Annotated in this window: 60 protein-coding genes and 1 tRNA gene (2 of these 61 running past the window's edge); 26 read left to right on the top strand and 35 right to left on the bottom strand. The window is 51.4% G+C overall.

The features are described from left to right. The 8 genes from OEV59_00270 to rpsB form a co-directional block, all read right to left on the bottom strand. Window positions 1-446, bottom strand: the 5' portion of a protein-coding gene (locus OEV59_00270) for a phosphatidate cytidylyltransferase (GenBank protein MDH4226175.1). 358 nt of this gene lie to the left of the window's left edge; 446 of the gene's 804 nt are visible here — the first part of the coding sequence; it begins with the start codon at window positions 444-446; its stop codon lies off the left edge, out of view. Window positions 447-535: 89 nt separating this feature from the next. Further along, window positions 536-1264 carry an isoprenyl transferase gene (locus OEV59_00275; protein MDH4226176.1) on the bottom strand — a complete coding sequence of 243 codons (729 nt, stop codon included), beginning with the start codon at window positions 1262-1264 and terminating at the stop codon, window positions 536-538. 55 nt (window positions 1265-1319) lie between these two features. Then, on the bottom strand, window positions 1320-1880 hold the full coding sequence (gene frr / locus OEV59_00280; protein MDH4226177.1) for a ribosome recycling factor: 561 nt from the start codon (window positions 1878-1880) through the stop codon (window positions 1320-1322). 8 nt (window positions 1881-1888) lie between these two features. After that, a complete protein-coding gene (gene pyrH, locus OEV59_00285) occupies window positions 1889-2608 on the bottom strand; it encodes a UMP kinase (GenBank protein ID MDH4226178.1) in 720 nt (239 codons plus the stop codon). Window positions 2609-2803: 195 nt separating this feature from the next. Continuing rightward, window positions 2804-3385, bottom strand: a complete 582-nt coding sequence (locus tag OEV59_00290) for a hypothetical protein (GenBank protein ID MDH4226179.1) — start codon at window positions 3383-3385, stop codon at window positions 2804-2806. An 83-nt stretch (window positions 3386-3468) separates the two neighbouring features. Further along, window positions 3469-4041: a hypothetical protein gene (locus OEV59_00295; GenBank protein ID MDH4226180.1), complete on the bottom strand. Its 573-nt coding sequence runs from the start codon at window positions 4039-4041 to the stop codon at window positions 3469-3471. A gap of 92 nt (window positions 4042-4133) precedes the next feature. Continuing rightward, window positions 4134-4760 carry a translation elongation factor Ts gene (gene tsf / locus OEV59_00300; protein MDH4226181.1) on the bottom strand — a complete coding sequence of 209 codons (627 nt, stop codon included), beginning with the start codon at window positions 4758-4760 and terminating at the stop codon, window positions 4134-4136. A 53-nt stretch (window positions 4761-4813) separates the two neighbouring features. Further along, window positions 4814-5614 carry a 30S ribosomal protein S2 gene (gene rpsB / locus OEV59_00305; GenBank protein MDH4226182.1) on the bottom strand — a complete coding sequence of 267 codons (801 nt, stop codon included), beginning with the start codon at window positions 5612-5614 and terminating at the stop codon, window positions 4814-4816. Window positions 5615-5894: 280 nt separating this feature from the next. Between rpsB and OEV59_00310 the strand changes: the two genes are divergently transcribed. Then, complete coding sequence (locus tag OEV59_00310; GenBank protein MDH4226183.1) at window positions 5895-6215, top strand: hypothetical protein; 321 nt, start codon at window positions 5895-5897, stop codon at window positions 6213-6215. Between the two features lie 59 nt (window positions 6216-6274). Further along, on the top strand, window positions 6275-6760 hold the full coding sequence (locus tag OEV59_00315; GenBank protein MDH4226184.1) for a hypothetical protein: 486 nt from the start codon (window positions 6275-6277) through the stop codon (window positions 6758-6760). 52 nt (window positions 6761-6812) lie between these two features. Here the strand turns inward: OEV59_00315 and OEV59_00320 are convergent, their stop codons facing one another. Beyond that, window positions 6813-7709 carry a hypothetical protein gene (locus OEV59_00320; GenBank protein ID MDH4226185.1) on the bottom strand — a complete coding sequence of 299 codons (897 nt, stop codon included), beginning with the start codon at window positions 7707-7709 and terminating at the stop codon, window positions 6813-6815. 227 nt (window positions 7710-7936) lie between these two features. Next, entirely contained in the window at window positions 7937-8848 is a 912-nt protein-coding gene (locus tag OEV59_00325) for a hypothetical protein (protein ID MDH4226186.1), read from the bottom strand. A gap of 230 nt (window positions 8849-9078) precedes the next feature. Between OEV59_00325 and amrB the strand changes: the two genes are divergently transcribed. The 5 genes from amrB (at window position 9079) to OEV59_00350 (ending at window position 15710) form a co-directional block, all read left to right on the top strand. Then, entirely contained in the window at window positions 9079-9891 is an 813-nt protein-coding gene (gene amrB / locus OEV59_00330) for an AmmeMemoRadiSam system protein B (GenBank protein ID MDH4226187.1), read from the top strand. 36 nt (window positions 9892-9927) lie between these two features. Continuing rightward, window positions 9928-11325 (top strand): glutamate--tRNA ligase, encoded by a 1398-nt coding sequence (gene gltX / locus OEV59_00335; protein ID MDH4226188.1) that lies wholly within the window; start codon window positions 9928-9930, stop codon window positions 11323-11325. Between the two features lie 112 nt (window positions 11326-11437). Further along, window positions 11438-12856, top strand: a complete 1419-nt coding sequence (accC, locus tag OEV59_00340; protein MDH4226189.1) for an acetyl-CoA carboxylase biotin carboxylase subunit — start codon at window positions 11438-11440, stop codon at window positions 12854-12856. A gap of 116 nt (window positions 12857-12972) precedes the next feature. Further along, a complete protein-coding gene (oadA, locus tag OEV59_00345; protein ID MDH4226190.1) occupies window positions 12973-14781 on the top strand; it encodes a sodium-extruding oxaloacetate decarboxylase subunit alpha in 1809 nt (602 codons plus the stop codon). Window positions 14782-14828: 47 nt separating this feature from the next. Further along, complete coding sequence (locus OEV59_00350; protein MDH4226191.1) at window positions 14829-15710, top strand: AEC family transporter; 882 nt, start codon at window positions 14829-14831, stop codon at window positions 15708-15710. A 7-nt stretch (window positions 15711-15717) separates the two neighbouring features. On the opposite strand, the gene selD is transcribed toward OEV59_00350, so the two are convergent. Genes selD through selB form a run of 3 tightly spaced genes read right to left on the bottom strand, consistent with a single transcriptional unit; the run spans window position 15718 to window position 19399 of the window. Further along, window positions 15718-16752: a selenide, water dikinase SelD gene (gene selD, locus OEV59_00355; GenBank protein MDH4226192.1), complete on the bottom strand. Its 1035-nt coding sequence runs from the start codon at window positions 16750-16752 to the stop codon at window positions 15718-15720. A gap of 30 nt (window positions 16753-16782) precedes the next feature. Next, window positions 16783-17478 carry a YdcF family protein gene (locus OEV59_00360; protein ID MDH4226193.1) on the bottom strand — a complete coding sequence of 232 codons (696 nt, stop codon included), beginning with the start codon at window positions 17476-17478 and terminating at the stop codon, window positions 16783-16785. A gap of 4 nt (window positions 17479-17482) precedes the next feature. Then, on the bottom strand, window positions 17483-19399 hold the full coding sequence (gene selB / locus OEV59_00365) for a selenocysteine-specific translation elongation factor (protein ID MDH4226194.1): 1917 nt from the start codon (window positions 19397-19399) through the stop codon (window positions 17483-17485). Window positions 19400-19521: 122 nt separating this feature from the next. On the opposite strand from selB, the gene OEV59_00370 reads away from it, so the two are divergent. Next, window positions 19522-20646, top strand: a complete 1125-nt coding sequence (locus OEV59_00370; protein ID MDH4226195.1) for a GGDEF domain-containing protein — start codon at window positions 19522-19524, stop codon at window positions 20644-20646. A gap of 74 nt (window positions 20647-20720) precedes the next feature. Here OEV59_00370 and OEV59_00375 read toward each other — a convergent pair whose 3' ends face one another. From OEV59_00375 to OEV59_00430, 12 genes are all read right to left on the bottom strand, one after another. Continuing rightward, window positions 20721-21848 carry a DegT/DnrJ/EryC1/StrS family aminotransferase gene (locus tag OEV59_00375; GenBank protein ID MDH4226196.1) on the bottom strand — a complete coding sequence of 376 codons (1128 nt, stop codon included), beginning with the start codon at window positions 21846-21848 and terminating at the stop codon, window positions 20721-20723. A 72-nt stretch (window positions 21849-21920) separates the two neighbouring features. Beyond that, on the bottom strand, window positions 21921-22334 hold the full coding sequence (gene nusB, locus OEV59_00380; protein MDH4226197.1) for a transcription antitermination factor NusB: 414 nt from the start codon (window positions 22332-22334) through the stop codon (window positions 21921-21923). A gap of 16 nt (window positions 22335-22350) precedes the next feature. After that, complete coding sequence (gene ribE / locus OEV59_00385; GenBank protein ID MDH4226198.1) at window positions 22351-22824, bottom strand: 6,7-dimethyl-8-ribityllumazine synthase; 474 nt, start codon at window positions 22822-22824, stop codon at window positions 22351-22353. Window positions 22825-22851: 27 nt separating this feature from the next. Next, window positions 22852-24087, bottom strand: coding sequence for a bifunctional 3,4-dihydroxy-2-butanone-4-phosphate synthase/GTP cyclohydrolase II (locus OEV59_00390; GenBank protein ID MDH4226199.1), 1236 nt, complete (start codon window positions 24085-24087; stop codon window positions 22852-22854). Window positions 24088-24089: 2 nt separating this feature from the next. Continuing rightward, entirely contained in the window at window positions 24090-24734 is a 645-nt protein-coding gene (locus OEV59_00395; protein MDH4226200.1) for a riboflavin synthase, read from the bottom strand. Window positions 24735-24759: 25 nt separating this feature from the next. Beyond that, window positions 24760-25836 carry a hypothetical protein gene (locus tag OEV59_00400; protein MDH4226201.1) on the bottom strand — a complete coding sequence of 359 codons (1077 nt, stop codon included), beginning with the start codon at window positions 25834-25836 and terminating at the stop codon, window positions 24760-24762. A 248-nt stretch (window positions 25837-26084) separates the two neighbouring features. Further along, window positions 26085-27173, bottom strand: coding sequence for a bifunctional diaminohydroxyphosphoribosylaminopyrimidine deaminase/5-amino-6-(5-phosphoribosylamino)uracil reductase RibD (gene ribD / locus OEV59_00405; protein MDH4226202.1), 1089 nt, complete (start codon window positions 27171-27173; stop codon window positions 26085-26087). Between the two features lie 2 nt (window positions 27174-27175). Then, entirely contained in the window at window positions 27176-27655 is a 480-nt protein-coding gene (gene nrdR / locus OEV59_00410) for a transcriptional regulator NrdR (protein MDH4226203.1), read from the bottom strand. A gap of 99 nt (window positions 27656-27754) precedes the next feature. Then, entirely contained in the window at window positions 27755-30928 is a 3174-nt protein-coding gene (locus tag OEV59_00415; protein MDH4226204.1) for an efflux RND transporter permease subunit, read from the bottom strand. Window positions 30929-30969: 41 nt separating this feature from the next. Then, window positions 30970-32109, bottom strand: a complete 1140-nt coding sequence (locus OEV59_00420; protein MDH4226205.1) for an efflux RND transporter periplasmic adaptor subunit — start codon at window positions 32107-32109, stop codon at window positions 30970-30972. 39 nt (window positions 32110-32148) lie between these two features. Beyond that, complete coding sequence (locus OEV59_00425) at window positions 32149-33492, bottom strand: TolC family protein (protein ID MDH4226206.1); 1344 nt, start codon at window positions 33490-33492, stop codon at window positions 32149-32151. A 6-nt stretch (window positions 33493-33498) separates the two neighbouring features. Further along, window positions 33499-34152, bottom strand: coding sequence for a TetR/AcrR family transcriptional regulator (locus OEV59_00430; GenBank protein MDH4226207.1), 654 nt, complete (start codon window positions 34150-34152; stop codon window positions 33499-33501). 215 nt (window positions 34153-34367) lie between these two features. On the opposite strand from OEV59_00430, the gene OEV59_00435 reads away from it, so the two are divergent. The 3 genes from OEV59_00435 to OEV59_00445 all read left to right on the top strand — a co-directional run bounded on the left by OEV59_00435 (window position 34368) and on the right by OEV59_00445 (window position 35723). Then, on the top strand, window positions 34368-35246 hold the full coding sequence (locus OEV59_00435; protein ID MDH4226208.1) for a response regulator: 879 nt from the start codon (window positions 34368-34370) through the stop codon (window positions 35244-35246). 64 nt (window positions 35247-35310) lie between these two features. Then, window positions 35311-35386, top strand: a tRNA-Ala gene (locus OEV59_00440). 64 nt (window positions 35387-35450) lie between these two features. Further along, a complete protein-coding gene (locus tag OEV59_00445; protein MDH4226209.1) occupies window positions 35451-35723 on the top strand; it encodes a hypothetical protein in 273 nt (90 codons plus the stop codon). 5 nt (window positions 35724-35728) lie between these two features. Here OEV59_00445 and OEV59_00450 read toward each other — a convergent pair whose 3' ends face one another. Next, entirely contained in the window at window positions 35729-36754 is a 1026-nt protein-coding gene (locus tag OEV59_00450) for a GGDEF domain-containing protein (GenBank protein ID MDH4226210.1), read from the bottom strand. A 121-nt stretch (window positions 36755-36875) separates the two neighbouring features. On the opposite strand from OEV59_00450, the gene OEV59_00455 reads away from it, so the two are divergent. The 15 genes from OEV59_00455 to OEV59_00525 all read left to right on the top strand — a co-directional run bounded on the left by OEV59_00455 (window position 36876) and on the right by OEV59_00525 (window position 47421). Next, window positions 36876-37715 carry a GGDEF domain-containing protein gene (locus OEV59_00455; GenBank protein ID MDH4226211.1) on the top strand — a complete coding sequence of 280 codons (840 nt, stop codon included), beginning with the start codon at window positions 36876-36878 and terminating at the stop codon, window positions 37713-37715. 126 nt (window positions 37716-37841) lie between these two features. Continuing rightward, window positions 37842-38843 carry a GTP 3',8-cyclase MoaA gene (gene moaA, locus OEV59_00460; protein MDH4226212.1) on the top strand — a complete coding sequence of 334 codons (1002 nt, stop codon included), beginning with the start codon at window positions 37842-37844 and terminating at the stop codon, window positions 38841-38843. A 4-nt stretch (window positions 38844-38847) separates the two neighbouring features. After that, window positions 38848-39051: a TOBE domain-containing protein gene (locus OEV59_00465; protein ID MDH4226213.1), complete on the top strand. Its 204-nt coding sequence runs from the start codon at window positions 38848-38850 to the stop codon at window positions 39049-39051. After that, on the top strand, window positions 39048-39809 hold the full coding sequence (gene modA, locus OEV59_00470; protein ID MDH4226214.1) for a molybdate ABC transporter substrate-binding protein: 762 nt from the start codon (window positions 39048-39050) through the stop codon (window positions 39807-39809). Before OEV59_00465 ends, modA begins: the two co-directional genes overlap by 4 nt. Window positions 39810-39892: 83 nt before the next feature. Beyond that, entirely contained in the window at window positions 39893-40564 is a 672-nt protein-coding gene (gene modB, locus OEV59_00475) for a molybdate ABC transporter permease subunit (GenBank protein ID MDH4226215.1), read from the top strand. Between the two features lie 6 nt (window positions 40565-40570). Further along, entirely contained in the window at window positions 40571-41239 is a 669-nt protein-coding gene (locus OEV59_00480; GenBank protein MDH4226216.1) for an ATP-binding cassette domain-containing protein, read from the top strand. 14 nt (window positions 41240-41253) lie between these two features. Then, window positions 41254-41793, top strand: a complete 540-nt coding sequence (moaC, locus tag OEV59_00485) for a cyclic pyranopterin monophosphate synthase MoaC (GenBank protein ID MDH4226217.1) — start codon at window positions 41254-41256, stop codon at window positions 41791-41793. Between the two features lies 1 nt (window position 41794). Continuing rightward, window positions 41795-42031, top strand: a complete 237-nt coding sequence (locus OEV59_00490; protein MDH4226218.1) for a MoaD/ThiS family protein — start codon at window positions 41795-41797, stop codon at window positions 42029-42031. 6 nt (window positions 42032-42037) lie between these two features. Further along, the gene (locus OEV59_00495) at window positions 42038-43363 is read left to right on the top strand and encodes a hypothetical protein (protein ID MDH4226219.1); all 1326 of its coding nucleotides are present in this window, start codon (window positions 42038-42040) and stop codon (window positions 43361-43363) included. 30 nt (window positions 43364-43393) lie between these two features. Further along, window positions 43394-43825: a molybdenum cofactor biosynthesis protein MoaE gene (locus OEV59_00500; protein ID MDH4226220.1), complete on the top strand. Its 432-nt coding sequence runs from the start codon at window positions 43394-43396 to the stop codon at window positions 43823-43825. After that, a complete protein-coding gene (gene mobB, locus OEV59_00505; protein MDH4226221.1) occupies window positions 43822-44331 on the top strand; it encodes a molybdopterin-guanine dinucleotide biosynthesis protein B in 510 nt (169 codons plus the stop codon). The genes OEV59_00500 and mobB overlap by 4 nt, the downstream gene beginning before the upstream one ends. After that, on the top strand, window positions 44328-44990 hold the full coding sequence (locus OEV59_00510) for a molybdenum cofactor guanylyltransferase (GenBank protein ID MDH4226222.1): 663 nt from the start codon (window positions 44328-44330) through the stop codon (window positions 44988-44990). Before mobB ends, OEV59_00510 begins: the two co-directional genes overlap by 4 nt. Continuing rightward, on the top strand, window positions 44990-46243 hold the full coding sequence (locus OEV59_00515; GenBank protein ID MDH4226223.1) for a molybdopterin molybdotransferase MoeA: 1254 nt from the start codon (window positions 44990-44992) through the stop codon (window positions 46241-46243). Before OEV59_00510 ends, OEV59_00515 begins: the two co-directional genes overlap by 1 nt. A gap of 19 nt (window positions 46244-46262) precedes the next feature. Further along, window positions 46263-46805 carry a molybdopterin adenylyltransferase gene (gene mog / locus OEV59_00520; GenBank protein MDH4226224.1) on the top strand — a complete coding sequence of 181 codons (543 nt, stop codon included), beginning with the start codon at window positions 46263-46265 and terminating at the stop codon, window positions 46803-46805. Between the two features lie 109 nt (window positions 46806-46914). Beyond that, complete coding sequence (locus OEV59_00525) at window positions 46915-47421, top strand: DUF2299 family protein (protein MDH4226225.1); 507 nt, start codon at window positions 46915-46917, stop codon at window positions 47419-47421. Between the two features lie 192 nt (window positions 47422-47613). Here OEV59_00525 and OEV59_00530 read toward each other — a convergent pair whose 3' ends face one another. From OEV59_00530 to OEV59_00570, 9 genes are all read right to left on the bottom strand, one after another. Then, window positions 47614-48453 (bottom strand): hemerythrin domain-containing protein, encoded by an 840-nt coding sequence (locus OEV59_00530; protein MDH4226226.1) that lies wholly within the window; start codon window positions 48451-48453, stop codon window positions 47614-47616. A 95-nt stretch (window positions 48454-48548) separates the two neighbouring features. Next, window positions 48549-48890 carry a hypothetical protein gene (locus OEV59_00535; protein MDH4226227.1) on the bottom strand — a complete coding sequence of 114 codons (342 nt, stop codon included), beginning with the start codon at window positions 48888-48890 and terminating at the stop codon, window positions 48549-48551. A gap of 16 nt (window positions 48891-48906) precedes the next feature. After that, entirely contained in the window at window positions 48907-49752 is an 846-nt protein-coding gene (locus OEV59_00540; GenBank protein ID MDH4226228.1) for a right-handed parallel beta-helix repeat-containing protein, read from the bottom strand. Between the two features lie 118 nt (window positions 49753-49870). Then, window positions 49871-50182, bottom strand: a complete 312-nt coding sequence (locus tag OEV59_00545; protein ID MDH4226229.1) for a DUF2769 domain-containing protein — start codon at window positions 50180-50182, stop codon at window positions 49871-49873. Window positions 50183-50343: 161 nt separating this feature from the next. Next, window positions 50344-51987, bottom strand: a complete 1644-nt coding sequence (locus OEV59_00550) for an MFS transporter (GenBank protein ID MDH4226230.1) — start codon at window positions 51985-51987, stop codon at window positions 50344-50346. A 146-nt stretch (window positions 51988-52133) separates the two neighbouring features. After that, window positions 52134-52844, bottom strand: a complete 711-nt coding sequence (narI, locus tag OEV59_00555) for a respiratory nitrate reductase subunit gamma (GenBank protein MDH4226231.1) — start codon at window positions 52842-52844, stop codon at window positions 52134-52136. Window positions 52845-52902: 58 nt separating this feature from the next. Then, window positions 52903-53487, bottom strand: a complete 585-nt coding sequence (locus OEV59_00560) for a molecular chaperone TorD family protein (protein ID MDH4226232.1) — start codon at window positions 53485-53487, stop codon at window positions 52903-52905. Next, the gene (gene narH, locus OEV59_00565; GenBank protein MDH4226233.1) at window positions 53487-55016 is read right to left on the bottom strand and encodes a nitrate reductase subunit beta; all 1530 of its coding nucleotides are present in this window, start codon (window positions 55014-55016) and stop codon (window positions 53487-53489) included. The genes OEV59_00560 and narH overlap by 1 nt, the downstream gene beginning before the upstream one ends. Further along, on the bottom strand, window positions 55010-57333 hold the 3' portion of the coding sequence (locus OEV59_00570; GenBank protein ID MDH4226234.1) for a nitrate reductase subunit alpha. The gene runs 1426 nt beyond the window's last position; only the last 2324 of its 3750 coding nucleotides appear in the window; its start codon lies off the right edge, out of view; the stop codon is at window positions 55010-55012. Before OEV59_00570 ends, narH begins: the two co-directional genes overlap by 7 nt.

Below are 57333 nucleotides of genomic sequence, written 5' to 3' on the forward strand. Positions count from 1 at the left end.
AATGTATCGTTACTCCAGACAAGCACGAGAGAGAAAAGAAACCACAACCTGCCGTTCTCGAGCCCGGTTAGCGGTACGATATGGGCAACCGGCACGGCGATATAGAGAAGTGCGAGTATCTTGGACATGACCCAGTTAGCAGAGGCCTTGAAGTCCTTTCTCGCGTATATGCCCGTTAAGAAATATATGAAGACGTATGCAACCGAGGCCCGTAAGGCGTCGGCAAGCCCTGCGTACAGGAAGATGAAAGGTATTGACGCTGAAAACACTATGGCGAGCGCCGCGCTTCCCGAGTACCCCATCTTCTCGTTTATGTGCATGAGCTCTTTAACCGCCCCTGCGATAAGCAGGGCCGCAAGCGCTGCTATGACCCAAAACGGAGCGTAGAGGATAATCGCTACGACTATTGGTATTAGTATTATGCCGCTTATCAGCCGCTTGACCAAGATATATTTCCCCTTTCAAATGCCGCGAAGTCTGTAAAAAAACGGCACGGACAAAAGTCCGCGCCGCGCATATCGTTTTCTACAACGTGTTACTTCGCCTGCGCCGCAAGCTGCGCCTGCGTAAGTCCAAAGCGCCTGTCGCGGCCCTGAAAAACGCGTATTGCCTTCATAAGCTCCTCTTCGCCGAAATCAGGCCAGAGGACCTCTGTCACATAAAGTTCCGTATAAGCCGACTGCCAGAGCATGAAATTCGAAAGCCTCATCTCCCCGCTCGTTCTGATAAGAAGGTCCGGGTCAGGCGCTCCTGCCGTGTAGAGACGCTTTTCAAGCTCGCGACCGTCCACATCGCTTGCCTTAAGCAAACCCTTTTCAACGTCCATGGCAATCGCCCTGCATGCCTTTGCTATTTCATCTCTTGAGCCGTAACTTAGCGCAAGCTGCAGCGTCATCGAAGTATTGTTGACCGTCTTAGCTTCTACCAGTCTCACGACCTTTCTCACGCCTTCGGGCAGATCATCTATATCGCCGATTGCCTTGAAGCGTACATCTTCGCGCATGAGAAGCTCGCACTCGGCCATGAGGTAGTCTTCGAGAAGCTTCATCAGAAGGTTTACTTCCATGACCGGACGGTTCCAGTTTTCCTTGGAAAATGTGTACAAGGTAAGATACTTAACGCCAAGGGAGCGGCAGTGCTTGACGACGTTACGCGCAGCATCTATGCCTTTTTTGTGGCCGCTAACGCGCATCTCGCCTCTACGCTGCGCCCAGCGCCCGTTGCCGTCCATTATTATCGCTATGTGAGAGGGTATGTCGTTCAAACCCGTAGACCTCGTGAAAAAGAAAAAAACAGCCGATGCGCCCGCAAATACAGCCTCAGACCTCCATTATCTCCTTTTCCTTGTCAGCGAGTATGGAGTCTATTTTCTTTATTTCCTTATCTGTAACGTCCTGCACGTGCTGCTGGCCCTTCTTTAGATCGTCCTGAGTGATGGCCTTGTCCTTTTCCAATTTTTTTATGGCCTCGTTAGCGTCGCGCCTTACGTTACGAATGGCGACCTTGGCGTCTTCACAATACTTTTTCGCCACCTTGACGAGCTCTTTTCGTCTCTCCTCTGTTGGCTGCGGTATCTGTATGCGTATCAACTTGCCGTCGTTCGTAGGCGTAAGACCCAGCCCTGACGATATTATCGCCTTCTCTATCGCGCCAAGCTGGCTCATGTCCCATGGCTGTACGGTTATGAGCCGGCTCTCGGGAACAGAGAGAGAGGCCATCTGCGGCAACGGCGTTGCGGTGCCGTAGTAATCGACCTTCACGTCGTCGAGTATTGCAGTGGAGGCTCTACCTGTCCTAAGCTTCAAGAGCTCCTGCATGAAGAGCTCGATTGCCTTGTCCATCTTTCTCTTGGAATCGTCGAAAACGTTTTTTAGCGCCATAATGCCCTCTATGCGTTCGCCCTTACGAGCGTGCCGACCTTCTCCCCTTTTAGTATTTTCATCACGTTGCCTTTTTCCTTTATATTGAAGACGATAATCGGCAGGTTGTTGTCCATGCAAAGCGATACCGCGGTCGTATCCATGACCTTCAACCTTTCCTTAAGTACTTCTATATACGTCAATTCCTCGAACTTCTTAGCGCTCTTGTCCTTTACCGGATCCTTGTCATATACGCCGTCGACCTTCGTGCCCTTCATTATTATATCAGCCTGTATCTCCATTGCTCTAAGCGAGGCCGCGGTGTCGGTAGTAAAGTACGGGTTGCCGGTGCCTGCGGCGAATATCACGACACGGCCCTTCTCAAGATGGCGAACTGCGCGCCTTCTTATATATGGCTCTGCAAGGGCCTTCATCTCGATTGCCGAAATGACCCTCGTTATAACGCCCTTTTTCTCGAGCGCGTCCTGCATGGTTAGCGAGTTTATGACGGTCGCGAGCATGCCGACGTAATCGGCGGTAGCCCTTTCCATGCCCTTTGCGCTTGCCTCGACGCCTCTAAAAATATTGCCGCCGCCGATAACGAGCGCTACTTCCACGCCTGTGGCCACGCAGTCCTTTACCTCGGATGCTATGGTGTCGACAACGGATGAATCCACGCCGAACTTGAGCTCGCCCATAAGGGCCTCGCCCGAAAGCTTTAGAAGAATTCTCTTGTACTTTGGCGCCATGTTTTACCCAACCCCTTACCGCAAAAATCAATGACTATACGCGGTTCTTATAAAATAACGGCGGCATCATGCCGCCGCACAGGCAAACCCTAACCACAACCAATCCAAGCCGAACATCTGTAACATGCCACCCAAAAGCATTTTAAGTACTTAATTATATTAAAAATTTAATGGGGCTGTCAACAGCAAACAAATTTACTTACTTTTAGCGGATACGAGCGCCTTGCGAACTCTTATCTTATTACCAAATTTAACCATAATCGCAGCCTTCTCGGCCTCATATTCATCTACGACATCTACCGAGACAATATCCATAAATTCGTTTCTATAATATCTTATAGTGCCTACATAAACCGCCTCGTCGCCAGATTTAATGTCTACTTTGTATCCAGATGGGAGAAAAACTCTTCCAAACCATCTGGCATCGTTCATATACACCTCCGAAGCAACTACATAAAAAGGCTTATCCTCTGCCATAACATAGAATGTTTCCCCAAACATTATTTCAATCATTTTATCGTATCTATCGTATACAGGCTCCTTTAACATAAAAAACTGATTCGCCGATGAACTAAGCGACAAACGGTACCTGTAATCTTCGTTGGCTTTTACAAGTGTCGACGAAGAAGTAAGCAACGCCGCCTTATTCTCATATGCCTGCAATCTTGACCCTTTAATCCGCTGCGCGCCCTTTGAAAGAGGAGGTATGAGTTCTATTTTTCCGAAAATAATAGTCTTGCCTGGCGGCAGAGATGAGAGATCCTTTACTGCTGGCATTAAAGGCGGAAAAGAAGGGAAAGCACATCCAGACACTGCAAAAAAGAACGCAACAAAAAACGAACGCAGCAAGATATAGAACATTACTTCAATTCCTTAATACGCTTCTGAATTAAGGCTTCCCACTTGGTTCCTTCACTCAACGGAAGCAATATTTCAAGCACTTCCTTTTCTCTAGGTTTGCCTGTCTCCACCACAGTAAACTGATACCCCATCTTTTCATCATACTCTTCCACCAATTTAAATGTTCCGACATAATAAAGACCTGGCTTGCTTACTTTGAATGCCGTTATATTCTTGGTGAATTCCGGCAGTGGATACCTACGGGTTATATTAACAACAGGCGTCCTTTCGTACCTTCCGAATTCCAACACCTGGTAAATGCCTGCGGAAAGACGGTCGTTCCAAAAAGCGCCGTTGCTTACCCCGCATAACTTAACCGGTTTATCTATGACAGGATCTATTTGTTTAAGATTGACATACGAAACTTTGCTGGAATTCAAAAAAGTGGCTTTAACGCCATCACTCATATCTATATAACCATACACCAACGATACCGTTTCGTCTTTTGAATTAGTAATAACCGTTGGAGCAACCGCACAACCAAAAAAAACCAACACCGACAAAGCAATTAATGCAACCCTACCTACTCGCATTATCACCTCCGTGTTGGTTTTATCGCGGACTTTATACGTGCCGGAATCCGGCACGCCCATCAATACCCGTAAACACAGCTCTTTTCTGCGCCTTACTGCTCCTGGCCCTCAGCCTCGTCCTTCAAGCCCTCGCCGACCTTGAACCTCGCAAAACGCCTGACCTGTATGTTCTCGCCTATCTTTGCGATAGCGGCGGTGACCAAATCCCCGATGGTCTTGTCGTTGTCCTTTACAAAGACCTGCTCCACAAGGCACGTCTCCTTATAGTACTTATCGAGCTTGCCCTCGACCATCTTCTCGATAACCTTCTCTGGCTTTCCGGATTCCTTTGCCTGGACCTTGTATATTTCCTTTTCCTTCGCGATTATGTCGGCAGGCACTTCTTCCCTTCTTACATAAAGAGGGCTCATGGCAGCTACCTGCATGGCGATGTCTCTTGTCAGCGCGATGAAGTCCTCGTTCTTGGCGACAAAGTCGGTTTCGCAGTTCACCTCTACGAGCACGCCGACCTTTCCGCCAGCGTGGATATAGGAGGTAACGAGCCCTTCCTTTGCGCTCCTGCCGGCCTTTTTCTGCGCCTGGGCAAGGCCCTTTTCCCTAAGAAACACGATTGCCTTCTCGAAATCCCCTCCGGTCTGGCTAAGGGCCTTTTTACAGTCCATCATGCCGGCCCCGGTCATTTCCCTTAATTCCTTTACCTTGACAGCTGAAATCTCCATTTTATCTAAAAAATCCTCCGATGTATTTTTATATCGCTAAAGACGCGGCCCTATCAGACCGGCGCGCCTTCTGCTACCGCTGCCTCTTCGGCCGCCTTCTTTGCGTCTATCTCGGCCGCTGCCTTTGCCTCTACGGCCTTATCGGTCTCCTTCACGAGCTTCTGCTCGTAAAGGGCCTTGCCTTCCATGCACGCCTCTGCCATTGCGTTTGCGAAGAGGTCTATTGCCCGGATGGCGTCGTCGTTACCCGGGACCACGATGTCGACTTCGTCCGGATCGCAGTTTGTATCGACGATTGCGACTATCGGAATGCCTAGCCTTCTTGCTTCCTTTAGCGCGATAGTCTCCTTCTTCGAATCTATGACGAACACGGCGCCAGGAAGCTTTGTCATGTTCCTTATGCCGCCGATGTTTTTCTCAAGCTTTACCCTCTCTCTTTCGAGAAGCAGGGCTTCCTTCTTGGTAACGGCCTCGGTAGAGGAAGCTCCGTCCTTTATGGCGCTAAGCTTCTTTAGCCTGTCGATGTTCTGCTTGATGGTAGAGAAGTTGGTCAGCAGCCCGCCTATCCATCTCTGATTGATGTAGTCCATGCCGCACTTATTGGCAGCCTGCTCAATAGAGTTCTGGGCCTGCTTCTTCGTGCCGATAAAGAGCACCTTCTGCCCCTTTGCGGCAACGTCGCGGATGTAATCGTAGGCGATTTTGAATGCCTTTACGGTCTGCTGCAGGTCTACTATGTAGATGCCGTTTCTTGCTCCAAAGATGTAAGGCTTCATCTTCGGGTTCCATCTCTTTGTCTGGTGACCGAAGTGCACTCCCGCCTCGAGGAGTTGCTTCATGGTAAGGTAAGCCATTTTCTCTTTTTCTCCTTTTAAGGGTTAATATCCTCCGCGCCTTTAAAAGCCGCCCGGCCTTCCGGGCACCCTCGTTACACACAGGCGCGTGCGTAATTAAGACATATCTTTATAACATAAGGGGTTATGGGATTTCAAGGGTAATTTTAAGATACTATTGATAATGCGCTCTGCGGCCGCAATGTCACGAAAAAAACAGTAGACTCCGTGCCCCTTCCCTGATATGCTCCATAGCATATCCATAACATGATTTAACCAAATAAATCGGAAGGTTACGGCAATGAGCGCATACACAATCGGAGCCCTGGTTGGAACGGTATTAAGGCTTGCACTCGGCATACTCGCCGCGCGTTCCGGTATAAAAAGGTTTTCGCTAAACCCCGGGACAGCCTGGACGGTCATCGTCGTGCTTACGGCAATTGCCTCTTACGTGCTAACTGCAACGAATAAGAACATTACCTTTGCGAACTCGCCGTGGATAGTGAAGTTCTACGTCAACTCAACCGAAGTGTTCTTCATCTTGGCGCTGCTCTTCTGGATAGTCTCGCTCGTGGCAGGGAAAAAGCCGGAGAAGGCAGAGGGGAAAACGGGGGAAAAATGAGAGGGTCGATGGGAGCAATACTCGCCCTACGGACTTCGTAATACAATTCCCAAAAAAACATGTACGATAAAGACAAAAAAGCACAGCTAATAGAACTTACCGGCCTGCCGCACCCTGCCACAGGCGCTCCGCTCCCGCATATAATATCGAACGACAACAATCTATACCTTGCTTACTGCGTAAAAACTGAAAATAGCAGAGACAACGGCACATATGCCATTGTCAGATTTAAAAATAATTCCCAGTACATATTCGGCTATCCAAACGACGAAGCAGCTCACCAGCACCCGCTTTACGAAAATGGTCTCAGGCCCTATGCGGCTTACGCAGTGAAAAACTCTCCATGGATCGCGAAACATTTAAAGCATTACGGCTCCCATATCAATACGGGAGAGCCTCTTAACAAACCATATATGCACTACATATTCTTTTTCCATGACACCTGCTTCGAATGCATCGCGGAAGGCGTTGAAACAGTCTGCGTCGAAGAAGGACGCATCTACGACGCCGTACAAAAAATTAACAAACTTATATTCGAGGATTAAAAATGGCGCGCATGGCCTCCGGAGCAGGCGTTGCACCCAGCACCGCTAAAAACTATTTAGATTCATAACGCAAGATATAATAGTATTTATCTATATAAATATCTTCTTTTGTAAGCTCTTGCAACCTGTCCCGGAACCAATTTACAGCCAAAACACTATCGGCATTTAAAAATTTCTTTGGCATACCCACCATCGGCCGCGCTACTGTTATATCGACACATCCTTCAACAGGAAACCTTATGTCAAATGCCCTCTTGACATCTTCACCTGTAACACCTTTAATGGTTTTCCAGCCCATTAACATTACAGGCATTCTCAAAGAGGAAACCTTATACCAATAAAGAACGACCTTTCCCTTGGCATCTTTATCGCCAGGCAACTTTAACTTCCGGGATACCGGCCATCCGCATCCTCTCCAGTTTTTCACTTTTCGTAACCTGGGCACCTTTTTGTCTTTGTGAGGTTTTGCAGGTCTTACTTCTTTATTTAATTCCGCCTCATACCGCTCAATCAGTTTCTCCATTCGTTTGGGAGTCGTATTTTTCAAAAACCATGCTTTATACAGATCGTATATTACGCCCGCGTTTTCATCACAATTCCGGGCTGAAACAGAAAGAGTGTCGAGCTCGTACATGAGCCCGCTCTTATCCATCCAGCACGACAAATTCCATCCTTCTCCTTCATACTCATCTACCTTCATAACCTTGCCAAGCTCTTCGGATTTCCAATTCACCATTGCAGACTCAGCTGCAGGATGCATAGGAAACCAACTGCCAAGCAAACTGACCCCATCGGCCTTAGCAAGCTTTTTGAGTTCTTGCCCAAGCTTCTTACGTATAGACGTCAATGTTCTTTTTTTCTTAAGCGCCATTTGTTCCCGTTGCTGACCACGGCAGTTTACAACTTCAAACATTATATTCCATCCATAACCCCGTCCAGATGCTACCACGCCACGCCGGGTGCGACCAACCCTTTGCCGCTAATACCCCACAAAAGTTACGGTCCTCGCATAAACTCCCTTAATTACTTTCAAGATACTTACATTAACCAAGTCAACCACAACAAGGCCTCCGGTAGACATCTAGTAGAGCTTCTTATCATCCGGCGTTATTCCAACAAAGTAATCCAGAGAAAGCCCTATATTAACCAACTGTTGATTAGAAACCGACCCTATATTCAGCAAACCAATCTCCCCCCTGTTTTTACATCATAAATATGAAGAATACCCAAACTTTTTATCGGCTCCTCATGCTTACCCGAATCATACACCTCATCACAAACAAAAATCTTGGCAGAATACGACAACATACAAGCTGCATTAGCAAGCTTTGCACTAAGCAACGGCGAGGCAGTATCTGCCTCCAGGTCATATACAAAATAACCGTCCGCTTCCGCGCCATTGACGATTTGTGTCCCGGAAACAAGAACCTTCTGTCCTTTTATATCCTTAACGTAAGCTAAATGAAAATTTTTCGATGACAACTGGTCATATGGCAATACAACAGTCTTCTGAACTGTGTTTGTATTTAAATCTATGCTCCTAAGCGTGGTATCATATGACCTGAAAACATACGCCCTCTTCCCATCTGCAGAAAAACCAGGCGCCGGGTCGAGAGAATCGTGAGCAGGAGGCAAAAAAAGCATTTTAACGAATGTAAACTCCAAATTAGCATCTAATAACGCATACTCTGTGATGTCCTCTCTATTGCCACCGCCAGTAGCATGAAATATAGCGGCCCCCCTGCCCATATTAAGCGCGAGTTGACTATATTCGTACCCATCGTCAACTATAATTTTTTTTGACTCAAGCGTATCAGCATCAAAGACCTCTACGCCATTGTCTTTCAGAAGCACTAACGCATTAGCTTCCTTGAAATATACTCCCGAATAAACACTTATGTTTTCATAGTCTTCCGAAGTATTTTGTTTTTTACTTATAACCTCATCGGTATCAGTATTTAACACAACCATACTAACACCACCGCCTGTAAAATAACCTTTCCGCGCGGCAAACACATCGCGGGCCATACAAAGCATAAAGACACAGCATAGTGAAAATACCACGCATTTGATTATATTTTTTTTCATGTCATCCCCCCTTTAATCCATTTTCCGTCAGCAATTACCGTCCGCGAGTCGCATAACCGTACAGGACTGGTCATACCCCGCCATCCTCTTACCCCGTCACGATTCTACCACACTGCGCCGGAAAAACAAAACCCGTCCGCAGATGGCGGACTTCAAACAAATGGACAACCAACTCCTCTTCTGATAAAATTTCAAAAAGCGGCAATAACACGCCGCAGAGGACGCGCAGCATGCAGATACGAAAGCCATTTGTCGCAAACCAGTTCTACCCGGGTTCTTCGGACTCGCTGCGTCATGCTGTCGAAGGCTATATTTCCTCCGCGCACTCCACTGCCGAGGAAAAGGCCGTTGCCTTAATCGCCCCGCACGCCGGGTACATGTACTCCGGCAAAACCGCCGGAGAAGCGTTCGCAAGGGTCATCGTACCGGAAAGTGTAGTGCTAATCGGCCCAAACCACACGGGTCTTGGCGACGCATTCGCGGTCATGACAAAAGGCACGTGGGAAACGCCGCTTGGAAACCTCGACATTGACGAAGACCTTGCGGAGGCAATACTTGACTCATCACGCCTATTTACCGCCGACACCCTTGCCCACGAGCGCGAACATTCCCTTGAAGTCGAGATGCCTTTCATATATATTAAAAACCCTAAGGCGAAAATCGTGCCCATCACCGTGATGTCATCCTCCCAAAAGGCATGCGAGGACGCGGGAGCTGCGCTGGCAAAGGCAATCAGAAAGCACAAGAAGAAAACCCTCATCGTCGTAAGCTCGGACATGAACCATTACGAGAGCGACGAGATAACAAGAAAGAAAGACCGCCTTGCCATAGACAAGGTGCTCGCACTCGACCCGGAGGGGCTCTTAAAGGTCATAAAGGAACACCGCATCACGATGTGCGGCGCTATCCCGGCTGCGATTGCCCTATACGCGGCAAAAGAGCTCGGCGCAACAAAGGCAACGCTTGCCGGGCACACTACATCGGCAGAGGCAAGCGGAGATACCACCTACACAGTCGGGTACGCAGGGTTCGTAATAAAATAAAAACTTCTTCGAAAGGTTTTTCAAAACAGCAAACAGATGACGGTAAAAACACGTTTCGCACCGAGCCCCACCGGATACCTCCACATCGGAGGAGCAAGAACCGCGCTATTTAACTACCTCTACGCAAGAAAGCACAAAGGCAAATTCGTCCTTCGAATCGAGGACACGGACGCCGAGCGCTCCACAGAGGCATCCATACAGGCAATCCTCGACGGCATGGAGTGGCTTGGGCTTGAGTACGACGAAGGCCCGTTCTACCAGAGCAAGCGCTACGACTTATACAGGGAATATGCCGACAAGCTCCTTAAAAAAGGCGACGCGTACAAGTGTTACTGCACGGCAGAAGAACTCGAAGAGAGAAGAAAGCAGGCCCTTAAAGAAGGCCGCCCGCCAAAGTACGACGGCCGCTGCCGCGAAAGAACAGACTCGCCCGCCCTTCCCTTTGCCTTGCGGTTCAAGGTAGGGCCCGGAAAAACAGTTGTCGACGACGCTGTAAAAGGCAAAACCGCTTTCGAGCATTCGGACATAGAGGACGTTATAATACTTAGAAGCGACACTACACCCACATACAACTTCTGCGTTGTCGTAGACGACGCTACCATGGGCATAACGCACGTAATCAGAGGCGACGACCACTTAAATAACACGCCGAAGCAGATGCTCATGTACGACGCGCTCGGGTTCCCTCTCCCGGTATTCGCCCATCTCCCAATGATACTCGGCAGCGACAAAACGCGCCTCTCCAAACGCCACGGCGCAACGTCAGTGACCGCCTATAGAGACATGGGGTATCTGCCAGAGGCCCTGATAAACTACCTTGCAAGGCTTGGCTGGAGCCACGGCGACGAGGAAATATTTACGCTGCAGTCGCTCATTGAAAAGTTTACGCTGGAAAATGTGGGCAAATCCTCGGGCGTGTTTAACCCTGAGAAACTCATCTGGCTAAACCACCACTACATAAAGGAATCAAGCGTCGAGAGTGTGGCAAAGCACGCGCTGCCGCATTTCAAGGAACTCGGCATAGACGCGGAGCATGACCCGCGCCTATTACAGATAGTAAAGACAGTAAAAGAGAAGTCTCGCACATTCAAGGAAACTGCCGAGAGCGCGGCCTTCTACTTTGCTACAGAAATAAAGTACGACGAAAAAGCGGCTACGAAGTTCCTCACAAAGGCATCGCTTGAGCCAATCGAGGCTTTAATCGAAGCATTAAAGCCCCTTGCCTCTTTCGATGAGCCTTCTGTCGAGGCGGCATTCAAAGGCGTCATCGAGGCAAAAGGCATAAAGCTCGTTGCCCTTGCCCAGCCCGTAAGGGTTGCTGTCACGGGAAATACCGTTAGCCCGGGTATCCACGAGACCCTCTCTGCCCTTGGCAAGGAAAGAACGCTTGAACGCCTCACAAAGGCTGCGGAGCACATCAGGAAACAAGGCTGAGCACAGTTCCTGCGCCGCAAAAATGGCGCGGAAAACCCCGTATTTCCTTGACACAGCGCCCATTTCCGGCTAATAATATACGTTCGCGGATTAGACGCGCAAGACCACGATTATGTTCAAAAAAGTACTCATTGCCAACAGAGGCGAAATAGCTACAAGGGTTATCAGGGCCTGTAAAGAGCTCGAGATACCAACTGTTGCCATTTACTCGGAGCCTGACACAACGAGCCTTTACGTCAAAAAGGCCGACGAGGCCTACATGGTCGGCCCGGGCCCAATCGAAGGCTATCTGAACATCCATAAGATAGTCGACCTCGCAAAGAAGGTCGGCGTTGACGCCATACACCCTGGCTACGGGTTTCTCTCGGAGAACCCGAAGTTCGCAAGGCTTTGCGCAAAGCGCGGCATAACATTCATCGGCCCATCCGAGCAGGCAATTGCCGACATGGGCGACAAAGTGCGCGCAAGGGAAATGGTAAAGAAGGCCGGTGTCCCCGTGCTTCCGGGCACAGACCACCCTATAGCCGACGAGGCGGAGGCAATAAAGCTTGCCCCTGAAATAGGCTACCCCATCATGGTAAAGGCATCGGGCGGCGGCGGCGGCAGAGGGCTTAGAATCGCAAGAAACGAAGAAGAGCTCAAAAGAGCCATCGAGACATCGAGAAAAGAATCGCAGGCAGCGTTCGGGGTTTCTGCCGTGTTCCTTGAGAAATATCTCGAGAAGCCGCGCCACATCGAGTTCCAGATAATGGCAGATAACCAGGGCAACTTCGTGCACCTTGGCGAAAGGGACTGCTCCATACAGAGGCGCCACCAGAAGCTTATCGAGATAGCCCCTTCCCTCATCCTCGACGACGAACTCAGAGCGCGCATGGGCGAGAGCGCGATAACAGCTGCAAAGGCAGCGTCATACACGAACGTCGGCACGGTCGAGTTCCTGGTTGACTCGGAACGTAACTTCTACTTCCTCGAGATGAACACAAGGGTGCAGGTCGAGCACGGCATAACCGAGATGGTAACGGGCATCGACATAGTGAAGAAACAAATCGAAATCGCAGCCGGGCTTCCGCTTGGCTTCGAGCAAAAGGACGTAAAGATCAACGGCTACGCAATCGAGTGCCGCATAAACGCCGAGGACCCGAAGAATAACTTCATGCCAAACACCGGCAAGGTAACGGCCTACTACTCTCCCGGAGGCATAGGCGTAAGGATAGACGGCGCGATATACAGGGACTATAAAGTAACGCCATACTACGACTCTCTGGTTGCAAAGCTCATGGTGCACGGGTCAACGTGGGACGAGGTTGTAAAGCGCACGACAAGGTCGCTCGATGAGTTTATCATAAGGGGCGTAAAAACAACGATACCGTTTCTCGCAAACATCATGCGCGAAGACGACTTCAGGAAAGGCAACTTCGATACCGGCTATATAGACAGAAAGCCGGACCTTAAACAGTACTACGAGTACGCGGACCCGACGGACATCGTCGCTGCCGCGTCTGCGGCAATAGCCGCGTACCACGGATTCTAAAGAAGGAGCATCGTATAATGGCTACAAACTCCAAGAAAACGACCAAGAAAGCTGCCGAGCCCGCAAAAAAACAGGCAACGTCGGCAAAGGCTTCATCTGGCCGCAAGACGCAGATAATGGACACGGTGCTGCGTGACGCGCACCAGTCTCTCCTGGCAACGCGCCTTAGAACAGAGGACATGGTTGAGGCCTGCTCCATGCTCGACAAGGTCGGGTACTGGAGCCTCGAGGCCTGGGGCGGAGCCACCTTCGACTCATGTCTTCGTTTTCTAAAGGAAGACCCGTGGGAGCGGTTAAAGACATTCAGGAAGGCTATACCGAACACGCGCCTACAGATGCTTCTAAGGGGCCAGAACCTGGTCGGGTACCGCCACTATGCCGACGACGTGGTAAAAAAGTTCGTCGAGCTCTCGGCAAAGAACGGCATAGACGTCTTCAGGATATTCGACGCGCTAAACGACCTTCGTAACATCGAGGTCGCGGTAAAGGCTGTAAAGACCGCAAAGAAAACGGTGGAAGGCTGCATATGCTACACCACGAGCCCCGTGCACTCGCACGAGGGGTTTGCAGAGCAGGCAGTGAAGCTCGCTAACATGGGTGTGGATACCGTCTGCATAAAGGACATGGCCGGGCTTCTGACTCCCGTTGCCTCATTCGACCTCGTGACAAAAATAAAGGCAAAGGTCAATCTGCCGGTGCACATACACACACACGATTCGTCCGGGCTTGCCGCGATGACGTATCTTAAGGGCATAGAGGCAGGGGCAGATATCATAGACACGGCACTCTCCCCGCTTGCCTCGGGCACGTCGCAGCCTCCGACAGAGACGATGGTGGTAGCGCTCCAGGGCTCTCCGTTCGACACAGGGCTCGACCTTAACCTTCTCTCCGACATAGCCGAGTTCTTTAAAAACGTCAGAAAGAAATATAAGAGGTTCGAGACCGTGTATTCGGGCGTAAACACAAAGACCCTTATCGTGCAGGTCCCCGGCGGCATGATATCCAACCTTGCGCACCAGCTAAAGCAGCAGGACGCGCTCGATAAGATGGACGAAGTCTTAGACGAAATTCCGCGCGTAAGAGAAGAGATGGGATACCCTCCCCTCGTTACTCCAACGAGCCAGGTCGTGGGCACGCAGGCAACACTTAACGTGCTAACCGGCGAAAGGTATAAGGTCATAACAAGCGAGACAAAGAACTACTTTAAGGGCCTCTACGGACGGCCTCCTGGGAAGGTAAGCGAAGAAGCAACAAAAAAGGCCATAGGCGATGAAAAGCCAATTACAGTAAGGCCCGCGGACCTTCTCGAGCCGGAGCTCGACAAGCTCGCAAAGGAAGTCGTTGGAAAGGCAAAGAGCCCGGAGGACGTTCTATCGTACTGTCTGTTCCCGATGGTAGCTCTTGAATTTTTCGAGCAGAGGGAAAAAGGCACGCTCACGCCAGAGCCACTTGAACTTCCGGAAGAACCCAAGGCCCAGGCGCGCCACTACGCGCCAAGCGAATTCAACATCACCGTGCACGGCGAGACCTACAAAGTAAAGGTCGCCGGAGCAGGACACAAGGTCGACGGCAAAAGGCCGTTCTTCCTTAAGATTGACGACCGCCTGGAAGAGGTCATGATAGAGTCTTTGCAGGAAATCATCCCCTCGACCGCCGGCGAGATAGAGAGCGAAAGTATCCCGCAGTCGAGCCGCCCGAAGGCAAAGAAGGAAGGCGACATCACCACACCCGCGCCCGGAAAGGTGACTTCGATAAAGGTAGCGGTTGGCGACAGGGTCGCAGAAGGCGACGTGCTCCTGACAGTCGAGGCCATGAAGATGGAGAGCGAGGTGCACGCCGCGGTAAACGGCACTGTAAAGCGCATACTCGTTAAGGTCGGCGATTCGGTCAATCCGGACGAAACACTTATGGAGATAGAGCCCTGATAACACAGGGCTCTGTCATTTCCTCTACCCTTTAAAACCCATTTTACATGGAACTTGTCATAAAAGTGCTCTACGTCGTATTCCCCGTTTTCTCGATAATGGGGCTCGGGTACCTGCTTTCGCACTTTAAGAAACTCGACATCGAACCGGTTCTCGAGATACTTCTTTACCTCACCATCCCGGCATTCGTAATATCATCGCTTTTAAAACGCGAGACAGCGGCAAAGGAACTTTTCCTCATAGCCGTTGCCGTGTGCTTTGTCGTCCTGTTTGTCGGCCTTCTGACGAAACTCTACATAAAGATATCGGGAAAGGAACATATACGCGACATATACCTGCCGACGATGTTCATGAACACAGGTAACATCCCCTTCCCTGTAGCGCTCCTGGCCTTTGGCGAGGAAGGGCTCTCGATAGCGGTCGTGTACTACGTTGCACTTAGCATGCTTGTATACTCGCTTGGCATATACATCGCAAAAGGAAAGGACGGCATGGGCGAGATGTTTAAACTGCCGCTAATCTACGCCGCAGCAATAGGCATAGCGCTAAACCTTCTGCACGCGCATCCGCCGGAGCCGGTACTAAAAACCTTCGACATGCTGGGTGCTGCCACAATCCCCGTGATGCTTGTCTGCCTCGGCTACCAGCTTCGCAACACAAAGCTCGCTGACATAAAGACATCTCTCTCTGCGGTAGGTATACGGATGTTTGGCGGCGTGCTTGCGGCAATAATAATAATCAAGGTTCTCGGCATTACCGGGCTTACGGCAAAGATAATCATACTGTCATCTTCCATGCCTTCGGCTGTGATAACATTCGTCTTTAGCCACCGCTACAAGATGGACAGCTCACTCGTTGCCTCGATAGTAGCGCTTAGCACGGTTATAAGTATAATAACCGTGCCGCTCATACTTTTATTCCTGATTTAAAACGGTCTTAGCGGACTTCGAGAGTAAAAGCTGACTTTTCTGCCGCGTGTCCTATTACAAAGGCCTTAACGCCTCTTTTCTCAAGCTCGGCAAGAAGCGCGTCCTTTTTATCCGCGCTGACACTTATAAGCAGTCCGCCAGAGGTCTGGGGGTCGGCAAATAGCATCCTAAGCTCCTCTGAAATGGACGGCGCGAAAAAGGCCTTGGCCTTCAAGAACTCGGAAGTGGTGCTTATCGCTCTCGGCCTGTTCTTCTTATTCTTCACAAGCTCGAGAGCGGCATCGAACACCCTAACTGCCTTCGAATCTATTATAAAACTTACGCCCGAGCCCTCTGCCATCTCGTAGGCATGGCCAAGAAGACCGAAGCCTGTCACATCCGTGCACGCATTGACGCCTACTACCTGCATGGCAAGAGCAGCGTCTTTGTTAAGTGTTTTCATGGAGGCAAGCGCTTCCTTCGCAGTCTCAGAATCAATCTTTAGCGCCCCGCCCTTTAGCGCGCTCGTTATGATGCCCACACCAACCGGCTTTGTAAGGATTAATGCGTCGCCTGACTTTGCGCCTACGTTCTTCACAGCCTTAGCCGGCTCGACCACACCCGTAACCGAAAGGCCAAACTTCACTTCCTTATCCTCAATGGAGTGCCCTCCTACAAGCGAAACCCCTGCCTCCTTCAACTTCGCGGACGCGCCCTTTAGTATCTCGGTGAGAATATTTAGCGGCAGCTCCTTTGGAAAGCATACGATACTTAGCGCGTACTTCGGCTCCCCGCCCATCGCATAGACATCGCTTAGCGAATTGGCCGCTGATATCTCGCCGAAGCTGAACGCGTCGTCGACGATTGGCGGAAAGAAGTCCAGTGTTGCTACAGTTGCCAGATTCTCGGCAATACGGTACACGGCAGCGTCGTCCGAGGTTTCAACACCTACGAGTATGTTCGGGTCAGTTGGTTTTGGCAGCTCACGCAGCACCTGCGCGAGGGCTTCGAGCCCCATCTTGGCCGCTCAACCGGCGCAGCTTGCGTAATCGGTAAGGCGTATGTCTTTACCCCGCTTAAACACGCATCCTCCTTATATATATCCCTTCATCCTGTAAACAACGAGCCCGGCGTACTCCCACATCACTTCGTAAAAAAGCCCTATGCGGCCTATCACCGAATCCTTATGCATGGTGTAGTCTATCACAGGCGACGCAGAACAGTTTACCCCGAGCTTACTCACAATAGCCATGGCCCTTCTCATGTGGGTCGGCGAGCTTACAAGTAAACAGCTCTTCATGCCGTTATTCCTCATTATAGAATCAAGGGCCGTGATGTTCGAATACGTGTGCGTGGATGCCGCGTCTATGTAGATATCGTCTGCCGGAATGCCAAGCTCAGCAGCTGTCTTGCCCATTATCTTCGACTCGAACGCGTCCATGTTCGCGCCGGAATCAGCAGAGCCAGAGACTGTGGTAAATACCTTCGTCGATGTATTTGTTATCGAGCCCCCGAGGAACGCTATCTTCGGCGCCCTGCCCTGCTTATAGAGGAGCATTCCGCGTATCATGCGCTCGTTCGATCCGTGACCGAGAACGCCGTTCTTGAAAGCGCCGCCTCCAAGCACAGCGATAATATCGGCCTTCGAAGGCGCGGCCTCGCCGACTATAAGAGGCCTGGCAAGCCAGTTGGCAACGGGTGTAAGCGCTATAACAAGCTCTATACCAATAAGTGCAAAGGCCGCAATAACAATAACGCGTTTTATTTTCTTTATTCTTTCGATAAACATTTTTCTATCTTAGCGTGCGCGCATCCCCTGCCCTAAGTGTAACGCGCTCCTTGTCGAAATATTCAAGTATTTCTATCGCGGCCTTCCTGCCGCAGCCGAGCACATCCCTGAAATCAGCGGCCTTTATGGAGCCGTTCTTGAGAACGAACTCCCTTAATTTCTTCTCCGCGTCCTTTAGCATCGCCCCTGACATGAACACATCGTGGCGTATCTTCACGACCTCGCCGCTACCAATGAGCCCCTTTAGCGCGTCCTCTAACCCGGCCTTTGGAGCGGAAAGCTTAAGTATATCCTCTTTTTTAACCGATGAGAAGTTATTTTCAAAAAGCCCGAGCACTGCCTTGCTATACGCGTTGCCCTGCGCTGCCGGAGCCTTATACGAAGGCAGGGAAAAGAGAGCGCCGTTTTTAGTAATTACGCCGTCGGTTATCATGCGCGAAGAAAGCCCTTCGTCAAAAAGCTGCCTAAGCACACCGATCCCTGAAGCCTTGGGTGGAATAGACTTTAAGATGTCATCTGTGCTAAAACCCTTATCAGCCGGCCTTTCCTTATGCAAGAACGCAAGCGCGGTTGTTACAAGGCCTCGCATCGAACCGTAATCAGCCTCCTTGAACACAAGGCTGCCAATGCGACCGTATCCGCCCGTTGCAATAAGTGAGTTAAATGTCTCTAGCCCGAGCATGAATGAAAGCGCTGCTGCCTCGGCGCATCCGCTATTTTTTTGAATAATCGCATCTATAAGCGCGGCAGCGTCGCCTTTAAGAGCGGCATCAAAGGGCACGGCAGGAAGCTTTGGCATGACGCGCGCCGACAGATACGGCAGCACTACCTCGCCGCCGCCTATGGTCCTGTTTAACGACGGGTCGCGGACGATAAAGCGGTCGCCTCGAAACATCATAAGTGGTTCTTTTAAAAACACCCTTGCGTACACGCGCTGGCCAGGAAGAGCCTCTTGCGTATTCAAAAGACGCACACGCGCTCCTACCTCCTTCGTGAAATGGTAGAGCGTAAAGGCTGTACGTCCGCTAAGGGGCCTGGGAGAGTTCTTTAGAACGTTAAGCACGCAATCGAAGCGGCGTATGCCGGACAACAAAACGCCTTCTGTGCCCGCTCCAAGGAGCATGTCCCCTCTTTTAATATCGTGGTGCGAAACTCCGGAAAGGTTAAGCGCTGCCCTTAAAGTAGCGCTTACTGTCTTTAGTTTTGTTCCGTGGCTCTCGATGCCGCGAACGCGCGCTGGCTTTCCCGAAGGGAATACCGCTACCTCCGCTCCTTCGACAACCTCGCCGGATGCAACAGTGCCTGTCACAACAGCTCCAAAGCCCTTTATGGAAAAAGAGCGGTCTATAGGAAGGCGAAAACGCTTATCAACGGCACTATGGCGGTTATCGGAGCATAGCTTCTCTATCGCGCTTTTCAGTTCGTCCATGCCCGCTTTGCTATGAGTCGACACCGCGACAACAGGAGCGCCACCTAGAAGTGTCGCCCTCTTTAGCTCGTTTACGGCAGAGGTAACCTCACGCAGCCGGTTATCGTCTGCGATATCGGCCTTTGTGATGACGAACACGCCCTTCCTGACGCCAAGGAGCGTCACTATGTCGAAGTGCTCGATTGTCTGCGGCATGATGCCGTCATCTGCCGCAACGCAAAAAAGCACGGCGTCTATGCCGCCGACACCGGCAAGCATGTTACGGATAAAACGCTCGTGCCCGGGGACGTCTATGATGGAGACAGAAACACCGGAAGGCAAGACAAGACTCGCAAAGCCCAGGTCGATTGTCAGCCCGCGCTTTTTCTCCTCCGCGAGACGGTCGGTGTCGATGCCGGTAAGCGCCATCACAAGCGAGGTCTTGCCGTGGTCAATGTGGCCTGCCGTGCCTATGACAAGGCCGGCCTTATTTTCAAGGTTCTCTTTGCGCATACTGGTAAAACGCCAATCCGTCCCGCAAAACGGCATGTGATGCCCTGTTTCCGCTTGCAAGAGGCGCTCTGTTGACATATATTATATAGATTAAACATCGCAAAGGAAAGAGGCAACCGCCCTTGAAAATAAACATAGCCGAAGACAAGATAATACTGCGCGTGCTGCAGCGCCTGCAGTGGATAAGGTCCAGGGAAGAAGGGCTTGAGCTAAACGAAATGCTCTCGACCATTCTGAAATGGGCCAATGCCTTCGTGCCCTCGGAATCGGGCTCCATACTGCTCGATGACCCGATACTCACGAAAAAGAACAAAAAGCCGGACCGCCTCTACTTCCTCGCGTGCTTTGGCAAAGGCTCCGCTTCCCTTGCCGGAAACGTCATACCGGCAAACCTCGGCATAGTCGGACAGACCTACAAGAGCGGAAAGCCCTACATAAGCAAGGTCGTCGATAAAGACAAGCTCTTTTTCAAGGGCATAGACAAGAAAACAAAATACAAGACCCAGTCAATTATCTGCGTTCCGGTGGTAATGGGAAGCACAACCGTCGGCGTCGTCGAGCTCATAAACAGGGCCGGCAAGATAAACTACGACGAAAAGGACCTTGCGATACTGAAAATATTCGCGGGCTACACCTCCACCCTCATACAGAACACGCTCGATGCAAAGCGCTTCTCCGAGCTTTCGGTAAAGGACAACCTTACAGGGCTATATAACGACAGATACTTCTTCGAGGCCCTTCACCGCCTCGTGCCGACACACAACAATCCGAAAAAAGACCTCTCTCTAATATTCTTCGACCTCGACAGATTCAAAGAAGTAAACGACACCTACGGCCACCTTGCCGGAAGCCGCGTATTGCATGAGATAGGCATAATACTCACCTCATACCTGGAGCACAACGAAAGCATCATCCCTGTTCGCTACGGCGGAGACGAGTTCATACTGATACTCCCGGACTATAACATCGAGAAGGCGCGTGCCCTTGCTGAAGACATACGGGAGACTATCGAAGGGTTCACCTTCCTTGCGCAGAAAACACAGGGCTTTAAGCGCGCATTGAAGATAAAAAACATCATCACCGGAAGCTTCGGCGTTGCCTCGCTAAGAGAGAACGTGAAGAAACGGCAGAAAACCCTTGTTGCGGTGCCGTCACTCATAAAGGCCGCTGACACGGCCATGTACGGGGCAAAAGAAAAAGGCAAGAACGCGGTGGTGCTCGCAAAAGGCGTATTCAACCCGAACTAAAGGACATATTACTACAGACAATAAAAAGCCCGTCCGCAGCGCGGACGGGCTTTTGCTATTTCATAAACAAGCAGCTACTTCCCTGCGTAAAAAGCGTAGATGCTATCCACCACGTACTTTATCTCTTCCCTCTTAAGCTCCGGATACACCGGGATGGCGAGCACCTCCTTTGCAGCTGCCTCGGAAACCGGGAAAGAGCCCTTCTTATATCCAAGCGCCTTGTAACAGTCCTGGAAATGCAGCGGCACGGGATAGTATATATCCGTACCAACGCCTGCCTTCGTAAGATGTTCCCTTAGCCCGTCCCTTTTCTTGCACCTTATGACGTACTGATTATAAACGTGGCGGCCGTCTACAACATGAGCCGGCGGCGTAACAGAGCCCGCAAGCCCTGCAGCGCCAAAAAGCTTTCCATAATACGCGGCATTCTCGATACGCCTGTTAGTCCATTCATCGAGCTTTCTAAACTTTACGCGAAGCACGGCTGCCTGAAGCTCGTCGAGCCTCGAGTTCATGCCGACTATCTTATGATAGTAGCGCACCTTGCTGCCGTGCACTCGTAGCATCGCGAGCGTATCGAATGCCTTTTGATTATTTGTCGTTACCATACCGCCGTCTCCTACTCCGCCGAGGTTCTTGGTCGGATAGAACGAGAAGCAGCCGACATCCCCTATTGCTCCTGCGCCCTTACCCTTGTACGACGCGCCGATACTCTGCGCAGCATCCTCTACTACCTTTGCGCCAAACTTCTTCGTAACCTTCGTGATCTTGTCCATATCAGCGCACTGTCCGTAAAGGTGCACGGGGATTACGGCCTTGATTTTCTTCTTGTGCTTTTTAAATGCCCTCTCGAGCGAGGCAGCGTCCATGTTAAAGGACTCTGGCTCTATGTCCACGAACACGGGCGTTGCGCCGGTAAGAGACACGGCCCCGGCTGTTGCGAAGAAGGTAAATGCTGGTATTGCGACCATAGCGCCGTGGCCTATTCCAAAAGCCCGAAGGGCGAGTATCAGCGCATCCGAGCCCGATGCGCAGCCGAGCGCAAACTTCGCGCCCGAGTACGCGGCAACGTCGGCCTCGAGCCCCTTCACGTTTTCGCCAAGTATCATCCTCTGGCTTCTTAGTACTTTAAGCACCTCGGCCTCTGCATCTTCCCTTATGGCCTCGTACTGAGCGGCAAGGTCGAGAAGTTTTACGTTCATTGGTAACCTCCATAAAAAAACAGACGGGGCTTTTCTCTAAAAGCGCCGCCCGCTTCGAAATTTATTTTACAGCTACCTTACCGTAACCCCTGACTTGACGATTGCGTCGAGCACTCCGTTCACAAACGGCCCAGATTCAGCAGAGCCGTACTTCTTTGCAAGCTCTACCGCCTCGTCGATTGCAACCTTAAACGGCACGTCCGCGCTTTTCGTTATTTCGTAAACCGCGAGCCTTATAACATTACGGTCTATGACAGGCATTCGTGAGGTATCCCAGTTCTTCGAATGCTCGGAAATCAGGGCGTCGATGCCCTTTAAATCATTTCTAACGCCTCCGACAAGCGTCTTCGCGTATTCGAGAGATTCAATTGTAAGCTTCATCTCGGAGGCGACGTTCGTAACGCAATCGTCTACGCCCGAATCCGTGACATCGAGCTGATAGAGCGCCTTAAGGGCCGCTTCGCGTGCTTTTTTCCTAAGGCGCATACGACCTCTCTCTATCCTACTTCTTCTTCACCGACTTAAGGAGATTGGTCATCTCTATTGCCGTGAGCGCGGCATCGCTTCCCTTATTTCCTGCCTTTGTCCCTGCCCGCTCGATTGCCTGCTCGAGGTTATCGGCGGTAATCACGCCAAATGCCACCGGAACTCCGCTCTCTGTCGAGAGCTTGGCAATGCCTTTGGCTGCCTCAGCGGCCACATACTCGAAATGAGGAGTCGAGCCCCTGATGACCGCGCCAACGCATATTACCGCGTCGTATGTGTTCTTCGCTATCAGGGCCTTTACGACAACCGGCATCTCGAATGCGCCCGGGCATTTCACTATGTCGATGTCCTTTTCGTCAGCGCCGCTTCTCTTTAGCGTATCGAGAGCGCCGCTAAGAAGCCTTTCCGTTATAAAGTCGTTGAACCTTCCGGCAAGAATTACGAACTTAAGACCTGCCGCGCTTAAAGCTCCTTCGAATACCTTACTCATGCCCCCTCCTTGTTTTGTGCTCGCTAATTATTTCTTCTTCGTATCGGTCGCAACACTATCCAGATTCGTAAGCAGATGCCCCATCTTGTCCTTCTTTACTCTCAAATAATGCACGTTCCTGGCGCGAGGCGCCGTCTCAACGGGCACCCTGTCTACGACCTCTAATCCGTAGCCGTCCAGACCCTTTATCTTTCGCGGGTTATTTGTAATAAGACGCATCTTACCAACCCCTATATCAACGAGCATCTGCGCGCCAAGGCCGTAGCTTCTTAGATCAGCCTCGAACCCGAGCTTCTCGTTTGCTTCTACCGTATCGAGGCCTTCATCTTGCAGCGCGTAGGCCTTAAGCTTATTGACGATGCCGATGCCTCTGCCTTCCTGCCTCATATAGAGAAGCACACCCTTGCCTTCCTTTTCTATCATCTTAAGCGATGCGGCAAGCTGCTCGCCGCAGTCGCACCTTTCGCTGCCAAACACGTCTCCTGTAAGACACTCCGAATGCACACGGACAAGTGTCGGCTCGTCTGGCTTAATCTCGCCCATCACAAAGGCCAGGTGCTCGTGCTTGTCGATGTCGTTTTCGTAGGCAATGGCAGTGAACTCGCCGGAGATGCGCGTTGGGACTTTGGCCGATGCAGCACGGCGTACAAGCTTGTCTTTCTTGAGCCTGTACTCGATAATGTCGGCAATCGTAACTATCTTTAGGTCATGTTCCTTTGCGAACTTTTCAAGCTCCGGCATCCTCGACATCGTGCCGTCGTCGTTCATTATTTCGCAGATTATTCCCGCAGGCCTTAGCCCCGCAAGACGCGCAAGGTCGACCGAGCCTTCGGTCTGCCCGGTCCTTACAAGCACGCCGCCGTTAACAGCGCGAAGCGGGAATATGTGGCCCGGCCTCGCAAGGTCCTCCGGCTTTGCGTCGTCCTTTACCGCAATCTCGATTGTAAGCGACCTGTCCGCGGCCGATATGCCGGTTGTGATGCCGCGGGCCGCGTCTATGGACACGGTAAAGGCGGTCTTGAAGGGAGTCGTATTATCCTCGACCATGTGAGGAAGTCCGAGCGCCTCGGCCTTCTCTTCGGTAAGGGTCAGGCATATCAAGCCCCTGCCGTGCTTTGCCATGAAGTTTATGGCAGCGGGTGTGACAAGCTCCGCAGCCATGCAGAGGTCGCCTTCGTTCTCCCTGTCTTCGTCGTCAACGACAATGACCATGCGGCCTTTGCGTATGTCGTCTAACGCTGCCTCTATTCTCTTTATTGCCATGCCTAACCTCTCTTTAAAAACCCGTGCTCCCTGAGGAAGCCCTCGGTTACGCCCTGCTCTTTACCTGTGTTCATGAAACGCTCGACATACTTGCCGATGACATCGGTTTCTATGTTCACGCTCTGTCCCTGCTTTTTACTGGCAAGGGTAGTGCCGGTAAGCGTGTGCGGAATGACGGCTACGGTAAATGTCTTTTCACTTAGCTTCGAAATCGTCAGGCTTATGCCGTCTATTGCGACCGAGCCCTTTTCGACAAACTGATTTTCAAACCCCGGCTTTATCGAGAACTCGAACTCTGAAAAATCGCCCTGCTTTTTTACTGCCACGACCTCGCCGACATAGTCAACGTGGCCTGTGACGAAATGCCCGCCAAGGGGCTTATTCATCGTAAGCGGCAGTTCGATATTTACGCTATCTCCTGTCTTAAGGAGCCCAAGTGTTGTGCGCTTAAAGCTCTCGCTGCTTACGTCTGCGGTAAACGAGCTTCCGGAGATGGCAGTAGCCGTAAGGCACGAGCCGTTCACAGCGATACTACCGCCAATTGGCGGCATTGGCACACCCTTTGCCTCTATTGTTATTCTACCAGAACCGCCTGTTTTTTCAATGCTTTTGACGGTGCCAATTGCCTCTATTATGCCGGTGAACATGGGTTTACCTATCCATTCATACCAATCAACTGCACTGGGTCATTACCCTAAAATGCGACATCTCTCGCGTCCAGCCTTCCAGCGTTTGCTTCCCGTCATTTACTTTTATTTTTACCCAATTAATCATATTATCTCTTTTCTCGGGATATATGTACTCTTCCGAACAATACTCTCCAGGGAAAAGACATCTCTCTTTGACGCCTAGCGCACCCCAGTATTCACAGCCCCTGTACCAAAAATTATACGCACCCAATTCGACGTAATCCAGAAGATAATAAACATCCCCTGCCTTTAATGTCAGCCATTCGCCATCCCTGATCAGAGCGCCATGCTTATTGCATATTTCCCCTTCACCAGACACATTTTCAACATAAACCTCGACATCCATATCAACCATAACAGGCACCGGCGTTACATGAATCTCTCCGGTAAGCGCAACTACAGGCGTTCCCTTGACTACTCTCGCAACAACTTTTTTCCCATTAGGCTTATCAAACAAATCCGTATCTTCAACCACATTCCACTCGGCTAACTCATACGAACAACACTCGCCCGGACAAGCCCCTTTCTTGACAATAACGCTTCCATTAGGCTTGTAATCGCTTGGAGACTTGGCAATCCTAGCTATTGCCTCTTTTCTTCTTTTCTCGATCTCACGAAGTTTTTTGGTATAGAGCTTACCGGCCTCGGAATTTAAAAACTCCCGGCTCTTAAGCAATTCAACTATCTTCGGATATTCATCTTCATTATGCTCGCCATACATTGCATGCCGTTTAGTCTTAACAAAATCGCCGTTTTGAATATTCACCTCGTAATCCAGCAACATCTTGATTATCTTTATGGCATCATGCTTGTTACCATATTTCAGGTGCACACTGACAAGTTCGTAAAAATAACTTTTGAGAAATACTCCTGAACAAGACTCTTTAATATCTTTAACCGCCTCAGCAACTTCCTTCTCATACTCCGCAGAATTGGATTTATTGTTGAATGTATACCCGCCAAGACACAATTCGCTATCCGCATCATCTGCTACAGCGTAATTGCCGTATCCCATAACAACTGCCAATAAAACTAAAATCAAATACGCACTTCTCTTCATCCCCTACACCCTGCCCTCTACCAGCACGTCCCCTCCGACTGTGCTTATGGAGACTTTCGCAGGTTCAGGTTTGCAACCTGAACCATAACTTTTCTCCACCTTGTCATGCTGAATCCTGAAGCAAGTTCAGGACAGGCCCGTTTCAGCATCCCGGTTTTTCTTTGTCATTCCTGCGAAAGCAGGAATCCATTTTCAAAAAAATCAAAAGACACTGGATTCCCGCCTGCGCGGGAATGACAGATTCCTGCCTAAAGCACTCCTTCTACCAGCACATCTCCTCCGACTGTGCTTATGGACACATCTTTTAAAGTCACCCCGGCTTTACCGAGCATGCCAAGCGAGGCAACCGCGCTTACGGCACCATCCCCTATTACAAGCGGCGCAACGAATACCATCATCCTATCAACACTTCCGGAAGCCATAAACGACGCAGCCACCCGCGCCCCGCCTTCTACCATCACGCTTACGATACCGCGCCTGCCAAGCTCTCTTAAAACCGCCTTTATATCGAGCCCGTTCTTTACATCCGGCACCCCTATGACCTCCGCGCCTCTACGCGTAAGCCCTGCCGCACGCTTCGAGCTTACAAGTCTCGGCGAGGTAAATATATAGCACCGCTCGCCCTTTAAAATCTCCGAATTAACCGGCGTGCACAGAGACTCATCAAGCACTGCCTTCTTCGGGTCCCTGCCCTTTACGAGCCGCACGTTCAGCTTCGGGTCGTCCTTCAGAACAGTCCCGCTCCCAACAAGCACGCAGTCGTATATGTCCCTTAAGCCGTGCACGAGCCTGCGCGACGTTTCACCGCTTATCCACTTCTTTTTCGAGCCCGGCGCGTACGTAATCTTGCCGTCAAGGCTCACTGCCATCTTTAGCATCACATACGGCACGCGCTTACGAATGAACTTATTATAGCATTCGTTTATTGCGCTGCATTCGTCCGAAAGTACGCCGGTCACTACCTTTACCCCTGCCCTTCGAAGCCTGCGTATACCGCTGCCGCTTACCTTTGGGTTCACGTCAGCTGCGCCTGTAAAGACCCTCTTTATGCCTGCCGTAAGGATTGCGTCGGTGCAGGGCGGCGTCTTGCCAAAGTGGTTACACGGCTCGAGCGTGACGTATAAGTCCGCTCCCTTTGCCCTTATGCCGGCGTCCCTTATTGCCTCGACCTCTGCATGGGGAAGTCCTGCCTTCTTATGATAGCCCTTGCCAACAACCCTGCCTGCCCTCACCACCACCGCGCCAACTGCCGGGTTAGGGCTCGTTCGGCCAAGCCCCTTTATAGCCAGCTCCAGGGCCTCTCGCATGAACTCAACAGGTGCGGCAATGCGCGTCAAGACTACTTCTCCCCGCGCCTTTGTTTATCTTTATTTTCAATAAGTTGCATCATTTCCTTCATAAACTCGCTTATATCCCGAAACTCCCTGTAAACAGAGGCAAAGCGCACGTACGCTACCTCGTCCAGGGCCTTTATTTCACTCATCACAGCCTCGCCAACAGCGGTACTCGGCACCTCTTTTTGCCCTGCCTCGACAAACTTTTTCTCTATCCTGTCGACTATGCCGTCTATTGCCTCTGTGCTAACAGGCCGCTTCTCAAATGCCTTTTTAAGCCCGGAAAGTATTTTCATCCTGTCAAACACTTCCCTTGTGCCGTCCTTCTTAACGACAAACGGCAGCGTTTCCTCCACCCTCTCATAGGTGGTGTAACGCTTTGCGCAGCCAAGACACTCTCTTCTTCGCCGCGTAACGTCGCCGTCTTGCGAGAGCCTTGAGTCTATGACCTTATCTTCCAGATGCGAGCAAAATGGACACTTCATAGGATTTAATAATACATTGAAATATGAGGAAAAACAAGAGGTTTGTATAGATGCGTTGCCGTTGGCATGACACCATGCCAACGGCTCAAAAAAGACGCCTTAATAGTCCCTGCGGCCCCGGGTATCGTAGTCCTTAGCGTGTGTATCGGAAGGTTCTTCGATAAAATCAACAGCCTCTGGCAAGTCGTCTGTATCTGCCTGAGCCGTTGCTGACTTGGCAACATCAGGGCCTGCTTTCTTTATACGGCGCACAAACTCATCAACTATCGTATATGCCGCAGGGATAACAAATAGCGTAAGGAATGTGGATGTCATTACGCCGCCGATTGTGGCGATCGCCATCGGAGACCTTGATTCGCTTCCCGCGCCAAAACCGACTGCCGTCGGAAGCACGCCGAATATCGTCGAGAATGCCGTCATCAAGATAGGCCTTAGCCTTATGGGCCCGGCCTTCCTGAGTGCTGCGTACATCTCCATGCCCTCGCTTCTTAGCCTGTTCGTGTAATCTACGAGTATAATGGAGTTCTTCGTAACAAGCCCTATTAGAAGCGTTATGCCAATCATGCTGTAAATATTCACCGTATTGCCTGTTACAAAGAGAGCTCCGAGCGCTCCGATGATGCTAAGCGGGAGCGCGAGCATAACCGTAAACGGATGCGCGAAGCTCTCGAATAGAGATGCAAGCACCATGTACGTTATGACAGAGGCAAGGAAAAACGCGAATATCATGGAGAAAAACGTCTCCTTGAACTGCTCTGCTCCTCCGCTAAGCCCGGTCGTAAAGCCCTCGGAAGGGAGCACCTCCTTGGCTATTTTATCAAGGTCGGCGATTGCGGAGCCAAGGGTCTTGCCCTTCTCGAGGTTCGCGGTAACGGCGATGCTTCTTTCCCTGTCTCTTCTGTTGATGACGTTTGCTCCCACTCCCTGGTCAACGGTAACGAAGTTCGATATGCGAACCGGCGCGCCGTGCTTATTTCTGACTGTAAGGGCCAGTATGTCTTGGGGCTCGACCTTCAGGTTCTCATCGAGCTTCACGCGGACGTCGTAGCGCGTGCCACCCTCCTTATACGTTGACACGTTAGAACCGCCAACAAGCGCGTTTATCATCCTTGTCAAAGACGTTGCGTCAACCCCAGCGTCTGCCGCGCGGTCACGGTCAACGATGAGCTTTAACTCCGGAAGACCGACGTCATAGTCGGTATCCACTCCAACGACCCCTGGAATCCGCGAAAACTTCTCGGCAATGATCCCAGAATACTTATCAAGCTCCTCGAGTGTCGGGCCTTTTATGACGTACTCGATTTGCGGCCCTCTTTGCGCGCCAAACCCAACGCTGAATTCGTTTATAAAGGCCTTGAGTCCGGGCTCGACATTAAGCTTTCGCCTTAACTCGCTGATTACCTCTGCCTGCGAGCGTTTCCTGTTGCCCTTCGGTATCATTCGCACGAAGCATATGCCCTTGTGGGCGCCGCTGTTTCCAAAGCCAACGACAGCAAAGTAGCTTCGTATCTCCGGAGTATCGGAGAGAACCTTCTCGATAAACCGAAGCTTCGAATCCGTGTACTCTATGGAAGAGCCGACCGGCGCCTGGTACGCTATCATGAACCTCGACTGGTCTTCCTTTGGCATGAACTCCTTACCGAGCATCATCCATACGACTAAACTGAAAAGGAATATACCGATTGCCGCTGCTATTACGAGCCCCCTTCTCTCGAGCGCCTTTGCAAGGTACTCGGCATAAAGCGTCTCGACCTTCGCGTACAATTCATCGAACTTCCTGAAAAGCACGAACTCGCTTTCCTTCATAGAAAGGAACTTGGATGAAAGCATGGGCGTTGACGTAAGAGCGACAAAGAGCGAGATGAATATAGAGATTGCGACTGTAAGACCAAACTCGTAGAAGAAGCGTCCGACAACGCCGCTCATGAACGCAACCGGTATGAACACCGCGGCAAGCGCGAATGACGTTGCCATGGCGGCAAAGGCAATCTCAGAGGCGCCGTCCCTTGCGCCATCGACTTTGCCTTTTCCGCGCTCACGGTGGCGCTGGATGCTTTCGATTATTATGATAGCGTCGTCTATGACAACGCCGACCGCAAGAGTCAGCGCAAGCATGGTCATGGAATTTAGCGTAAAGCCGAAGAAATACGTAAACATGAATGTGCCGATTATCGAGAGCGGTATGGTAATGCCGGTGATAATCGTTGCAGAGGGGCTCTTTAAAAATACGAGCACGACAAAGGCAGCGAGTATGCCCCCAAAAATCAGGGCAAAGTACATCTCGTGCATGCTGTCCTTGACGAATACGGAACTGTCAAAAGCAACGTCGAGCGTCATGCCTGCCGGAAGTATTGCCTTTGCCCTCTCGAGCTCGGCCTTGACCATGTCGGCCACTTCAACAGTATTCGCCCCTGCCTTCTTTCTTATGCCGAGGCCTACGGCAGAAACGCCCTTATACCTTGCGATGCTCGTCTTATCTATAAGGCCGTCTTCCACACGGCCGATGTCCTTCATCCGTATGGGAGCGCCTTTACTGTAGGCGACGATGAGCTCGGAGAACGACCTTACGTCCTTGAACTCGCTGTCCACCTTGACGCTAAACTCGATTTTGTCGCTACGGAGAAACCCGCCCGGAAGCTCGACGTTCTCCCGCTTTACGGCGTTAACCACGTCGTCTGCGGTAACGCCAAGGGCCTCGAGCCTTGTCCTGTCTATCCAGAGCCTTACCGCCCTGTCGCGCCTTCCGCCCGCCATGACGGAACCAACGCCGCTTATGGTCTCAAGCCTCGGTTTGAGCACCTTGTCGGCGAAGTATGTGAGGTCCTGGATTTTCCTGTCGCCCGACACAGCCACCCACATGATGGGCTGCGCCTGCATGTCGAGCTTGCTGATAGTCGGCGGCTCTACGTCGTCGGGAAGCCGTCTTGCAGCCCCGGCAACGCGGTCCCTTACGTCCTGGGCCGCGAGGTCTATGTCGCGGTCAAGCTCGAACTCGATTGTTACGATGGAAGCGCCGTGCGAGGAAATACTCGTGACCTTCTTTACGCCCTCGAGGGTCGCGACCTCTTCCTCTATGATGTCAGTAACGTTTTCCTCGACAATATCAGGGCTCGCGCCCTCGAGAAGAGTGGTAACGGTGACAGTTGGCATCTCGACCTTTGGGAACTGGTCGATGCCGAGCCTTACGAGGCTTATCACGCCAAACAGTATTATGGCGGCCATTATCACGAAGGTCGTGACAGGCCTTCTTATGGACATCTCAGGAAGAAACATTCAAAAACCTTTCGAAAAAAGAAAAACTGAAAAAGCGGCGCCTAATGCTTTGGCGGCGCCGCAGCGCCTGCGGCCTTGACCTTCGCGCCTGTTGACAGGTTCTGCGCGCCGTCTACGACTATCTCCTCGCCATCGAGAACGCCGCCTGTTATGACGACCTTGCCCTCGACCCTGTCGCCAAGCGTAACAACGCGCTCCTCAACGTTCTCGCCTTTTACAACGAACACGACGTCCTTACTTTCCTTCATAACTATGGCGTTCTCCGTTACGAGGAACACGCCCTCGAGCGTGCCCGTTGAAATGGAGAGCTCAGCAAATAGCCCGGGCTTTAGTAACCCCTTTGAATTGTCTATCTCCGCCTTGACCGTAAATGTGCGCGTTGAAACGTCAACGCTTGGCCCTGTGAAGTACACCTTGCCCTCGAATGTCCCTTCTATGGAATTCACCGTGAGCCTCGCCTGCTGCCCGGCCTTAACGGCATTGACGTAGCGCTCCGGGATAGAGGCCGTCACCTTCATGGGGTTCGAATCTATTAGCTTAAAGAGCTTACTGCCCTGCGTTACATACGCGCCGACTGTCACGTAGCGCTCGGCAAGGATGCCCGAGAACGGCGCCTTTACCCTCGAATCATCAAAATTCTTCTTTGCAATAGACAGCTCCGCGCGCTTACTGTCGAGGTTGCCAACAGCGGAATTTTTAAGGTTCAACGCCTCGTCGTACTTGGACTGCGTGACCATGCCGTCCTTCAGGAGTTCCTTGTTACGCTCGTAGTTCTTCACGGCAAAGGCCGCATCCGCCTCGGCCTTCTTGAACTCGCCATCTTTTCTCTTAACTTCGAGAAGGAAACGGTCCTCATCGAGTATCAAGAGCGCCTCTCCTTTTTCAACAACACTTCCCTCGTCCTTCACAAGCTTCGTAAGCTTTGCGCTAACGTCCGAGCTTACGAGCACCTCCTGGTCCGCCTCGAGCGTGCCAACGGCCTTGACAGTTACGTCGAAGTTCGTCTTTTCGGCCTTCCACGTCCTTACGCTGTAGGTCTGGGCAAAGCCTCCGGGGCCGCCCGGGCCGCCGCCCTTCTTACCCCCGCCGCCCTTTACAATGACCACAACGGCCGCAAGCGCCACTATGACTATAAGCGCTATGATAAGCGGCTTTTTCTTTATCGAATCGAATTTACCCATCTATAATCGCTCCCTCTTGTGATAAAAAACATGCCAATTTTAACGCTCCGAGACCGGAAGCTTTAGCCTCACGGTTACCTCGTCAAAGAGCACGCCAATGCTCCGCTTAAGCTCTATTACGCTTAGCTCATAGGAAAGCGACGCCCTCGAGAACCCAAGCTCCGCGCCAACAAGCGTTGTCTCTGCCTCCACAAGCCCTATGTTGTCGGCAAGGCCGTACCTGTACTGCTTAAGCACGACCTCGTAGTTCTCCTTTGCAAAGGCAAGGGCCTTTTCATACGAATCAACGAGCGCCATGGCGGACTTCATGTCGTTTAACTTACGCCTTACGTCCAACTCTATATCGCGCCTTGCAGATACCCTCATTAAGGACGCCTCTCTAAACTTGCTCTTTGCCTGCCGAAGTTCGGCAACCCTTAAGCCTCCTTCAAATATCGGGAACTTGACGTTAATGCCGCCGTAGACGTACTCGTCTATATACTCGGTCGGAAGCGGCGTCTGGTCTCGCTTTACATAAACTCCTTCCAATGAAACGGTCGGCAGGAACTGCCCCCTTGCGTACCCGACGCCGGAGGATGCCGCGCGTTCAAGGTATTCAAGCTGCTTATAATCGCGCCGCTTCTCAAGGGCCGTTAGAATGAGCTTATCGGCGTTATCCTCAACGGTCTTGAACCATTCAACGAGCCCTGGCATTTGCGGCACGAGCGTGTACTCGCCTTTTAGAGCGGTGAGCCTCTCGAAATAACTTACAGCATTGACATGAGCGCCGTCGGCAACAACGACGTCGGCCCTCTTGGCAGCTGCCTCTGCCTCTGCCCTCAAAACGTCGGCCTTTGTAGCGCTTCCGACCTCGAACCGCTTTTTACTAAGCGTCAGCAGGTCCTCTGCTCGCTTAAGCGAGGACTTTCTTATATCCAATTCGCGCATCGAGGCAAGAAGGTTATAGAAGGCCCTCGAGCCCTTTACTATGGCGTCCTCCTTCGCGTCCTCGTGCATGGCCTTGGAGCCCTTGCTTAAGAACCCGGCCTGCCTGATGGCGCTAAACTCCTTACCTCCGCCAAAGATAGTCTGCTCGACCCTTGCCTCGTAACGCGTCGTATCCTCTGGCTGGAGAAGAACGCCGGAGGCGCTGTACTTATCTTCACTGTATTTGGTGTAGTTGCCGCTAAGGGTCACGGACGGAAGTATCCTTGAGTACGCCCTGTGCTTATCGAGCCTGTCCTGAAAGGCCTCTTCGCCGGCAATAAGCACGGACTCGCTATTCGAGAGCGTAAGCTTCCACGCGTCGTAGAGCGAAACACTCTCCCCTGCATTTGCGCCCGAAGGCACAGATACTAAAATAATTAGCGCGGCCACTGCCGCAGTTATCCTGAATACCGTCATTACGAACTAACCTCCTGCCCTGCCGGCCCTTGACATGCCGTTTAAGAATATATCCACAAACGCGTCCGCTACCTCGTTAAGCGGCCTCTTGAACATCGATTTGAAACCGAATATCTCCTGCATCATGGAATAATGCGCTATCATGCCAAGAAATGCCCTTGAGGCGAGCATCGGGTCGGTCTTTTTAATATCTCCGGAAGCAGCCATTCCCTGTATGATCCCCGATATGGCATTTAACATCTCCATGCCCCTGGACTTTAGAAATATCTCGCTAAACTTCTGCCTCTCGAGCGCGCTATAGAGAAGAAGCCTCGCAAACGACGAGTCCTCGGCATACCTTTTCATCATGAAGAGGGCCATGGCACGAAGCGCTTCTTTGCCGCTTTTGCCGTCCATCTCCTTCTCTATAAGGAAGCGGCCCGAGGAGTCGTTACAGCATCTGTCTATTATAGCCTTGAAAAGGTCGTCTTTCTTTTTAAAGTACTTGAATATCATTGCCTCGCTAACGCCGACCTCTTCGGCTATCGCGCGCGTGGTAGTGCCCTTAAACCCCTTTTTGGCGAAAAGCCTTCCGGCGGCCTCGATAATCGAGTCCTTTCTCGCCCCTGCCGAGACCTTCTTTGGTTTTAACGTTTTTACTTTTTTTGTCTTCGATGCCATAAGATATTTGCGCTTTACACCCCTGACGCCCTAAAGCCCGCCTCTATACCTGCAAGACCTTCTGGTAAGTAAGTGCTTACTAACAAACATATCGAGTATACCCCAAGCCCGCGCCGCTGTCAAGGCCGCAAAGCGGGTTTGACAAAAGCGGCTTAAAGGTCTACAATTATGACATACTCGCCTCTCTATCACAGCGCCGCACTCGGAGACCTTACATGGAAGAGCAAAAGAACTTCGACGAAGTGGTCGACTGGCTGATAAAACTGGAGACCTCGGCCAGGGACTTCTACAGAGCCGCAGCCACCCACTTCAAAGAGGACGCCCTCTTAAGTGAATTTCTCTCGAACCTCGCGATGGACGAGGACATGCACCTCGATATCATCCTTAAAGGCTCTGAGCTTATAAAGAAAAGCGGCGGCCAGTCCCCTGCCCTCGCCTTTGCCCCTGATGCCGGCCAGATGAATGAGTGCATCGGGGCGCTTGAAAACGCGCGACAGAAGGTTAAAGCATCCTCCCTCACAAAGGAAGAACTGCTTGAAACAGCCGCAACGCTCGAGTTCTCCGAGTGGAACGACATATTCATATACATCATAAACGCCTTAAAAAGCCGCTCGCGCATGTTCGTGCCCTCTGCCGTAAATCTCGAGAAACACCGCTCATACATCATCAGGTACCTCGAAAAGACCGGCAACACCGCCATCCTGGAAAAGGTATCCTCCATCCCGCAGGTCTGGACCGAAAAGATACTGCTCGTGGACGATTCCGGGCAGATAAGGACGCTTCTCAAGGCCGTTGTGGCCAACATGGCCAACACAGACACGGCCGACGACGGCAGGAACGCGCTCGAAAAAGTGAACGAGAACTACTTCGCCGTCATAGTCTCGGACGTGGACATGCCAAATATGAACGGCATAGAATTCTACAAAGAGGCCGTGGGAAAGTTTCCGCGCCTGAAAGACCGCTTCCTCTTTTTTACGGCCAAAAACGACGACCAAACCATCAAATACTTCACCGACAACGGCATACGCCACCTCATCAAACCGGCCCCGATAAAGGATATCCGCCAGGCATTAAAAAGCATGCTCGGCAAGTAACACCGCCCAAGACGCAAAATTTGATTTGACAAGCGCGCCTCTACGTGTAAAAATAAAAACTTTCGGGGCTGTAGCTCAGTTGGGAGAGCGCATGAATGGCATTCATGAGGCCGAGGGTTCGACCCCCTTCAGCTCCACCAGAAAAAAGCAGCGGGTTACGCTAAGAGCGTAGCCCGCTTTTTTACCCAAAAGGCGCGCATAACTATGAAGAACCGGATAAGACATAGCGCAGTAATACTTTTTACCGTAGCAGCGCTGCTCTTTAGCGCACCAAGCGCCTCTCTTGCAAAGGAAAAAGGCGTGCTTGATGGCATCGGAGAAGTGTTCGATGACATGGGAAAAGGCATAAAAAAGCTATTTAGCGGAAGCGGCAAAAACGAAGGTAAAAAGGAAAACAGTTCATCTGGAAATAACGACGAAAAGATGAAAAAGACCGTAAACGACGCCTACAAAAAGCTAACAAGCCCCGGCAAGTAAAAGCCCTAACTACCCATACATACTCTATTTTTTCCCCTGCCCTTAGCCTCGTACATAAGGCCATCCGCCTTTGCAACCAGGGCGTATAAATCCTTCTCAACATCCGTTCCAAGCTTTCCTGTCACAGCCCCTATGCTCACTGTAAACGGCCTTGAAAGGGCCGCACTCTCCTTCTCAACCGCAGCACGTATCTCCTCGGCAACGGCCTTCACCCCGTCGGCTGTTATATCGGCAAGAAGTACGAGGAACTCCTCACCGCCGTATCTGCCGACGATATCGGAATGGCGCGTATGCTTCTTTAACACAGCGCCCAGGATCTTTAAGGCCTCATCCCCTGCCTTATGCCCCATAAGATCGTTTATCTGCTTAAAATCATCGGCATCGAGCAAAAGCACAGCCACACTTTTGCCGCCTCTCTGGGCAAGGAAGGCAAGGGTCATGGCCGTCTGGAAAAACCCATTTCTATTATACACGCCCGTCAGCACGTCGCTGTTATTTTGCACTACCAGGTTCTTGTTGTCGGTCCACATCCTGAGTATTATGTCGCCGCTAAGCTTTAGTTCCGGAGAGCCGCCGTAACGCTCTATCGAGTCGACGAACTTCTCAAGATGCAGCTCGTAGTCGCGCGCGGGCTTTTTTCCTTCCCGGGATATGGAATCCACGTAACAGAAAAGGCTTATGAAAGAACGGTGCAACATGAAGAACTCGAGGTGGCACGCTATGGATAACCTTTCCTGCGCATGCGACGGACGCGAACGCGTGAAAACAAGCTCCTCTATGCGCGGCCTTATCTTCACAAGCTCGGCAAGCACCCTGTCCGGGTCATCGAAAAGCTTTCCAACCGCCCCCTCTTCACAAAGCTCTATCATGTACTTCCAATAATTTGCGTGCACGCGTTCATCGTCGGCCATGGAGTCCCAGAAGTCGGCCTCCGGCCCCGAGGTCTCGGATAAGAACTCGGCGTATATGGCGGCAGAGCGTTCGTCTATGGCGCGGCAAAGCTTTAATATATCGAGAAGCACGTTATCCATACCTCATCAATAATACATCAATATTTACCAATTTCCAAGATTAAAACCGCCCTGCCCCTTGACACCGAAGGTTTACGTTATAGACTTGATAAAATACATACGCATTATTCGGAGGCGCGCTATGAGCAAGACAAAGGAACACAACAGCGACTCCACCACGACATACACCATCGACGACTGTGGGGTAAACGGAACCCCGTACGGAGTAAACTTCATTCAATGGCTGGAATCTGTAAGAAAGCGGACGCTGTTTGCAAGCGGCGGCTCCGTTGGCATTAAAATCAGGAACGGCGTGCCCGACTTGAGCTTTGATGGAGAGGGCGCCACAGAAGACAGCGACAGCAGCCCGCTGGCACTTCAGGAATTGAACAGCAAGGTAACCTCGGCTGCCTACGTAAAAGCGCTTAGGCAAAAGGCCATGTCCTTTGGCATAGAACGATTGAGCAAGGAAGAGCTCTACTACCTTGCCACAAGATGCCCGGCAACGGGGCTGCCAAACAGAAAACAGTACGACATCGACACCCTGACATTTCCGCACGAGTTTCCGGTGCAGATAATGGCCGAACTGGACGGCCTCGAGTTCTTTAACCGCGAGTTCGGCACTCAGGGCGGGGACGCGCTCCTCGAGACTTTCGTAGAAAGCGCATCACGGGCAGGACTAAAGAACCTCTACCACCTCTACGGCTCTATATTCGCTCTAAGGCACAGCTGCAGGGAGCGGGCATGCCTTAACATGGAGGAATTAAAGCACATATACGCGCTTTCCGTCATAAAGATAAAGGAAGAGGAATGCTCTACCCCTTCCTTCTACCACGGCGCAATATTCTGCTACGGCGTAGGCGAGACCATAACCGAGGCTGACGCGGAAAGGTACAAAAACAAGCTTATGCAGCAGTATAACCGCGAACGATGCTGCGCGCAGCATGAGAGGCCGCCGTGGCTAAAAAAGATAAACTGCTAAAAGGGGCCGGAAAACAGCCCCAAAACATATAAAATTGACCAACCCCCTGTTATCTGTTAATATGAAATATGCCGGTTACGCATAAAAAAGCAGAGTAAAACAAGAGCCGGCATATAAGGGGTTTATATGTCAAACGCTTCCAATAACCGCGCCGACACGTTAAAAGACCGTTTTGGCCGCGACCTTACATATCTTAGAGTATCTGTCACGGACCGCTGCAACCAGAGGTGCGCGTACTGTGCGCCTGCAGAGTTCAAGGACAGAACGGAAATACTTAGCTACGGCGAAATTACGCGCATTATAAAAACGCTCGTAACGCTTGGCGTAAAGAAAGTGCGCCTAACGGGCGGAGAGCCACTTATCCGTAAGGACATAGAAAAGCTTGCTGCAATGCTCGCCTCGCTAAAAGGCATCGAGGACCTTTCGCTCACCACCAACGCCATACTGCTAAAACAATACGCAAAGCCGCTTAAGGACGCGGGCCTAAGGCGCGTAAATGTCAGCCTTGATACACTCGATGCAGCGCGTTTTAAGTCCATCACAGGCGGCGGAGACCTCGCAAAGGTGCTTGGCGGCATAGACGAGGCGCTAAAGCAGGGGCTCACTCCCCTCAAGATAAACACAGTCATCATGAAGGGCTTTAACGAGGACGAGCTTGCGCGTATCATCGACTACGCACGGGAGCGCGATATCTGGATACGCTTTATAGAGTGCATGCCCATGAGCGACGGCTTCGATTGGAAGGCTGCCTATATATCCGTAGACGATATCATAAAACGCCCCGATATAATGGAGCGCGTGGATACATCGGCTGCCCCTGAAAAAGGCAGGAGCGCGGCATACATGCTTCCGTTAAAAAGCGGCAGCGGCAAGGTCGGGTTCATCTCTCCCATGTCCAATAAATTCTGCGATGGCTGTAACAGGCTTCGCCTGACTGCAGACGGAAAGCTCAGGGCCTGTTTGCCGGCTGATTCGGACGTTGACCTTAAAGACGCCATAAGAGCCGGCGCGGACGACTCAGAACTCGTAGCGATGATAAGGAAGGCAGTGCTTCTAAAGCCAGAGTCCGGCGAATACAACTACGAAAACACCGGCAGAGACAGGTCCATGATACACATCGGAGGATGATAGAATGAAACTTTCCGGAAGAAACCAGCTCCCTGGCGAGGTGGTTGAGATAAAAAAAGGCGACGTTGTAAGCGAGGTGGTGATCAAGGCAGGCGAGCACCTCATAGCAGGCGTTATCACCACAACGAGTGTCGAGAACATGGGGCTTAAAGTTGGCGACCGTGTGACCGCGCTTATAAAGGCAACTGAAGTTTCCTTCATAAAATGAGGCTCCTCGTAGTAGCCTTCTTCATAGCGCTAACCGCCCTCTCCGCTTTAAACGCCCATGCGGACAAAAAGGCCGTCACAGTGGCAGTATCAGCGAACGCGCTCGCCCCTGTAAAGGAAATCGCGGCCGCATTCGAAAAGAAGACGGGCGTAAAGGTCACGGTCATCTCGGGCTCGACCGGAAAGCTCTACTCTCAAATCGAACAAGGCGCGCCCTTCGATATTTTTCTCTCCGCAGACAACACGCACACCGTAAAGCTCGAAGACAAAGGGCTCGCAATCAAGGGCTCCCGCTTTGTGTACGCCGAGGGCTCGCTCGCTTTGGCAATAAAAAAGGATTACTCTACCCTCGACATCAAGGCCGCATTATCAAAGGCAAAGAAAATAGCAATAGCCAACCCTTCAACTGCCCCGTACGGCGCTGCTGCAATCGAGGCGCTAAAGAGGCTCGGCATACACAGCGAGGCCGAGAAAAAATTCGTGTACGGCGAAAGCGCTGCGCAGGCATACGCGTTCTTCAAGAGCGGCAACGTGGACGCTGCGTTCATTCCCCTGTCGTCGGTGTATGGCGCTGGCAGCACCCATATCCCCGTTGACGCAAAGCTGCACACGCCAATCCTTCAAGAGGCAGTGCTCCTTAAAAACGCGTCAAAAGAGGCCGCAGAGTTCGCTAACTTCCTCAAATCGGCCAAGTCATTGGAAATATTTAAGAAATACGGCTACACCGTCATAACAGCCAAAAAGCTTGCCAAGCCATAACCCTCTGATTTTTCTGGCTTTTCTATCCCGCACCTGTTATACTTGAAAAGTTTCCGTTAGTGAGCCCAAAAACAGGAAAAACAATGGACTGGCAGCCTTTTTACATATCGCTAAAGCTTGCGCTCGTGACGACGATTGTGCTCATGGTCATAGCCGCGCCGCTTGCGTACTGGCTCTCTACAACCAACTTTCGTGGCCGCGCAGCAATCGAGGCAATTGTGGCCCTTCCCATAGTGCTTCCTCCGACTGTGCTCGGGTTTTTCGTGCTCGTAGCGCTTGGCAACCACTCGCCCATAGGCCAGTTCTTTACATCCGTATTCGGCTCTACCCTTGCCTTCACCTTTACCGGGCTTGTCATCGCTTCCGTGCTCTACAGCCTGCCCTTTGCAGTGCAGCCAATGCAAAATTCATTCGAGTCCATAAACAAGGGGCTATTCGACGCCGCGAGAACGCTTGGCCTGACAAAGTGGCAGTGCTTTCTAAAGGTCGCACTCCCGGCATCGAAGAGAGGGCTGCTTTGCGGCGCAATGCTTGCCTTCGCGCACACAGTCGGCGAGTTCGGAGTCGTTTTGATGGTTGGCGGCAGCATACCCGGGGAAACAAAAGTAGCGAGCATCGCAATCTACGAAAACGTCGAGATGCTGGATTTCCACTCTGCGGCAGCAATGTCGGCTGTGCTTCTCGTGTTCTCGTTTGCGGTGCTTTCAATTGTCTATTACCTCGGAAGAAAGAACGCGCAGTTTGCGCTAAGATAACAGCAAATGACGATAATAACCGTAAAAAAGAAGCTAAAGCAGTTCACCCTAGACGTCTCGCTTAAATTCGGCAGGGAGATGGCTGTGCTTGGCGGCGCAAACGGCTCGGGTAAAACCACACTTCTACGAATCATCGCCGGGCTCGAGGCCCCGGACGAAGGCTGTATCTCGGTAGCCGGAAAGGTATTTTTCGATAACTCGGAGAACCTTATGCCCGAGGAGCGCATTACCGGATACGTCTCGCAGGACCCGTCTCTATTTCCGTGGCTCACTGTGGAAGACAACATACGCTTTGGCTCGAAAGGCTCGGTCGATACCGACTGGTTTGCTTCGCTTTTAAAGAACCTCGACCTCGCGCACCTTGCTTCGCGCTACCCTGCTACACTCTCTGGCGGCGAAGCACAGCGCGTATCGCTTGCAAGGACGCTATTTCCAAGACCAAGGATACTACTCATGGACGAGCCCTTCTCTGCAATCGATAAGGACATGAGACCGAGGCTTAGACAATACTTAAAAGACCTTCAGGAGAAGTGGCAGATACCGGCGATAATAGTATCGCACGACCACGCCGAGACGCACGTGCTTGGCGATAAGGTCTTTGAACTCACAGACGGAAAAATCACTGCCAGGGGCGAGAGAGGCAAGATTGCGGCCTCCACCCTCATCTCGTACTGACAAAAGGACTACCAATGGGAAAGCTCACGCACTTCGATAAAAAAGGCATGCCGCGCATGGTGGACGTAGGGGCAAAGGCCTCGACAGAGAGAACGGCAGTAGCCAGAGGAACCATCCTCATGGAGAAGTCCACACTTGCGCTTATAAAAAAAGGCGGCATCAAAAAGGGCGATGTGATGAGTGTGGCTGACGTTGCGGCCGTTATGGGCGCGAAGAAAACACCTGAAATAATACCAATGTGCCACCCGCTGCAACTTACGAACATAGAGGTGGCATTCGACACAAAGGAAGCGGGCAAGAGAGCCGCCCTTAACGTCACGGTCACCGCAAAGTGCAACGGTCAAACTGGCGTTGAGATGGAGGCATTGACAGGCGCCGCAATCGCCCTTCTTACCGTGTACGACATGTGCAAGGCAGCGGATAAAGGCATGACGATTACGAACGTCGAGCTTATGGAGAAGCTTGGCGGCAAGAGCGGACATTGGAAGAGAAGTAACATGGGGAAGAGAAGTAACATGGGGAAAAGAAGCACTATGGGGAAGAGAACGAATTAAAATGATAAAGGTTTTGTTCTTCGGCATACTCTCATCAAAGACAGGGGTAAAGGAAACATCCATTGAGGCAAGGTCCGGCATGAAGGTTGGCGACCTCCTAAAGGAACTCCGGAAACTCTACCCAGCTCTGCCCAATGCCCCCTACATGGTGGCAGTGAACGAAGAACAGGCAAAGCAGAATACGACAATAAAGGACAAGGACGAGGTGGCGATAATGCCGCCCTTCTCAGGTGGATAAACCTGCATGCGTACAGTCCTATATACGACATTACTCGTATTTATATTTTCAGCATCTTTACCGGCTGCGCCAGCACAGGCTGCCACGCCAAAGTATCTCTACATAATGTCCGGAGAGGCTGATGTGGTTAAATACAATATTTCCACCGGAGAAATCGTCGAAAACTTCAGCTGGATTTCCAAGCCTACAATAGCCGGCTATTTTCCGGATGATTTGTGGTACGAGCAAACCGACTGGCTATTGACCGAGCGGGGGTTTCATTATGATGCACAGAACAGCGTTCTTTTTCTCTACGTGCCGTACTCGATAATTACGCAGCATGACGGAAGTAATCCTGTTACCAGGCCGCCTGCATTGCTGAAGGTTCAATTGCCAGATTGGACGCTTTTGAAGGGTATTACTTTTTCGGAGTCAATCAGCGGGAATGTTTTGGATATATATTCTTCTCCGGACATGAAAAAAATATTCGTGCAGTATGTTAAGTGCACAGAGCCTGTAAATGTTGGGGAAGCTTGCAGCGGGGAAAGCATGACAGACGTCTACGACACTTCTACGCTTAATAAAATAAAATCCTATAAAGGCAAGATGGGCGGAACACAGTCATCGCCGCTTCGTTTTGCCAATGACGGAGTGAGTGCGTATTACTATAAAGATTTAACAGTGTATAAATATGAAATGACCGCTAATGGTATCAATATAATAGATATAACCGAAGCGGTTTTTGAAAAGAAATTTATGCCTGCAAGTAAATGGGAGCAGCTAAAAGAGAATTACGGTTTCTTTTCCCCAGTGAGCAACAAGAAGGGCTTGAAAGTCACGAAAAATTTAAATAGATTTTTTATAACAGAAACATTTGTTGACGGCGCCGGCAAGGCAGCCATGATTTTTGTTGATGTAGATAAGCCGGCATTGCACGGGGCAATCATAGAAGACATACCTGTAGAGTTGGGGCAGATTTACTTGTCTGATGATGGCACAAGGGCGTATATTTACGAGTTTGAACAGTTGCTTGACGGGAGTAGAATTTTATCTAAAAAGCTGTCAGGCAATATATATATCTATAATGTAATGACCGGCGCGCTTATAAAGAAAGCGGTGGTAGATATGCTTGCAGGGAAAGAAATTATTGGCACTATGGGCAAGAACGATGCTGTGCGGAAATGTTCTTCGTCAGACGGCATGACCAATGTTTTCAAAATATTCGATGGGACCAATATTAATTATTATCTTCTGGATTTTTCGACAGAACCATACTTAAAACCCATGATGAAAGGTGAGTTACGGATGTCGCAAGTTATAGTGGCAGAGTTTTGCTTTTTCTCGGATAAATAGCATATAATAAAAATACGACAGGATAAAAGAATGGCTGCATACGAAAAAGTAAGGGTACAGACAAAAGATTTTTCCATAGAAAAGGAAGTAAAACTTCTTCGCAAGAGCTCGAAAAAAATCGGCGCGGTCGTGACCTTCCTTGGAACTGCCAGGGACTTCTCTGAAGGCAAGAACGTCAAGGCCATAGAGTTCGAGCAGTACAGAGACATGGCCTTAAAGGCGCTAAAAAAACTCAGAACCGACGCCATGAAAAAGTTCAAGGTAATAGACATATCGATTGTCCACCGTGTGGCACGCGTAAAGCCAGGCGACCAGATAGTCGTTATAAACGCCGCATCCATGCACAGAAAGGACGCGTTCCTTGCGTGCCAGTGGTGCATAGATACGCTAAAGAAAACCGTCCCCATCTGGAAAAAAGAATTCACCCCGTCTGGCGAGTCCTGGGTAACGGAGCATCCGTGAAAACGCCGCCCATAATATCGATTGTCGGGCTCTCGGGCTCGGGGAAAACCACACTTACGGAAAAGGTCATCGCCATACTCGCGAAAAAGAAGTACAAGGTGGCCTCGATAAAGCACTCGTGCCACCCTCACCCGCTTGATGCAAAAGGCAAGGACTCGTGGCGTCATAAAAACGCAGGGGCTATACGCACCGTGTTCGCGGGGCCAAAGGCCATGCAGCTCATCACAGACGTAAAGGGCGAAAAGACGCCAAAGGAAATAGCAAAGGAATTTTTCTTGGGCATGGACGTGGTAATAGTCGAGGGCTTTCTTCACTCCAAGACCGACAAGATAGAAGTAGTCAGAAAGGAACGCTCCGAGGAGCCGGTACTTACGCCGAAAAAAGGGCTTGTGGCAATCGTCACGGACATAAAGGGCCTTGCCCCGTTCAAGAACACGCCGGTCTTCGACTTAAACGACGCAAAAAGTGTTGCGGCATTCATAATAACAAGGCTAAAGCTAAAATGACAGGCGCAGGACTTAACATAACCGACGCAGTGTGCATAATACTCGTTGGCGGCGAATCAAAGAGAATGCAACCGCTAACGCCGGATAAATCCAAGGCGGTATTTGGCGGAAAAACGCTCTTGCAAAACGTCTACGACCGCGTAAGCTACCTCTTTGACGAAACGCTCGTAAGCGCCAGAGACGAACGCTACGTAAGCGGGATTAGCGGCAAAATCAGGACCATTAAGGACGCATTCCCGGGTAGAGGCCCTGCAGTGGGCATTTGCTCTGCCATGGCAGTTAACAAGGCCTCATGGGCCTTTGTCGTAGGCTGCGACCATCCGCTTGCAGCTGCGCCGCTCATCCGCCACCTCGCGGCACTAAGGCACGACTACGACTGCGTCATACCGGAGGCAAACGGAAGACTGGAGCCGCTCTTTGCGTTTTATTCGAAAAGGTTTTCCGATATGCTAACTGCCGAAGTCCAGCGAAGCGGCTCAATAAGCATAACGGATTTCATAAAAGCGCTTGGCACAAGGGCTTACATCGTAAAAGAAGCTGACATAAAGAAGCACGACCCGGCCCTCTTAAGCTTCCTCGACGTAGACACTCCAGAAGAGCTCAAAGCGGCAGAGGAAAAGTACCTTAGACAAAAATACGAAAAGGAACATAAAAGCTGATGAAAACGATTACAGAAGCGCAGGAACTGGTGCTCTCGCACGTGACGGCCTCAAAGGCCGAAAATGTCGCCCTGCTCGACTCCATGGGCCGCGTGCTTGCCGAAGATGTTCAAAGCAACCGTAACCACCCGCCCTACGACATATCGGCAATGGACGGCTATGCCGTGAAGTTTTCAGATATAAAAGGAGCGACTAAGGATAAACCCGCTATCCTGAAAATCGTCGACGACATAAAGGCAGGCGCCGAGCCAAAGTGCAGTGTTGAAAAAGGCCAGGCCTCGCGCATCATGACAGGCGCTCCTGTGCCAAAAGGCATAGACACCATAGTTAGAGTAGAGGATACCGATTGCAACGACACTGAAGTAAAAATATTTACCGAATGGCCGCGCGAGTCCAACTTAAGAAAAATGGGCGAGAACTTGAAGACCGGCGACACGGTTCTAAAGGCAGGAACCGACATCGGCCCTGCAGAGGTCGGAATACTGGCAATGGTCAAGAAGGCAGAGGTAAAGGTTCATAAAAAGCCAAGAATCGCGATACTCTCGACCGGCGACGAGCTCGAAGCGCTTACCGAGCCCTTTAACGAGAGAAAGATCCCTGATGCCAACAGCTATACCGTTCTATCTCAGCTTCGGGCAGCAGGCGCAGACCCGGAGCTTATCGGTATAGCAAAGGACTCGCCCGAGTCCCTAAGAGAGCACCTTAAAAAGGCCCTTACCTACGATGGCATGGTAGTGTCAGGCGGCGTCTCTGTCGGCCACCACGACTTTGTCAGGCCGACCCTAACGGAGCTTGGCATAGACATGTTATTTTGGAGAGTGGCAATCAGGCCCGGCCACCCGTTTGCCTTCGGCGTGACAAAGGACAATAAACCGGTATTCGCCCTTCCCGGGAACCCGGTATCAAGCATGGTCTGCGCAGAAGAGTTCATCATACCGGCAGTGAGACGCATGACAGGCGCGAAAAAGGCCTTCAGGCGCACTGTAAGGGCCCGCCTTACGCACGAAGTAAAAGATAAAAGAGGCAGGACACACTTCATGCGCGTAAAGCTCGAGAAGACGCCTAACGAGTACCTCGCCACCCTAACCGGCAGCCAGGGCAGCGGCATCCTCATGAGCATGGTCGAGGCAGATGGCCTTATGGTCATGCCAAAGGACGCGGACCACCTGATAAAGGGCTGCATCGTTACAGTACAACTCCTGAACATATACGGCGCGGATTCGTTTCAGGAAATACCAGACATAAACGAATAGGTATAAACGAGTAAAAACAATGAGTTACGACAAAAAGCTTATAATCGGCATACTTACCGTCTCAGACAGAGCGAGCTCCAAGGAATACGAAGATAAGGGCGGCCCTGCAGTGAGAGCAGAGCTTAAAAGCGCAATAACCTCGCCCTGGGACGAGGTCTACGCCGTAATCCCTGACGAACGCCCTATCATAGAAAAGACCCTCATAGACATGGCAGATGAAAAGGGCTGCTCCCTTATAATCACGACCGGAGGCACGGGGGTGGCGCCAAGAGACGTCACCCCGGACGCTACAGAGGCCGTATGCGACCGTATACTGCCGGGGTTTGGCGAGGCGATGCGTGCAGAGTCTCTAAAGAAGGTGCCCACAGCCATACTATCTCGCCAAACGGCAGGGGTAAGAAAGTCCTGCCTGATAATCAACCTCCCCGGAAAACCCTCGGCAATAGCCGAGTGCCTTGGCGCCGTGTTCCCTGCAATAGCAGACTGCCTCGACTTAATCGGCGCTCCTGAGCTCATAACCGACCCATCCAAGGTCAAATCCCACAGGGCGCACAAGCACTGAACCAAACGCCTTTATTTAGTTGACATATCGAGGCTAATTGTATATCATTAAAAGTCTTAATATTTACAAGGACTTCTGTGTTGCGCATCAAAATAAAAGGAGGACAGCAATGGCAGTAGAAACAATAGAAGAAGCAAAATCAGTAATAACCAAGTGGTTAAACGAGAACGGCCACCAGGTCAGGCTTGTGGAAGACACGAACGCGAACTTCCACTTCGAAATAGACTACCCTCTTAGCAGCATGAAGAGGCAGCGCGTAATACAGCCCAAGGAATACCCGGGCCTCATCGTGCTCTTAAACGGTGTTGCAATAGCCGACGAGCACAAGAAAAAGCTTAAAGAATTGAACGAAGACGACAGAGAGAAGTTCTACGCGTCGATAAGAAAAGACCTTATCTTCGCAGAGAACTCCTACGACATCGGCAACGACGAGGACGGCATAGCCCAGCAGGTACAGTTCTCCTACGAGTTCTATCTCGATAGCTTGAACAAAACCAATCTCTTCAAAGGCCTTCTCATGAACCACCGCGTGCTTATGTACTTCGTCACGGTGTTCAACGATAAGTTCGGCATTCCGGAAATGCCAGAGAACAAGGCCCCAAACCCGGCCCACTAAAACCGTTTGGCGGGTATACTGGGGGAACTTTCTGTAGAAAGTTCCCCCAGACCCCTTCAAAGACTTTGACAGAGTATAAAAAAGGCCACCCCCCTTTACGGGGGGTGGCCTTTTTATATGTGAACGTTTTTGGAGAGCGTTTGAGAGAACCTTTTTACAAAAAGGTTCTCTCAATATATCAGTCAAACGGAATTAATGGCCTCCGCAGCACATTTCTTCGCCGCCTATCGAACTTACGGTCTTTAACGAGCGTATTTCGGCATCGATTACTTTTCTATCTTCGCCAAGCGGAGCAAGGGGCTTGGCCTTTCTGTCGCCGGCCTCGAGGGTTTTATGTTCGCCTTCCATCTTCGTCATTACCGCGAACATCGTGGCCTTTTCCTCATCGCTTACGTAGTCGTTACAGAAACGGAAGAACTCTTCGTCCTCTTTGCGTATGTGATTACGAAGATTAATCATGAGAGACCTCACAAGGCCGTCCTCGATTGCGTCTTCCTGAAGCGCATAGCGGAAGCCGTGAAGCAGGCTTATGAACTCCCTGTGATCCTCATCCATTATGGCAATAAGGGCCGAGCCCATGGGGATTCTTTCCCTTACGAGCGGGAAGAGCACTTCCTCTTCCTTTTTTATGGAATGGAGGATGATGTCGTTCTCGACAGCGGCCGTGGATATCCAGAGCCCTTCAACATCGCGAAGCCTGACCTGGTCTTCTATGATGTCGAGCTTTTTTAGCACTTCCTGGTGTTCTGCGGACAGGCGCGCGATGGGGTCTTTTTCAGAGGCCTTTTCCGCCTCCGCTGCCTTGGCCTGCATGGCCTCTTCGGTCATGGGGACAACCCTTACTGCCTTAAACGGCTGCGAAAAGCCCATCCTGCAGGCGCCGTTTGGGCTCTTGAACACACCCTCCTCCGGTATCTCGGCAGAGAGCTCTTCAAAATACGACTTTTCTATCGCAATTTCGCCCTTTTTACAAAACACCTGACAGGACGGGTGCTTACAGGTGTATTCAACGCTTAAATATTGCTCGGACATAAAAAACTCCTTCCATTACGGCATGTTATGGTGAAAATCTAAGATTACAATATAATAACAGAATACAGCGGCAAGTTCAACCAATTAAAAAGTTATTATTTCGGCAGGTGATTGAATATGATAATGAGCCAGGCGCCAAGTATCATGGCCCCGGAGTAGCCGCCGTACTTTACGGCCAGGCCGTTTCTGGCAAGATAGACCTTCAAGAGGTGCACGCCAAACCCTGCTGCCCAGGCGAAGTAGTACGAACCGGTCGTGCCAACGACAAAGACGACCAGGAGCGTGGTTATGACGTACAGGGCGGCTGTTATATAGCCGTTTACGCGGTGCATGAAGGCCTCTGCCGGATGCTCGGTCCTCCTGACCATCTTAAAGCCGCCTATGAACGAAACGACCGCGAACACGAGCCCTATCGAAGCAAATACAGTTATCAGCATCCGTAAGCAGCCTCCGTCACGGCACCCTCTTGATGCGGTCCTGATAGTATATGAATATCCTTTTCTCCACGAGATAGAGCACTACCCCCATATAGATTAGCACCACAGGCAAAACAAAGTAAATGCGGCGAAGCGTGCGGTTGGAATCAAACAGATTCTCTCCCGGGTTGTTGTCCACTATTGGATAGGTGTTATTGACGACAACATTGGAAACGAAGGTGTTGGACCTGGCGACGAGTATGTTAATGCCGTCCCAAACATTATAGCTAAACGAGTTCATAATGAACACGTTCGAATCTGAATAAAGAAGGAACGCGCCCTTTTCGGCGTTATTGTCGGCGATATTCTTTATTACCTTGTTGTCAAAGGAGCGATGCAAATATATGCCGGTATTATTTTCCCGAAGGGTATTGCCGTAGAGTATCGAGCCGCTCGATCCATCGAGATGGATGCCCGATACCGCGCCCATGGCGGTTACGTCCTTAACCATAACGGCCTTCGAGTTCTCTATGAGAAGCGCGGCCTTTGCCGGGCCTATGAGCGTGAGCCCGCGCACGCGCACGCCGTTTGCCCCTGATACGCGCACAACTGCCAGAGACTGATTATTCGAGCTCATGGTGGCCTCGCCGTTCGTGGCGGCCTTTAGCGTTATATTGCTTACTTTTATTACTACGTTTTCGGCATACGTTCCGGACGCCAGAGAAATAACATCTCCAGGGCGCGCGGCATCGAGCGCCGCCTGTATGGAGGACCCCGGGCGCACCACGACCTCCCTGCCCTCGGCTTGCAAAGGAAACACCGCGGCAATCAAGACCAGAACCGGCAATATGGCTAATTTAAGGAACACGATACCTGAACGCATGGCGCAAAACAGGCCGGCGCAAGACGAAACAGCCCTCTTAAGAGCCGCATCGCCTGCCCTTGCCAGCCTATTTTATACCATAATGCGTCCGTTTCTGCTATGGCTTTGTTTAAGTGGTTTACTCGTGGCCGCCGCCTGCCTCTTTCTTGAAGGTCTGGCAGAGCTGCGAACAGCGCGTGCAAAAATAGGAATTGTCCAGGCTGTAGTCCTTGTACACATCGCACCCGAAGCACTTGCAATCCACTTCCTTCTTTATCATGGAACTCGTGCCTATAACCGGAAAGCAGTAGCCGTAGGGTTTGTCCCCTTTGACGTAAGTTGGACATGAGGGGCACTTACAGAGCTGCATGATGCGTTCCTGGGCTGCCGTAAACTCTTCCTTGCCCATGTTCTCGACACCGAACCTGTCATACTCGCCCATCCTTGCCATAAATCCACCTCCATATATGGTTTGCCGCTTATCAAGGATGGCGTTCTGAATAAAGCATACCTCTAATTCAGCGCCTGTCAAGGGGCTGCTATGCACGCATAAAAAAACCGGGGGCTCTTACGAGCCCCCGGCCTGTAGTTACATGCAACCTGGCGATGCTATTAAGCCTGCTTCCAGGTATCCTTTGCCTTATCCCACCAAGTGCCCCAGATGGTGCCCCAGTCGCCTCTCTCGGCGCCCGGCTTGGTGTAATACTGCCAGTTGATAAGCGTGGCAATGACATAGAACGCTATGGCGCACCAGAAGAATATCTTGGCATTGCCGTAGGTGTCTATTGCCGTGCCTATCATCGAACTGAACACAAACGGACCGTAAGCCGCGATAGCTGCGGAGAATCCTATAACGCCCGCGCCCTGTCTCGGGTTGAAGGCGTATGCTATCGGGAACTGACGGAACGTCGAGGCATTGCCTATGCCGGACATGAGGAATATGAAGAGCATTGTCCAGAGGAATGCCGGGAACTGCTCAACGCCTGTGGGCGTAAGAAGCCCGCCAAAGAGCAGTATGCAGCAGCCTATTATAAGGCCGATGCCGGAAATGGTCGTTACGATTGCGCCGCCAAGCTTATCGCTTGGCCAGCCCATGATGACCCTTATAAGAGAGCCGACAAGAGGTCCGATGAACGCGTACTTTAGCGGCTCCGGGCCTCCCGGAAACACACCATATATGGTCTTTATCATGAGCGGGAATGCAGCAGCAAATCCGGAGAAGCTGCCGAATGTCATGATATAGATAATGGTGCAGAACCAGGTGTGCTTATCTTTGAATATATCAAGCTGCTGCGCAAAGGTCGCCTTAACAGGCACGCTCTTTAGCAGTAAGATGGCGATAATTCCGGTTATAGCAAGTATCGGAATATACCAGAGAGCGGAGTTCTGCAGCCAGATATCCTTCCTTGCAACAATCTTCTTTATCTCGACGCTGTTGACTGCGCCTGCCTGGTTTTTGCCGGTCTTAACTACGATATCTGTGGTAGCTTCGTTCACGACCTTGTCAACGGCGGTAACAAGCCCGGTGTTCGGGTCTTTTGTCACCGTTATGTTGGCCGCGAGCGCCGCATCGCTTATCTGGACGTCCTTAACAGGAGCGGCCTTCTTTACCTTCGGCACCGCGTCAGGAGCAACTTCCTTTACTATCTTTACTTCCTTTATCGGATCTGCCTTTACAAACTTCTGCGGTACGGCATACGCGCCGATAAGCACAAAGCCGATTATCCACGGCGTAACGAACTGCGTGAGGCTCACGCCAAAGTTACCGATACCGGCTTGAATACCAAGCGCGGTACCCTGCAGTCTTTTCGGGAAGTAGAGGCTTGTCGAAGGCATGTAGCTCGAGAAGTCTCCGCCTCCAAAGCCAAGGAGAAGTGCTATTATCATGAACGTGCCGTAGCTCGTGTTAAGATCCTGCACCGCAAACACAAGCCATACGCACGGTATGATCTTAAGCCACGTGGCTATGGATATTACGAGCCTTGTTCCGAATATCGGAATAAGGAACGTGTGAATGATACGAAGCGTTCCGCCGGCAAGACCAGGCATCGCCGCGAGCCAGAAGAGCTCAACAGGCGTGAACTTAAAGCCTATCTGCGGAAGCCTGACAGCGACCGCGCTCATAACAAACCACGTTGCGAATGAAAATATAAGACTGAACGTGGTTATTGTCAGCGTAGTCCACGCTATTTTGCCACCCTCTTTTTCCCAGAACTGTTGATTTTCTGGTTCCCACCTAGTTAACCAAGACATTATATTTACTCCTTTCCTGCTCTATTTTTCCTACCTATCGCTGTAAAACACCGTCATGCTGCGGTGCACTGCAACCGGACACGCCGGTATTTAATACCTAGCCTAAAGCAATTAAGGGGGTGGGTTTCCCCACCCCCTTAACTTAATTCTTACTTGTACTGCCTGATTGGCTCGGTTCTCGGGGTTCTATACCCGTACCACCTTACCAACTGATACGGCCTGCCGCCAAATATATACTGGAACGGGCCGATAAGGGCTAGGAAGTGCACGAACCTCGTAAACGGTATAAGGAATATGAAGACAAGCGCGTTTACGATGTGTATCTTGACGATTGGCGGAAGATTCGACACATAGAGCTCATTGGGGGAGAAGAATATTATCGACCTCACCCACGGGCCTGCTGCTGCCGAATACCAGTTGCTGCCCCACTTATACATGATGGCGTTCAGGATGCCTGTGCCGACCTGTATGAGAAGAACGATAAGGACTATAACGTCCCAGTTGGAGGTTACGGCTCTTACGCGGCTGTCCGAAAGCCTCCTGATGACGAACACTATGATACCGATACCCGCGAGGAAGCCAAGTGCCAAGCCGCTTATCTCGAGTATCGCGAGCCTTACCGGCGATGCGTTCCACCACGGTATGAAGCTCGGGATTACAATTGCTATGATGTGCATGAGAAGTACCAGCACTATGCCGATATGCCACGGAATCGAGCCCCAAAAGAGCGTCCCGTTCTCGAGAAACTGGGACGACTGACTCGACCACGAATAACGATTCGTGACGAACCTCCATATCGTGCCCACTATCGCGACGGTTATCACGACATAGGGCAGATATACGAACAAGAATTTATCCATTTTATGCCCCTCCTTATAGTGTTATTACAAAAGAAACGTATTTTACTGCCGCTCTCTTTTACGCCTTGCCCGCCGGCTTTTTGTTCGCTCCGGCGACCTTCACGTCCGTGTCTATCACAGCGAGTATGGCCTTCACAAGATGCCCGTATACTGCGTCGGTCTTCTTTGCGAAGTTCTTGGCAAGCCCCTCGAGAGCCCTTATAAGAAAGGTCTCTCTTATCTCCGCCACCAACTCCTTATCCTCGAGAGAGGCAAGGAACTTAAGCACTACAGGCAGGTGGTCGGGAAGCTCGCCTTTTGCTATAGCGTCGTAATCGAATCCGCATCTCTTGTAGGTCTCCTTTAGCGCCAGTAGAGCATTAGCCCTTTTGAAGCCGTCAAAGAGATGGTAGCCGAGGTCAAGGGTGTATTCGCCGCTCGCTATCTCGAATGTGTACGAGTACACACCCTGGATGTCGCTAAGGCTCTGCCCCTCGAACCCTTCTATGAACGCAGCCACTTCATTCGCAGCCGACTGAGGGTACTCGGGGCGGCCCTTGAGGAGCTCAAGACTCCTCCGGGCCGCATCGAGCGTGTATTCAGTCGGGTAGTCGAACGCTACCGCAAACAGAGAGTACAGATTATCCTGAATAGTAGCCTGCATTAGAACTGTCTACCCAGGAACTCTTTCTTCTTCTGGCCAAAGCCGATGGAGCCCCTCTTCTCGTACATGGTCCTCGGGTCCACCGTGGTCTTGCTCTCGCGGTGCGTCTCCGGTATTACGAAACGCTCCTGGAACGTTCCGAGAGCAACGAGCCTTACGATGTCCTCGGCGTCCTGCGGGGTAAGCCCCACTTCGCTAAGAGCTGCCTTTACCTTCGCCTCGCCTACGTCACCGACCCTCTGCTGTCTGGTGTACATCCTGCAGGCCATCTGCTTCTTGAGCGACTCTATTACGAGGCTCTCGTTGCCGGCGCTAAGCAGGTTGGCGAGATACTTCACCGGTATCCTCATGAGGTTCACGTCGTTGAAGAACTCCATGCTCTCCGGATCATAGGTGCCGCCGGGCTGGTCGCCCTTGGCCTGGTGAAGGATCGGAGAAAGTGGCGGTATGTAGAAGTTCATCGGAACGGTCCTGAACTCAGGATGGTTCGGGAGCGCTATTCTCCACTTCTTGAAGAGATTGTAAGCAGGAGAATTCTGCGCGGCCCTTATCCAGTTGTCTTCCATACCGTTTGCCCTTGCGGCCTCGACTACCTTCGGATCGCACGGGTCGAGTATGGCGTCCCTCATTGCTTCCACTATCCTGTCGTCGGGGCTCTTGGCAACGCTCTCTATCTTGTCTGCGTCGTAAAGGAGCGCTCCAACGAACCTGATCCTGCCTGTGCAGGCATGGGCGCAGGCGTTGGCCTGGGCCGTTTCGGTCCTCGGATAGCAGAATATGCACTTCTCGCTCTTACCGGTGTTCCAGTTGTAATACGGCTTCTTGTACGGACATGCGCTAACACAGAACCTCCATGCACGGCAGGTGTCCTGGTCGATGAGCACGATTCCGTCTTCGCCTCTCTTATAGAGAGCGCCGGAGGGGCACGATGCTACGCAACCGGGGTTCAAACAATGGTTGCATATCCTCGGGAAGTAGAAGTAGAACAGCTTATGGAACTTCGTGAGCATAAGCTTCTGCGAGTCGGAAAGGCCCTTAAGGTTCGGGTCGTTCGCGGCATACAGAGGCGAGCCTCCGAAGTCGTCGTCCCAGTTCGGGCCTATCGATATCTTGCTCATGAACTCGCCCGTGATGAGCGACTTCGGTCTCGCAACCGGCTGATCGTTTCCGGCCGGGGCGTTGAACAGGTTATCGTAGTCGAACGTGAACGGCTCGTAGTAATCGTCTATCGTCGGAAGATTGGGCTGGAAGAAAATGTTGGCCAGCGTCCTAAGCTTCCCCGGGCCTTTGAGGAGTTTAAGCCTCAATTCCCCGCCGTCGAGTTCCCAGCCGCCCCTGTACCTCTCCTGGTCTTCCCAGGTAAGAGGATAACCGGCGCCCGGCTTGGTCTCAACGTTGTTCCACCACATGTATTCCGCACCCTGACGCGTGGTCCATACGTTTTTGCAAGACACGCTGCACGTATGACAACCTATGCACTTGTCAAGGTGAAAGCTCATTGAAAGTTGGGCTCTGACGTCCATTACCATTCCACCTCCTGGTTTTTCAGTTTCCTCACGAGGACTGTCGTATCCCTGATGATCGGGATCGGGCCCCATGAGTTAAAGCCGTACGAGTACTGGCCATAGCCGCCGCAGGTGAGCGTTGGCTTAAGCCTCTGCCTCGTAAGACTGTTATGGAATCCGCTCCTTATGATGTTCCTCTGCTGGGTCTTGGGAACGTTGACCGTCCTCTCCATCGAGTGGTAGGCGAAGGCAACGCCGGTAGGTATCCTGGCGCTAACGATTGCGCGGCATACGAATATACCGTTGTCGTTGTACGCCTCGATCCAGTCGTTATCCCTGATGCCTACGCTCTCGGCGTCGTTGTCGTTTATCCAACAAACGTTACCGCCCCTTGAAAGCGTTAGCATCCTGAGGTTATCGTAGTGCGTGGAGTGGATCTGCCACTTACCGTGAGGAGTGATATAGTTACAGACTATCGCCCCTTCCTTATCGCTCTTGTTAAGCTCGTTCATCTTATTCGGATCCAGCTTGTACTTGTGTACGACTACGCCTTCGCCGAACTCAAGGAACGTCGGATGATCCATGTAGTAGTGCTGCCTTCCGGTCAGCGTCCTCCACGGAATCCTGTAATCGACCTGCATGCAGTACGCGTTATACGCCCTGCCTGCTCTCGTGTCGCCGGTCCAGAGGGGGTTGGAGAGAACCCTTCTTGGCTGCGCAACGATGTCGTCATAGGTGATTCTGAAGTCCCTAAACGGGCCGCCGATTGCGTCGGCAAGGCCGTGATGGGATTCGTCGGCGAAGTAAGGCACCTTATTGGCCTCTTCCGCGCCCTTTATCTTCCTCACAGACTCCTTGGCTTCCTTGAACTGGTCGCCGTGGAGACCTGTGTGGTGCTCTTCCTCCTGCCACTGAGCGTAGCAGACCTCGCCGTTGGTGACGCCGGAGAACTGCATGACGACGTTCGCGGCCTCTTTTGCCGTGTTCATCGCGATGTACTTCTCGCCGCCAAACTCAACGGTATCGGTGTGCTTCTGCTTGATGTACTCGTCGTAGAAGGGCTTACCGCTTATAAGCACGCCGTGGAAGCCGTACTTGGTCTTCATTAGCGGCCCAAGGCTCCTGTGACGGTTATAGATGTTGGTATAGTCCCTGGTGACGACGGTGAAGTTGGGCATCGTAACGCTCGGTATGGCCTCGCAATCGCCCTTCTTCCAGTCCTCTATCTTGCCGTTGAGAACGGGCTGGGTGATTTCGTTTGGCGTATCGTGCATGAGCGGAGTTGCCACAACATCCTTCATGGGCTTGGGTAAATGCTTCTTCGCAAGCTCGGAGAACTTCTTTGCGTAGAACTGGAACGCGTCCCAGTCGCTCTTTGCTTCCCAGTTCGGAGCAACTGCCGCGCCCATCGGATGTATGTAGGAGTGGAGGTCGGTTGTATTGATGTCCTCCTTCTCATACCAGTGGGCTGCCGGAAGCACCATGTCGCAGTACGTAGGCGTGGTGTTCATACGCATTTCGTTTACGACAACGAGGTCGAGCTTGCCTATCGGAGACTGTCTGTAGTTGATCTCCTTTACATAAGGCTGAGCCGCCTCTTCGGCGCCGACGTTATTGTGGGTTCCAAGGAGGAATTTAAAGAAGTACTCCTGGCCCCTGGCGCTTGAACCAAGCGCGTTGGCTCTCCATATCATCCACACTCTCGGCCAGTTCTCCGGAGCGTCCGGATCATCGATGGCGAACTTAACGTCGCCGTCCTTGATCCTCTTGACGACATGATTGACTATCTCTGCATCGCTCTTTGCCCCTGCTCTTTCGGCTTCCTCTGCAAGGGTAAGAGGGTTCTTATTGAACTGCGGATACCACGGAAGGTGGCCCATCCTCACCGCACGGGCGCTGTAATCGGCCGTGTGGTTGAAATCGAGGGCGTTCGGGTCCGGAACCTTATGGTAGTCCTGGAGCTTGCCGTCGTACTTCCACTGCTGCGTGTGGATATACCAGTAGCTCGGCGTGTTCTGGAGACGCGGAGGTCTTGCCCAGTCGAGACCGAGAGCAACCTGGCCCCACGAGTCGAAGGCTGCGAGCTTTTCCTGTCCGACGTAGTGGTTCATACCGCCGCCGTTACGTCCAACGCAACCGCAGAGCATGAGGGCTGCCGTGAATGCCCTGTAGATAAGGTCCGCATGATACCAGTGGTTGATTGAAGCTCCCACTATGATCATCGAACGGCCCTTGGTCACTTCGGCATTGGATGCCCACTCCCTGGCAACCTGCATGATGGTATCACGGCCTATGCCGGTATACTTTTCCTGCCATGCCGGTGAGTAGCCCTTGGTATCGT

This window comes from Deltaproteobacteria bacterium, from assembly GCA_029858205.1.
Taxonomy (GTDB): domain Bacteria; phylum Desulfobacterota; class GWC2-55-46; order GWC2-55-46; family DRQE01; genus JAOUFM01.

Bases quoted from the DNA above. Each gene is read 5' to 3' on its own strand.
- frr (MDH4226177.1), bottom strand. From the start codon at position 1,880: ATGGCGCTAAAAAACGTTTTCGACGATTCCAAGAGAAAGATGGACAAG.
- pyrH (MDH4226178.1), bottom strand. From the start codon at position 2,608: ATGGCGCCAAAGTACAAGAGAATTCTTCTAAAGCTTTCGGGCGAGGCC.
- OEV59_00290 (MDH4226179.1), bottom strand. From the start codon at position 3,385: ATGCCAGCAGTAAAGGATCTCTCATCTCTGCCGCCAGGCAAGACTATT.
- OEV59_00295 (MDH4226180.1), bottom strand. From the start codon at position 4,041: ATGCGAGTAGGTAGGGTTGCATTAATTGCTTTGTCGGTGTTGGTTTTT.
- tsf (MDH4226181.1), bottom strand. From the start codon at position 4,760: ATGGAGATTTCAGCTGTCAAGGTAAAGGAATTAAGGGAAATGACCGGG.
- rpsB (MDH4226182.1), bottom strand. From the start codon at position 5,614: ATGGCTTACCTTACCATGAAGCAACTCCTCGAGGCGGGAGTGCACTTC.
- OEV59_00310 (MDH4226183.1), top strand. From the start codon at position 5,895: ATGAGCGCATACACAATCGGAGCCCTGGTTGGAACGGTATTAAGGCTT.
- OEV59_00315 (MDH4226184.1), top strand. From the start codon at position 6,275: ATGTACGATAAAGACAAAAAAGCACAGCTAATAGAACTTACCGGCCTG.
- OEV59_00325 (MDH4226186.1), bottom strand. From the start codon at position 8,848: ATGAAAAAAAATATAATCAAATGCGTGGTATTTTCACTATGCTGTGTC.
- amrB (MDH4226187.1), top strand. From the start codon at position 9,079: ATGCAGATACGAAAGCCATTTGTCGCAAACCAGTTCTACCCGGGTTCT.
- gltX (MDH4226188.1), top strand. From the start codon at position 9,928: ATGACGGTAAAAACACGTTTCGCACCGAGCCCCACCGGATACCTCCAC.
- accC (MDH4226189.1), top strand. From the start codon at position 11,438: ATGTTCAAAAAAGTACTCATTGCCAACAGAGGCGAAATAGCTACAAGG.
- oadA (MDH4226190.1), top strand. From the start codon at position 12,973: ATGGACACGGTGCTGCGTGACGCGCACCAGTCTCTCCTGGCAACGCGC.
- OEV59_00350 (MDH4226191.1), top strand. From the start codon at position 14,829: ATGGAACTTGTCATAAAAGTGCTCTACGTCGTATTCCCCGTTTTCTCG.
- OEV59_00360 (MDH4226193.1), bottom strand. From the start codon at position 17,478: ATGTTTATCGAAAGAATAAAGAAAATAAAACGCGTTATTGTTATTGCG.
- selB (MDH4226194.1), bottom strand. From the start codon at position 19,399: ATGCGCAAAGAGAACCTTGAAAATAAGGCCGGCCTTGTCATAGGCACG.
- OEV59_00375 (MDH4226196.1), bottom strand. From the start codon at position 21,848: ATGAACGTAAAACTTCTCGACCTTGCCGCTCAGTACGAGGCCATAAGG.
- nusB (MDH4226197.1), bottom strand. From the start codon at position 22,334: ATGCGCCTTAGGAAAAAAGCACGCGAAGCGGCCCTTAAGGCGCTCTAT.
- ribE (MDH4226198.1), bottom strand. From the start codon at position 22,824: ATGAGTAAGGTATTCGAAGGAGCTTTAAGCGCGGCAGGTCTTAAGTTC.
- OEV59_00390 (MDH4226199.1), bottom strand. From the start codon at position 24,087: ATGGCAATAAAGAGAATAGAGGCAGCGTTAGACGACATACGCAAAGGC.
- OEV59_00395 (MDH4226200.1), bottom strand. From the start codon at position 24,734: ATGTTCACCGGCATAATAGAGGCAATTGGCACCGTCAAAAGCATTGAA.
- OEV59_00400 (MDH4226201.1), bottom strand. From the start codon at position 25,836: ATGAAGAGAAGTGCGTATTTGATTTTAGTTTTATTGGCAGTTGTTATG.
- nrdR (MDH4226203.1), bottom strand. From the start codon at position 27,655: ATGAAGTGTCCATTTTGCTCGCATCTGGAAGATAAGGTCATAGACTCA.
- OEV59_00415 (MDH4226204.1), bottom strand. From the start codon at position 30,928: ATGTTTCTTCCTGAGATGTCCATAAGAAGGCCTGTCACGACCTTCGTG.
- OEV59_00420 (MDH4226205.1), bottom strand. From the start codon at position 32,109: ATGGGTAAATTCGATTCGATAAAGAAAAAGCCGCTTATCATAGCGCTT.
- OEV59_00425 (MDH4226206.1), bottom strand. From the start codon at position 33,492: ATGACGGTATTCAGGATAACTGCGGCAGTGGCCGCGCTAATTATTTTA.
- OEV59_00430 (MDH4226207.1), bottom strand. From the start codon at position 34,152: ATGGCATCGAAGACAAAAAAAGTAAAAACGTTAAAACCAAAGAAGGTC.
- OEV59_00435 (MDH4226208.1), top strand. From the start codon at position 34,368: ATGGAAGAGCAAAAGAACTTCGACGAAGTGGTCGACTGGCTGATAAAA.
- OEV59_00445 (MDH4226209.1), top strand. From the start codon at position 35,451: ATGAAGAACCGGATAAGACATAGCGCAGTAATACTTTTTACCGTAGCA.
- OEV59_00450 (MDH4226210.1), bottom strand. From the start codon at position 36,754: ATGGATAACGTGCTTCTCGATATATTAAAGCTTTGCCGCGCCATAGAC.
- OEV59_00455 (MDH4226211.1), top strand. From the start codon at position 36,876: ATGAGCAAGACAAAGGAACACAACAGCGACTCCACCACGACATACACC.
- moaA (MDH4226212.1), top strand. From the start codon at position 37,842: ATGTCAAACGCTTCCAATAACCGCGCCGACACGTTAAAAGACCGTTTT.
- OEV59_00465 (MDH4226213.1), top strand. From the start codon at position 38,848: ATGAAACTTTCCGGAAGAAACCAGCTCCCTGGCGAGGTGGTTGAGATA.
- modA (MDH4226214.1), top strand. From the start codon at position 39,048: ATGAGGCTCCTCGTAGTAGCCTTCTTCATAGCGCTAACCGCCCTCTCC.
- modB (MDH4226215.1), top strand. From the start codon at position 39,893: ATGGACTGGCAGCCTTTTTACATATCGCTAAAGCTTGCGCTCGTGACG.
- OEV59_00480 (MDH4226216.1), top strand. From the start codon at position 40,571: ATGACGATAATAACCGTAAAAAAGAAGCTAAAGCAGTTCACCCTAGAC.
- moaC (MDH4226217.1), top strand. From the start codon at position 41,254: ATGGGAAAGCTCACGCACTTCGATAAAAAAGGCATGCCGCGCATGGTG.
- OEV59_00490 (MDH4226218.1), top strand. From the start codon at position 41,795: ATGATAAAGGTTTTGTTCTTCGGCATACTCTCATCAAAGACAGGGGTA.
- OEV59_00495 (MDH4226219.1), top strand. From the start codon at position 42,038: ATGCGTACAGTCCTATATACGACATTACTCGTATTTATATTTTCAGCA.
- OEV59_00500 (MDH4226220.1), top strand. From the start codon at position 43,394: ATGGCTGCATACGAAAAAGTAAGGGTACAGACAAAAGATTTTTCCATA.
- OEV59_00510 (MDH4226222.1), top strand. From the start codon at position 44,328: ATGACAGGCGCAGGACTTAACATAACCGACGCAGTGTGCATAATACTC.
- OEV59_00515 (MDH4226223.1), top strand. From the start codon at position 44,990: ATGAAAACGATTACAGAAGCGCAGGAACTGGTGCTCTCGCACGTGACG.
- mog (MDH4226224.1), top strand. From the start codon at position 46,263: ATGAGTTACGACAAAAAGCTTATAATCGGCATACTTACCGTCTCAGAC.
- OEV59_00525 (MDH4226225.1), top strand. From the start codon at position 46,915: ATGGCAGTAGAAACAATAGAAGAAGCAAAATCAGTAATAACCAAGTGG.
- OEV59_00530 (MDH4226226.1), bottom strand. From the start codon at position 48,453: ATGTCCGAGCAATATTTAAGCGTTGAATACACCTGTAAGCACCCGTCC.
- OEV59_00535 (MDH4226227.1), bottom strand. From the start codon at position 48,890: ATGCTGATAACTGTATTTGCTTCGATAGGGCTCGTGTTCGCGGTCGTT.
- OEV59_00540 (MDH4226228.1), bottom strand. From the start codon at position 49,752: ATGCGTTCAGGTATCGTGTTCCTTAAATTAGCCATATTGCCGGTTCTG.
- OEV59_00545 (MDH4226229.1), bottom strand. From the start codon at position 50,182: ATGGCAAGGATGGGCGAGTATGACAGGTTCGGTGTCGAGAACATGGGC.
- narI (MDH4226231.1), bottom strand. From the start codon at position 52,844: ATGGATAAATTCTTGTTCGTATATCTGCCCTATGTCGTGATAACCGTC.
- OEV59_00560 (MDH4226232.1), bottom strand. From the start codon at position 53,487: ATGCAGGCTACTATTCAGGATAATCTGTACTCTCTGTTTGCGGTAGCG.
- narH (MDH4226233.1), bottom strand. From the start codon at position 55,016: ATGGTAATGGACGTCAGAGCCCAACTTTCAATGAGCTTTCACCTTGAC.